Here is a 56,246-nt window from a genome sequence, read left to right on the forward strand (position 1 = left end):
GCCGGGCCGCGTGAGCCGGCACTCGACGCGCTCTATGCGCTGGGCGGCAAGATACGAAGCTCGCAAAACGAGGCGGAACTTTCAGAGATCGAAAACCAGATCGACAACGTGCTCCGCGCACAGCGCGCGAAGTCCGATGGGGATGAAAACACGCTGGACGCAGCCACGTTGAACGTTGCGGCGCACCGTCTCGAAAATCTCATCCATGATCGTAAGGCCGCCCTGAACGCCGGCCACTCGCAGTCAACGCCCCCCGCCCAGAGCCAATCGCAAGTCTAGGCATCACATCGCGCTCGCAACGAACCCGACCGGCGTGCCTTTCGAGACACTGCCAGCGACACGTTCGGCGTCCCAATTGGTGAGACGCACACAGCCGTGGGATTCAGCCTTGGAGATCTTGTCCGGCGAAGGCGTGCCGTGAATGCCGTAGCCTTCGGCGGACAAATTGATCCACACCGTGCCAACCGGATTGTTCGGACCGGGCTTGATGGTGAAGGGCTTGCGCGAATGGACGCCCTTGAAGCGATAGGCGGGATTATAGCGATAGAACGGATTCCTGCTGACCTCGGTGACCTTGAGCGTACCTGACGGCGACGGCTTGTCCTCGCTGCCGACGGTTGCCGGATAGAATCCGATCAGCGCATTCGACTTGTCGAACAGCTTCACGGTCTGCCTGACCTTGTCGATCTCGACCCTGTCGGCCTTGGCAGGCGCCCCCTCGCCTGCGCTCGCGGTGTCGACGACGACGATGGAGTCGCCGGCCCGCTCGAAACGGCGCCCGGGATTGAGCGCCGCCAGGAGTTGCTCACTCATGTGGAATTTCTCGGCCAAGGCTTCGCGCGGACTGACAAAGCCGAGCTTCGGGATGTCCTTCATGTCCTCCATCTTCGAGGGCAGCTTGTTCAGGAACGGACCCGCCACGTCCTGCTCGGTGATGGCATAGGTCAGCGTGACCGGCCGGTCGTCCGCCCGCAGCGCCTTCCAGACCTCATCTGTTGGGGTGTCCGAGCCCGGCAACTGTCGGGCTTCCGCATAGGCGCGCAGCGCCTTCTTCGCGTTCTCGCCGAACCTGCCGTCAATCTCGCCGGGCGAGAAATGCGCCCTGTCCAGCAGCACCTGCAGCCGCACGCCCGCCGGCGTCGGCTTCTCGTTCGAAAGCGTCTTCTTCGATGGCTCGGCGGAATTGATGGCATCCGCGGTCATCTCGGCAGCGAACGCCGGCAACGTCGCCAGGGTGAAGACAAGAAAGATGCAAATCTGCCCCGCCTTCGTCAGCGACATCGCCGCCTCCCTTTCACGTCTTCGACAGTTGCGTCGTCGGAAACGGACGCGAAGCCTGCCTCCGGAAACGGCCTCGCTTCCCGCTCCGTGCCGGAGCTTCGGAGGAAGCTTTCGGCGAGGGGAACGAGCTGAGCGATGCGCATGAGAGCCTGCTACACTGAACGGAGGATCAGCACGATGGCTGCGGACAGAAGGTTCGAGATCGCAAGCAACGTCCAATTCGGCCTAGCGCTTCCGCTCGCCAGGCGGCGCGCAAGGCTCTCAATGATCCCTAGCATTCGTCATCGGAAAGCCGCTCGAGATAGGCCAGCCCGAACCCTGCGAGTTCCTGGGCATCACCGTTGCTCTCGCGCGCTTCCCGCCTCCCCTGCAGATGACGCTCGAGGAGACAGCGACGGCCATCCGCAGCATCGACATCGCGATGCCGGGCGCGGTACACGCACCATGCGGTATCAACCGCGGTTCGTAGCGGGCCGTCGTCGACCATGTTCCCAGCTCCAACGTGGAGATGTCCATGGCACGCCAACTCGTCGCGGCGGCGGAAGTTTCCAGTATTTCCCGAAAGTCTAATCCCTGCCCGCAAGGCGAGCGCAGTCAGCACGCGCTCCCCTGGTACGTGCAAATCAGCGGCGCACAGCCATCTCCGCCGCGAGCAGCAATGCGGCGCGGCTGGCGCCGATCGATGCGATGCCTTGTCCCGCAATGTCGTAGGCGGTGCCGTGCGCAGGCGTGCAGATCGGGAATGGAAAGCCGCCGAGCAAGGTCACGCCGCGATCAAACCCCATCAGCTTCATCGCGATCTGGCCCTGGTCGTGATACATCGTCAGTACGGCATCGAAGGCGCCGCCCTTGGCGCGCAGGAACACGGTGTCGGCCGGGAACGGTCCCTCGGCAGCAATGCCCTCCGCCTGCCCGGCCGCGACCACGGGCGCGATCACATCGATCTCCTCGCGGCCAAAATTGCCGCCGTCGCCGGCGTGGGGATTGAGGCCGGCGACCGCAATGCGCGGCCGCGCAAAACCGGCGTTGCGCATGCAGGCATCGGTCAGCTTGAGCGCGCGACGGATGCGTTCGCTGGAGAGGTTTGCAGCGACGTCCTTCAACGGAATGTGCGAGGTGACCCGTGCGTTCCAGAGCCGGTCGAGCACGTTGAACTCGCTCGCCGGGGTCTTGAGTCCGACCACCTCCGCGGAAAACGCGATCTCGTCGTCATATTCGGCGCGGGCAAGCCGCATCGCCTGCTTGTTGAAGGGGGTGAAGCAGACCGCGTCGACGCGGCCGTCGCGGCCGAGTTCGAGCGCGTGCCGGTAGTTGGAGAGTGCGAATTTGCCGCCGGCAAGGGTCGCGGTCTTCGGCTCGACCTCTTGAAGAGCGAGATGGCGGAGATCGATGAACAACGCATCGCCCTGCGCCGCGCGAAGGTCGGCCCCCTGCTCGACCATGGTCAAGTCCGGCTTGACACCCGCAACGCGCGCGCCCTCGTCGAAGATGCGGCGGTCGCCGATCACGACGAGGCGGCAACTCGCGCGGATGTCGTCCTGCACCACGAGTTTCGCCGTCAGCTCCGGGCTGATGCCCGCGGGATCTCCCATCGCCAGTGCGATGAGCGGCTTTGCGGTCATATGATCACCTTCTCTCGAGCTGTTTCTTGAACTGTCTCTTGGACTGCCGTTCCATCGGCGGATGGCGCGGGCTTGCGCAGCAAGCGCGCGAGCTGCAATGCAAGCGGCAGCAGGAGCAGCGCGATGCCGCCCAGGATCAGGCACGTCACCAGCTTGTTTGCGAAGAAGATTCCCAGGGACCCCTTCGAGAGCAGCATCGACTGCCGGAACGCATCCTCGGCCTTGTCGCCGATGACGATCGCAAGCACGAGCGGCGCCAGCGGATAGAACAGCTTCTTGAAGAGATAGCCGACAATGCCGAAGCCGAGCATCATGACGACGTCGAGATAGGAGTTCGACACCGAATAGGCACCGACGACGCAGATGATCACGATCAGCGGCGCGATCACCACGAAGGGAATCCGCATCAAGGCGGCGAAGACCGGGACGGTCAGCAGCACCAGCGCGACGGCGACGATGTTGCCGACATACATCGAGGCGATCAGGCCCCAGACGAAATCCTTCTGGTCGACGAACAGCATCGGCCCGGGATTGAGGCCCCAGATCATCAGCCCGCCCATCATCACGGCGGCGGTCGCGGAGCCGGGAATGCCGAGCGACAGCATCGGCAGAAGCGCGCTGGTGCCGGCGGCATGGTCGGCCGTCTCCGGCGAGATGATGCCTTCGACCTCGCCGGTGCCGAAGTAGCGGCCGCGGCGGGAGAAGCGGCGGGCGATGCCGTAGCTCATGAAGGAGGCTGCGGTCGGACCGCCCGGCGTGATCCCCATCCAGCAGCCAATTGCGGCACTACGCAACAGCGCGACGCTGTGGCGTGGCAGGCGGCCGACGGCACGAAACACCTCGCGCCAGTCGATCTTCGAGGAGACCGCACGGGCATGAAACTCCTCCTCGACCGCGACCAGGAGCTCGCCGATGCCGAACAGGCCCATGACTGCGACGACGAAGTTCACCCCCTTCACCAGCTCGTCGATGCCCATGGTGAGGCGGACGCTACCGGAGACGGTATCGATGCCGATGGCGGCGATGGCAAAGCCGATCGCGAGCGCCACCACGGTCTTGATCGGCGCCGCGCCGCCCATGCCGACGAAGCTGGCGAAGGCCAGGAAGTAGACCGCGAAATACTCGGGTGGCCCAAAGGCAAGCGCGACCTGCGCCACCCAGGATGCGAGGAACGTGATCAGGATGACGCCGATCAGCGCCCCGAAGGCTGCCGAGCCGAAGGCGGTGGCGAGCGCCGTGGTCGGCCGGCCATCGCGCGCCATCGGATAGCCGTCGAAGGTGGTCGCAACCGACGACGGCTCGCCCGGAATGTTGAACAGGATCGAGGTGACCGAGCCGCCGAACAGCGCGCCCCAATACATGCTGGAGAGCAGGATGATCGCCGAGACCGGCTGCATGCCGAAAGTCAACGGCAGCAGCAGCGACACCCCGTTCGGCGCGCCCAGCCCCGGCAGCACGCCGACGAGAATGCCGAGCAGCACGCCGACCGCCATCAGCACCAGATGCGGCACGGTGACCGCGATGGTGAAGCCGTGCAGGAGCTCCTGGAGATTGTCCAACGGCCTGCTCCCTCAGTATCCGAGCGCAGCGGCGAGCGCGCCGTGCGGCAGGCTGACCTGGAACATGCGCTCGAACACGACATAGAGCGCGAGCGCAGTGGCCGCCGACATGGCCAGCGCACGCGGCACGGATTGGTGCCTGGGGATCGCCAGTACCGCGAAGACATAGAGGCTTGAGGCGAGATACATGCCGAGCAGCGGGATCGCGGCAACGAAGATCGCAGCCGGCACGAACAGGCCGGCGAGCCGGCGCAGCTCGATCGGCGTGATCGCGATGGGGACGTTTGCCAGCGACGCCGCCGGCACAAGGCCCCGCACCAGATTGTAGAGGCTCCCGAGCACGACGATGATGCCGGTCAGGAACGGGAACGTGCCGGCATCGACGCCCGCGCTCGACCAGCCGATGCCATTGTCGAGGCTGGCGACGACGACGGCCACACCGAAGCTGCCGGTGAGGACGGCTGTCGCAAGCTCAAGCGCGCGGCGCGAGATCATAGCGTGATCCTGCCTTACTTCACCAGCCAGCCCTGCTCGCCCGCGACCTGCTTGACGTGCTCGAGGTCCTCCTTGATGAACTTGTCGAACTCGACGCCGGTCAGGAAGGTGTCGACCTGGGAGGTCTTCTCGATGTAGTCCTTCCACTCCGGCGTTGCCTGCACCTTCTTCATCAGATCGACATAGAACGCGGCCTGGTCCGGCGTGACCTTGCCGGGCAGCCACACGGTGCGCGGCTGCTCGTATTGCTTGATGTCGAGGCCCTGCTCCACGCAGGTCGGAACATCGCTCCAGCCTTCGGTCGCGGTGACCTTGGGCCCTTGCGGCAATCGCTTCGGGCTGAAAACGCAGAGCGGTCGCTGCGTGCCGCCGCGCCATTGTCCGAGGCTTTCACTGGGATTGTTGACGTGGGAATCCAGGTGCCCGCCGGCGAGCTGCACGGCAGTCTCGGCGCCGCTCTTGAAGGGGATGTAGGTCAGCTTGACCTTGCCGGCCTTCTCGATCATGCGGGTCAGCACCTCGTCGGTGTCCTTGGACTGCGCGCCGCCCATCCTGAATTCGCCGGATGCAGCCGCCTTCAGATAGTCCCCCGCATTCTTGTAGGGCGCGTCCTGCTTGACCCAGAGCAGGAACTCGTCCTGCGCCATCGCCGCGATCGGGGTGAGATCGGTGTAGTTGAAGGCGACCTTGGACACGAGCGGCTGCTGCCAGGCATTGGACGTGCCGAAGATCACCTTGTAGGGGTCGCCCGCGGAGGCCTTGCCGTAGACATAACCTTCGGCCCCGCTGCCGCCGCCCTTGTTGACGACGACGATCGGCTGCTCCGTCAGCTTGTGCTTGGTGATGATGTTCTGCACCGCGCGCGCGAGATTGTCGGTGCCGCCGCCGGGGCCGGCGGTGGCGACGAACTCGATCGGCTTTTGCGGTTGCCAGGCGGCGAGCGCCGGCATGGTGCCGGCGAGCACGACTGCGGCTGCGGAGAGCAGAAATGTTGACGTCCGACCCATGATTTCCTCCAGCTGATTTTTGTCTTTTGTTGTTGTCGTATCGACGTCCGGTCAGGCGACGCGTTCCTCGCGTCTTTCCTGGGCCGAAACAATTGCGCCTTCTTTTTCGAGCGCTTCGATCTGCGTTTGGTCGAACCCGTATTCGGCCAGCACTTCGCGCGTATGCTCACCATAGACCGGCGCCCCTGACAGCACTTTGCCTGGGGTCTCCGAAAACTTCACGGGAAGCCCGATCGTCTTCACGGGGCCGAGCGTGGAGTGCTCGACCTCGACGACCATCTCGCGCGCCAGCGTCTGCGGGTCGCTGAGCGCCTCCAGCATGTCGTGCACGGGGCCGCAGGGCACGCCCTTCTCGTCCAGCGCGGCGAGCCAGTGCGCCCGCGACCTGGTGCGGAAACGCTCGCTCAGGACGACTTCGAGCTCCTTCAGGTTCGCCATGCGGTCGGAACCGTTGACGAAGCGCGGATCGGCGGCGAGCTCGCTCGCCCCGAGCGCTTCCAGCATCAACAGCCAATGCTTCTTGTTGGCGCCGCCAACCACGAGCCAGCCGTCCGAGGCCTCGAACGCCTGATACGGCGCGTTGAGCGGATGGGCCGAGCCCATCGCGCGCGGCGCGGTACCCGCGGCGAGCGCGATGGTGGACTGCCAATAGGTCTGCACCAGCGCGGCCTCATAAAGCGAGGTCTCGACCCACTGCCCCTTGCCGGTTTTCAAGCGATGAGTATAGGCGGCGAGAATGCCCATGCTCGCGAGCAGGCCGGCGGTGATGTCGGACAGCGGCGGGCCGCACTTCACGGGCGGACCATCGGGGCGCTCGCCGGTAAAGCTCATGATGCCGCTCATGGCCTGCGCGACGAGGTCAAACCCCCTGCGGTGCTTGTAGGGGCCGGTGCGGCCGAAGCCGGACAGCGAGCAATAGATCAGCTTTGGATACTGCTTGTGCAGCTCCTCGTAGCCGAAGCCGAGGCGCTCCATGGCGCCGGGGGCAAAATTCTCGACCAGCACGTCGGCATCCGCGATCAGGCGCCGCAGCACCTGCTTGCCCCCGTCGGTCTTGAGGTCCAGCACGATGCCGCGCTTGTTGCGGTTCATCATCAGGAAGGAGGCCGCCTCCTCGCCGATCTTCGGCGGCACGGAATGGCGGGTGTCATCGCCGTTCGGCCATTTCTCGATCTTGATGACATCGGCGCCCATGTCGGCGAGCATCAGGGTGCAGGTCGGACCCGCCATGACATGGGTGAGATCGATGACCTTGAGGCCGGCCAGCGGTCCCGAACGGCGAGAGGTGGATTGTGAACTTTGCATCGGGGCGTCCTATTGGCCGCGCCACTGCGGCGCGCGCTTGTTGAGGAAAGCATCGAGCCCTTCGCGAAAATCCTGGCTCGTGTAACACATCAGGATGAGGTCTTCGCCCTCGTCCCGGGTCAGCCGCCGTTGCAGGCGGGCGACCGCCTGCTTGGTCGCATTCAGCGTCAGCGGCGCGTGACTGGCGAGCAGCCGGGCGACCTCATAGACGCGCTTCTCCAGCGCGGCCAAGTCATCGACGACCTCGCCGAGCAGCCCGACGCTGGCGGCCTCCGCGGCTTCGACAAGGCGCGCGGTGAAGATCAGGTCCTTGACACGGGCGGCGCCGATCAGCGCGGTGAGACGGCTGACATTGGACATCGACAGGCAGTTGCCGAGCGTCCGGGCGATGGGAAATCCGATCTTCGCGGTTTTCGTGCCGATGCGGAGGTCACAGGCTGCGGCAATCCCCGCCCCGCCCCCGGTGCAAAAGCCGTTGATCGCGGCGATGGTCGGCACGCGGCACTGCTCCAGCGTCGAGAGCACCCGGTCGATCCGGTTCTCGTAGTCGATCGCGTCCTGCGGCGTCCTGAATTCACGGAACTGGTTGATGTCGGTGCCGGAGGCGAAGGCCTTGTCGCCGGCCCCGCGCAGCACCAGCACCTTGATCGATTGATCGCCATTGGCCTCCTCGCAGATCGCCGCGAGGCGCTCGTACATGGCGAAGGTGAAAGCGTTGCGCGCCTGCGGGCGGTTGAAGGTGATCCGCCCGATGCCGTCGTTGCATTCAAAAACGAGGTCGTCCGCCTCCGCAGCCGGGTCCATTTCCTCATATCCTCTTGTTTTTTGCATTTTTGAATGCAAAATTTGGGATTAGCAAGCTGGAACTTCCAGATTTCGACTGATTACTTCATTTTTGCATTCAAACTGGAGCGGCGGTGCCATGCTTCACGAAGACGTCGTCGGCCGCATCCGCGCCATCCTGCTCGACGGTGAAATCCCGCCGGGTGCGCGGATTCCCGAGCGCGAGCTGTGCGAGCGGCTGCAGATCTCGCGCACGCCGCTGCGCGAGGCGCTCAAGGTGCTCGCCGCAGAAGGCCTGGTGCAGCTGCTGCCGCATCGCGGCTCGCGCGCGGCAAAGCTGACCGACAAGGACATGCGCGACCTGTTCGAGGTTTGCCAGGGCCTGGAGGCGCTCGCCGGCGAGCTCGCCTGCGAGCGCATCAGCGACGCCGAGATCGGCGCGATCGGCACGGCGCATGACGAGATGGTGCGGCATTATCGCGAGGGCGATCTGATCCAGTATTATCGCGGCAACCGCGCCATCCACGAGGCCATCGTCGCCGCGGCCGGCAATCCCGCGCTGACCGGGCTCTATGCGTCGGTGACGGCGCGCATCCGCCGCGCGCGCTACGTCACGCCGATGACGCCGCAGCGCTGGGCGCTCGCGGTGAAGGAGCACGAGGCGATCCTGAACGCGCTGCAGCGGCGCGACGGCGCCGGCCTCTCGCACATCCTGCGTGCACATCTGCGCCACAAGCGCGAGGAGGTCTTGCAGGCTGGCTTTGCCGAGACGGAGGCAAACGACCTCGGCTTGCGGATCGCGTAAGCTTCTTGCAGCGACGATTCAGCGGACACAATCGCGACACAATCATTGATTGATTCTTACGCATCCCGCGATCACCGCCAATCCGTTTCCTCTTGCGAGCCTGTCTGAACCGGCGCAGCATCGCAGTGCCGGCCCAAGGCCGCATCACGCGCGAAAAATCGCGCGGATCAAAACAGAAAACGGAGGATACGAATGACACTTGATGTCTCACGTCGGTCCCTGCTCGCGCTCGGGGCCGGCCTCGGCGCCAGCGCGCTCCTTGGCAGCAGTGCGATGGCGCGCGCGCCCAAGCTCGGCACCCAGACTCCCTATTGGCATCGCTTCATTCTCGGCGATGCCGAAGTGACCGTCGTGTCCGACGGACCGCTGCCGCTCGGCGATCCCTCCGGCACCTTCACCGGCGTTCCCAAGGAAGAGGTGAAGAAGATGCTGGCCGACAATTTCCTGTCACCGGACAATGTCGTGCTCGAGCAGAACTCGCCGATCGTGAACACCGGCGACAAGCTGATCCTGTTCGACACCGGCATGGGCTCCTCCAGGATGTTCGGCGCCACCACCGGCCGGCAGCAGAAGAGCATGACCGAGGCCGGCATCAAGCCGGGGGACATCGACGCCGTGGTCTGCTCGCACGCCCATATCGACCATATCGGCGGCATCGTCGACGAAGGCGGCAAGCCGCTGTTTCCGAACGCGCAGATCTACATCTCCCAGAGCGATTTCGACTTCTGGACCGACGAAGGCAAGATGGGGAGCGCGGCCAAGGATTTCGTCGTGCACGCCCGCAAGAACCTGCTGCCGGTGCGCGACCGCATCGTGTTCTTCAAGGATGGTCAGGAATTCCTGCCCGGCGTGCAGGCGATCGCGGCGCCCGGCCATACCGTCGGCCACACCATCTTCATGGTCTCCTCGGCCGGCAAGTCGTTCGCCTTCCTCGGCGACCTCTCGCATCATTCGGTGCTGCTGCTGGAGCGGCCGCGGATGGAATTCTCCTACGACACCGACCCGAAGCAGGCGGCGGAATCGCGCGTGAAGCTGCTGACCATGCTCGCGGCCAACAAGACGCCGGTGATGTCCTATCATTTCGCCTGGCCGGGCTACGGCCACGTCGCCAAGGCCGGTGAAGGATTCCACTATTATCCCGAGCCGATGCAGATGACGCTGTAGCCGGTGACATCAAGCCCGGGCCCTCGCATGTGCGGCCCGGGCCGATCGTCTGATCTGCGACAAAGGGAATGATCCCTGACCAACTCCCTCGCCCGACACTTCTGCAGCATTTTTCGACAAGGCAGGCCCGTTCCAGGCAAGAGCCGGCCGCATTGCTCGGGTAACACTCTGCTCGCATCATTCATCGACGCGAGAGCGTAAGGCCCCTTAGCTGCTCGCGTTCGAAATGCCGAGGAGACATGCCATGAAGATCGTCGTGATCGGCGGTACCGGTTTGATCGGATCCAAGCTCGTGGCGAGGCTGAAGCAGCAGGGCCACGAGGCCGTGGCCGCCTCGCCGAAGTCGGGCGTGAATGCCGTCACCGGAGAAGGTCTCGCGGCCGCGCTGACTGGTGCGGATGTCGTGGTCGACGTCGCCAACGCGCCGTCCTGGGAGCCTGCCGCCGTGCTGGAATTCTTCCAGCGTTCGAGCCAGAATCTCGCGGCGACGGAGGCCGCGGCGGGCGTCAGGCATCACGTCGCGCTGTCGATCGTGGGAACGGATCGCTCGCCCGACATCGCCTATTTCCGGGCCAAGCTCGCGCAGGAGAGCATCGTCAAGGCATCGTCGGTCCCCTACTCGATCGTGCGCGCCACGCAGTTCTTCGAATTCCTCGGTGCCATCGCCGAGACGGGCGCGGCTGACGGGCGGGTCGTCGTTCCCTCGGCGGCGTTCCAGCCGATCGCATCCGACGACGTGGCCGCGTGCCTTGCGGAGGTCGCAACCGGACGGCCGCTGAACGGCACCATCGATATCGCGGGCCCGGAAAAGGCGCCGTTCAACGAGTTCGTTGCGCGCCGTCTGAAAGCGGCGGGCGACAGCCGCCCCGTGGTGGGTGACGCCAAGGCCGGCTACTACGGCTCACCCATCGAGGACACCTCGCTGGTCCCGCTCGGCGAGGTCAGGCTCGGGAAAACGCCGCTCGCGGCATGGCTGGCGACGGCCTGAGGATTCAGGTCATTGCAACGACCGCAATGAAGGACATCTCATGTGCAGACTGTTGATCGCGACGGCGGCGTGCGCCGCATTGTTCCTGACGGCACAGGCCGCCGCGGCGCAGCCGGCCGCGAAATCGGCCAAGGTGACCGTGGTATTCGACCATGCCCTGCCGAATGTTCCGGGCAAGAGCATGAAGGGCGTGCTGGTCGAGTATGGCCCCGGCGGCTCCTCGCCGGCCCACACCCACGCGCGCTCCGCATTCATCTATGCGACGGTGCTGGAGGGAGCGATCCGAAGCCAGGTCAATGACGAGCCCGCAAAAGTCTATCAGAAGGGCGAGAACTTCTTCGAGAAGCCCGGCGATCGCCACGCCGTCAGCTCCAACGCCAGCGACACCGAGCCTGCGAAGCTGCTCGCCGTGTTCGTGGTGGACACGGCCGATACCGAGTTGACGACGCCGATCGTGAAGTAGAGCGGGCTATTCCGCGGGCTCCGCGACCGCGGCGGGGTTCGCGGCGGCGTCCGTCCGCTTGCCCGGAAACATCCGCCGGACCAGCACGAACAGCGCGGGCACGAAGAAGATGCCGAGCACGGTCGCCGCGATCATGCCGCCGGCAACGCCGATGCCGACCGCATTCTGGCTCGCCGAGCCCGCACCCGTCGCCACCGCCAGCGGCAACACACCGAGGATGAAGGCGAGCGAGGTCATCAGGATCGGGCGCAGGCGCTGGCGCGCGGCGTGCAACGTGGCCTCGACGAGGCTGCGGCCGGCCGCGATCTGCTCCAGCGCGAATTCGACGATCAGGATCGCGTTCTTGGAAGCGAGACCGATCGTGGTGAGCAGGCCGACCTGGAAATAGACGTCGTTGGCCTGGCCAAACAGCGTCGCCCCGAGCAGCGCGCCGAGCACGCCGATCGGCACCGTCAGCATCACCGCGAACGGCACCGACCAGCTCTCGTAGAGCGCGGCGAGGCTGAGAAAGACGATCAGCAGCGAGATCGAATAGAGATACAGCGTCTGGCTGCCGGTGAGGCGTTCCTGGAACGACAGGCCGGTCCATTCGTGGCCGTAACCCTTGGGGAGCTTCGCCATCTGCTCCTCCACCGCCTGCATCGCAACGCCCGAGCTGACGCCCTGCCCGGCCTGGCCCTGGAGCTCGACGGCGGCAACACCGTTGTAGCGCTCGAGGCGCGGCGAGCCAAAACTCCAGCGGTCGGTTGCCAGCGCCGAGAACGGCACCATCGATCCGGAAGCGTTGCGGACATACCAGCGGCCGATGTCGCTGGTGTCCATCCGGAACGGCGCGTCGCTCTGCACATAGACCTGCTTGACGCGGCCGCGGTCGATGAAGTCGTTGACATAGGCGCCGCCCCAGGCCGCCGACAGCGTGGTGTTGAGGTCGCTGAGGTTCACGCCGAGCGCGGTGGCCTTGGCCTGGTCGACGTCGAGGTTGAATTGCGGCGTATCGTCCTGGCCGTTCGGCCGCGCCTGCGCCACGCGCGGGTCCGCCGCGAGCTGGCCGAGCAGCTGGTTGCGCGCCTTAATCAGCGCCTCGTGACCATTGCCGCCGGTGTCCTGGAGATAGAGATCGAAGCCGCCGGCATTGCCGAATCCCGGGATCGAGGGCGGCAGCACCGCGAACACCATGGCGTCGCGGATCTTCATGAACGCGCCCATGGCGCGGCCGACCACGGCCTGCGCCGAGGTCCCCGGATGCTTGCGCTCGTCGAACGGTTTCAGGCTGACGAAGGCGAGACCCACATTCTGACCCTGGCCTGCGAAGCTGAAGCCGCTGACCGCGAACACGCCTTCCACCGCGTCCTTCTCGTTGTCGAGATATTGGTGCTCGACCTGCTTGATGACGTCGAGCGTGCGCGCCGAGGTCGCTCCGACCGGAAGCTGGATCAGGGTCATGATCGTGCCCTGGTCCTCCTCGGGCAGGAACGAGCTCGGCAACCGCTGGAACAGGACGACCATGGCGGCAACGATCGCGACGAAGGCGATGATCACGCCGGCCATCCGTCTGATCGCCGCGCCTGCGGTGCGCTGGTAGCCGTCGGCCATGCGGTCGAAGCCGCGGTTGAACAGGCCGAAGAAGCCGGCTTGCGCGCCGTGATGCTTCGGCGGCTTCAGGATGGTGGCACACAGGGCCGGCGTCAGCACCAGCGCCACCAGCACCGACAGCAGCATCGCCGTGACGATGGTCAGCGCGAACTGCCGGTAGATGATGCCGACCGAGCCGTTGAAGAACGCCATCGGGATGAACACCGCCGAGAGCACCACGCCGATCCCGACCAGCGCGCCGGTGATCTCGCGCATGGACTTTTCCGTCGCCTCGCGCGGGGACAGATGCTCCTCGACCATCACGCGCTCGACGTTCTCGACCACGACGATGGCATCGTCGACCAACAGGCCGATCGCCAGCACCATCGCGAACATCGTCAGCGTGTTGATGGAGTATCCCGCGAGCGAGAGCACGCCGAAGGTCCCGAGCAGCACCACCGGCACCGCGATGGTCGGAATGATGGTGGCGCGCCAGCTCTGCAGGAACACGAACATCACGACGAAGACGAGCGCGATCGCCTCGAACAGCGTGTGGATCACCTTCTCGATCGACAGCTTGACGAACGGCGTGGTGTCGTAGGGATAGACGACGCGGAGCCCCTCCGGCATGGTGGTACCGAGCTGGGCAACCCGCGCCTTCACCGCTTCCGAGGTTGCAACCGCATTGGCGCCAGTCGCAAGGCTGATGCCCATGCCGGCGGCGGGCTTGCCGTTGTAGCGCGCGGTGGAATCGTAGGATTTCGAGCCAAGCTCGACGCGCGCGACATCGCCGATGCGGACCGTCTGGCCCGATGACGCCGTGCGCAGGATGATGTCCTTGAACTGCTCCACCGTCCGCAGGCGGCTCTGCGAGGTGATGGTGGCATTGAGCTGCTGGCCGCCGACCGACGGCAGTCCGCCGAGCTGGCCGGCCGTGACCTGGGTGTTCTGGGTCTGGATCGCCGCGATCACGTCGCCCGGCATCAGATTGTACTTCGTCAGCTTGTCCGGATCGAGCCAGATGCGCATGGCATATTCGGCGCCGAACAACGTGACCTGGCCGACGCCGGCGACGCGGCTGATGGGATCATTGATCGACGAGGCCACATAATCGGCGATGTCGCTGGCGGCGAGCCGGCCGTCCTCGGAGACGAAGCCGAGCACCATCAAAAAGCTCGCCGACGATTTCACCACCTTGATGCCCTGCTGCTGCACGACCTGCGGCAGCAAGGGGGTTGCGAGCTGGAGCTTGTTCTGCACCTGCACCTGGGCGATGTCGGCATCGGCCTCGTTGGTGAAGGTCAGCGAGATCTGCACGACGCCGGTCGAGGTACTCGACGACGACATGTACTGGAGATAGTCGAGGCCGGTCATGTTCTGTTCGATGACCTTGGTCACCGAGTTCTCGGCGGTCTCCGCATTGGCGCCGGGATAGGTCGCCGTAATCGTGACCACGGTCGGCGCGATCTGCGGATATTGCGCGATCGGCAGCCGCATGATCGCGAGCACGCCGCCCAGCATGATCAGGATGGCGATGACCCAGGCGAAGATCGGCCGCTTGATGAAGAAATGCGACATGACGATTACTGCTCGGTTGTGGCGGGCGCGGGCCGCGCATCGGCCTGCCGCGTCGAATTCACGGTGAGGCCGGTTGCCGGATCGACCGCGACCTCGACGGTCTTGACGGGGGCGCCGGGACGCGCCTTCTGCGTTCCGTCGACGACGAGGCGATCGCCCGGCCTGGCGCCCGATCGCACCAGCCAGTTGCCGTCGACGTCCTCGCCAAGATCCAGCGTGCGCTGCTCGATCTTGCCGTCCTTGTCGACGAACATCGCAACCGCCTGCCCCAGCGGATTGCGCGAGACCGCCCGCTGCGGCACCAGGATCGCGTTCGGATCGACGCCGGCGACAACGCGGGCGCGCACATACATGCCCGGCAGCAGCGCCCGCTCGGGATTGGCGAAGATCGCGCGCGAGGAGACCGAGCCGGTGCTCTCGTTGACGCTCGCATCGGTGAAGCCGTATTTGCCCTTGTCGCCGTAGGTCTCGCCGCTCTCCATCAGCAGCTCGACCTGCACGCCCTCGGCCGGGCGCTTGAGCTTTCCGCTGGCGATCTGGTTGCGCAGCCGCTCCATCTCCGAGGTCGACTGGTCGAGGTCGACGTAGACAGGGTCGAGCTGCTGGATCGTCGTCATCGCGGTCGCCTGGCTGGCGGTGACCAGCGCGCCTGGTGTGATCGACGACTTGCCGATCCGGCCCGAGATCGACGCGGTAACCTTGGTGCGGTCGAGCGAGATCGCGGCGGTGTCGCGGTTGGCTTCGGCCGCCTTCACGTCGGCCTCGCCCTGCTTGTAGGCAGCCACCGCGTCGTCGACGTCCTGCTGGCTCGCCGCGTTGGTCTGGAGCAGCTGGGTCTTGCGCGCGGCCTTCAGCTTGACGCTGACCAGCGTTGCCTCGGCCCGCTGCACCGCAGCTTCCGAGCTCGCCAGCGCGGCCTTGTACTGCACCGGGTCGATCTCATAGAGCAGATCGCCCTCCTTCACCTCGGCGCCCTCCACGAAATCGCGCTTGAGCAGGATGCCGGTGACCTGCGGCCGGACCTCCGAGACCTGGTAGGCGACCACCCGCCCCGGCAGGACCGTCGAGATCTTCGCCTCCTGCGGCTTCAAAGTCAGAACACCGACCTCCGGCACCATCTGGCGTGGTCCCGCTTGCTGGCTCTGCTCGCCGCAGGCTGCGAGCGACAGCAGAGCGAGTAACGGAACAGCGCGAACGATCGGGGGACGCATGATGACGATCCATCGGATGAGGTTTGGGATGAGGTTGCGGGCCTCCCGGAGAGGCCATTTACATTGACACATCTGGAAACTATGCAGTTTCCATCAGGAAACTTGGGAGTTTCCTTACCTGAAGTCAAGTGCTAGGCTGCCCTGATGCGTCCGCTCAAGCAGTCGTGAACCGACCTCAACTGAACGACAGGTTTTGCATGGCGAGGAAATCCGTCAGCCGCAGACAAGCCAGCGGCAGTCCGCCCCCCGAACGCGACGTCGCCCTTCCCGCGCCCGATGCGCGCCTTTCGCATTTGCTGGCCGCCGCGAAGGAGACGTTCACCAGCAAGGGCTTTGCCGCGACGACGATGGACGACATCGCCGGTGCCGCCGGGATGTCGAAGAAGACGCTCTACAAGCTATTCGCGAGCAAGACCGAGCTGTTCCGCGCCATGCTGCTGCGCAGCCTGCCCGAGGCGGATTATGCAGACACGCCTTCGGAAGGATCGCCAGTGACCCGGCTTCGAAACATGCTGCGGGAGGCGGCGGACGTGGCCCTGTCGCCGGGCGAGATCGCCCTGCAGCGCCTGATCATCGGCGAACGCCAGGCCTCGCCGGAGCTGGGGCGCATGTTCGCCGAAGTCATCATGGAGAGCGGCATGGAGCATATCGTCGACCTGCTCAGGACGATTCGCCTGGAGTCACGTTTCGAGGGCGTGCCGCTGCGCCTCATTTCCGAGATGCTGTTCGGTATGGTGTTCGGCCACGATCATTTCAGGCTGCTGACCGATACCGAATTCCGGCTCAACCGCCGCGTACTGGATCGGCGGATCGACCTTGCGATTGCGACGTTCTGTGCGGCGGAGGATCAGGCGAGATAGCCGGAAGCGCCGTCCCATAAGAGCTTCAGCGCCGTGACCACCAGCAAGCCGTAGCAGGCCCGGTAGATCTGCTGCTGGTCCAGCCTTCCATGCAGCCGCCAGCCGAGCCAGACGCCGGTGGGAATGGCGAGCAGGCACGCGGCCATGACGATCCAAACGTTTCCAGTCGGCCGCACCAGCAGCAGCCACGGCACCGCCTTGGTCGCATTGCCGACCGTAAAGAACAGGCTGGTCGTGCCCGCATAGACTTCCTTGCTGAGACCGAGCGGCAACAAATACATCGCCAGCGGCGGTCCACCGGAGTGCGCGACCATGGTCGTGACACCGGAGGCAAGACCGGCGGCGACCGCCTTCGGTGACGAGCGCCGACGAATGACGACCTTCGGGTCGCTCACAAGCCACAGACCGACAAAGACCAGGGTGACGAGCGCCATCACGATCGCGACGGCGCGATGGTCCAGCACGCGAAACAGGAGATAGCCAAGCGCAATGCCGACCACGAGCCCGGGCAACAGCAGCACGAGGTCCGGCTTCGACCAGGTCGAGGGTTTCCAGTAGCGCAGCGCGAACAAGTCCATCGCGATGAACAATGGCGCCAGCAGGCCGCCGGCCGTGACCGGATCCATCACGAACGACAGCAGCGGAATGCCGACGATGGAGAAGCCGCCACCGAACGCGCCCTTCATGAAGCAGATCAGGAACACGCCTGCAAAGGCGATGAGGACAGTGGTGACCGTCAGTGCCATCTGAGTGTCTCCAAATCCGTCACGTGCAAGTCCGGCGCGTGCAAGTCCGTCAGACGCGTCCGGATAGCCCCGTCACTCCGCTTACGACCTCGGGGGCCGACCGTCCTTGTTTCGGAAAAACAGGCCAGGCAGCACAGAGGGTAGTCCAAAGGTCAATCCGAGGAATGCCAGAAACAGATCGAGATAACTCAGTGGCAATGTCGTCACTCCGCTGGCACCGGGCGCGCCGGTGCAATTTGCTCATTGCTCGGAATATGCTCCGATATACAACTCGGTACAATAAGAACATTGCTCTCGGTGCAATGTTAACCGGCGCTCTGGACCGCCCATCTGAGGCATGTCCCCACTCATGTCAGACCGCAGCCCTCGCCTCCGGGTGGAGGTGAGTGTTCGTCGCTCGTCGTCGTCCTGAGAGGATTGTCGCTCGGTTCAGTTCCGGCCGCCAAGGAAGCGCGCGATCGGCCGCAGCGCATCGATTTCGGGAACAGTCGCGCCAGCCTGGACGCCTGAGCACCAGGGATACGGCAAAGCCGCAAGCCAGCGCATGATCGGCCCGAAGTCCTCGGAAGGAAGCACGCACATGGCCTCGATCTCGATCACCAGCTTCGTCACGCGGCCATCGCCGGAGCCGAAATGCCAGTCATAACGTCCGCAGCCAACGCGAACGGCGCCGTCCTGCCTCGCCGACATCCCGACCAACCAGTCGCAGCGAACGTGCGGCAAGTGATCCGAGCCGGGACGCGACAGGCAAAATGTGCGCACGTTCTCGTACTGCCCGCCGAAGCCAGTAACCAGCACCTGGGTCACCTGCTCAAGCCCATGTGCCGAGCTCGGAAACGAAATGGCGTCGGTCTTGACGATCATTTCGAGCTCGCAGTCATCAGCAAAAGCGCGAGTCATCAACTGCGGACGGTTGCCATCCTTCGCCAGAATGTAGGTGCTGATCGCGTCGGCGGCAGTGATGGCGGCGGGTCGGCTCATTCGGTTATGCCCTGGCCGCCTCTAGCACCCCAGCCTGTCGGCGATGCCGCCAAAGTCCTTCGCGACGATGTCCCAGTTGCCGGTCGCTTCGAAGTCCACCTTCTGCAGCGGTCCGTACTCCGTCGGCCGCGCCACGAAGGCTGTCTTGAGCCCGTTCTTCTGCGCGGCTGCGAGATCGCCGTTGTGGGCGGCGACCATCATCACTTCCTCCGGCTTGAGGCCAAGCAGGCGTGCGGCGCCCAGATAGGTCTCGGGATCGGGCTTGTAGTGCTCGAACAGCTCGGCCGACATGATGAGATCCCAGGGAAGCCCGGCGAACTTCGCCATGTTGGTGAGGAGCGCGACATTGCCGTTCGAGAGCGGCGAGATCACGAATTTCGCCTTCAGGCGCGTCAGGCCGGCGACGCTGTCGGGCCAGGGATTGAGGCGGTGCCAGCCCTTGGTGAGATGATCGAGGTCGGCCTCGGTGAGACCCTTGATCTCGAATTTCTCGACGAGCTTTTCCAGCGAGCGGCGGTGCAGATCGTCGAGCATGACGTAGCCGCGCTCGGGATGCCTGCGCACATCGTCCATGGACGCGACATACATGCCGCGCCAGCCGTCGACCAGCGCGGTCCAGTCGGCATTGATGCCGCGGCCCTTCGCCCACCACATGAAATCGGTGATCAGGCTGGTGCGCCAGTCCACGACCGTACCGAAGACGTCGAACACGAGGGCTTTGACGGCGGAAAGGTCGGACATGTGCGCTTCCTCTGATTGTTCTTGTTGTCATTCCGGGACGCGCGGAGCGCGAACCCGGAATCCAGAAGTTGTGGCACGAGATTCCGGGTTCTCCGGGCCGCGCTTTGCGCGGTCCCGTCGCCCCGGAATGACCGAGCAGCTTAGTCCAGGTGGAACTTCGCGAGCTCGCGGTGCTCGGCCTTGATGTAGCGCACGGTGCCGGTGACGGAGCGCATCACCACCGTCTCGGTCTCGATCACGCCGTCCTTGCGGAACTTGACGCCCGAGAGCAGCGAGCCCGTGGTGACGCCGGTGGCCGCGAACAGGCAGTCGCCGCGCGCCATGTCCTCGATGCCGTAGATCATCTTGGGATCGTTGACGCCCATCTTGGCGGCGCGCTCGCGCTTCTCCTCGGAATCGAGGATCAGGCGGCACTGCATCTGGCCGCCGATGCAGCGCAGCGCCACGGCGGCAAGCACGCCTTCCGGCGCACCGCCGGTGCCGAGATACATGTCGACGCCGGTGTTGTCGGGGTCGGCGCAGTGGATCACGCCTGCGACGTCGCCGTCGGTGATGAGGCGCACGGCCGCGCCGGTCGAGCGCACGCTCTCGATGATGCTGGCATGGCGCGGCCGGTCGAGCACGAGAACGGTGATGCCTTCAGGCTTGACGCCCTTGGCCTTGGCGAGGCGGCGGACGTTGTCAGCGGGCGAGGCATCAATTTCGACAACACCCTTGTCGTAGCCGGGGCCGATCGCGAGCTTCTCCATGTAGACGTCGGGCGCGTGCAGCAGCGTGCCGCCATCGGCCATCGCCATGGTGGCGATCGAGCCCGGCATGTTCTTGGCGCACAGCGTGGTGCCTTCGAGCGGATCGACGGCGATATCGACCTGAGGGCCGGCCTTGAGGCCGACCTGCTCGCCGATATAGAGCATCGGCGCCTCGTCGCGCTCGCCCTCGCCGATCACGATGGTGCCCTGGATCGGCAGCTTGTTCAGCTCGCGCCGCATGGCGTCGACGGCGGCCTGGTCGGCCGCTTTCTCGTTACCGTGCCCGCGCAGCCGCGCCGACGACACCGCCGCCCGCTCCGTCACCCGTACGATCTCCAGCGTGAGAATGCGCTCGAGCAACGCATGCGGAGGGACTTCAATATGGGTCGACATCGGCTAGCTCCTTCGAAACAGTTCTGGACGGAATCTCCGTCCGCTTTAACTCGCAACGCCCACGGTTCGTTCGAACCGCCTCAGTTCTTCTCGATCCGGATCACCTGCGGCCGTCCGCTGATCACCTTGTCCTTCTGCACGGCGGCGAGCGCGCGGCGCACGGCGTCTTCGTGCGTGGCATAGGTGATCAGGATGACGGGCACAGGCACCGCCTTGCCGTCGGCAGGCGCAGCGCCGCCATTGGGATGACGCTGCACGATCGACTCGATCGAAATCTTCTGTTCTGCAAGCCGGGTCGCGATCGCAGCCGCAGTGCCCGGGAAATCGCGCGCCAGCAGGCGGATGTAGTAGCCGCCTTCATGCCGCTCCATCGGCGCCTTCTTGGTGTCGCGCAAGTGCGCGATCGGCCGGCCGAACGGATTGGCGCGGATGCCGCGCGCGACATCAGCGATGTCGGCGACGACGGCCGATGCGGTCGCGGCGCCGCCTGCGCCCGGGCCGACCAGCGTGATCGGCGGAATGCCCTCGCCATCGATCGTGACCGCATTGGTGACACCCATCACCTGCGCGATCGAGGAGGATTTGGGAACCATGGTCGGATGCACGCGCTGCTCGATGCCCTTGGCGGTGCGAACGGCAACGCCGAGCAGCTTGAGCCGGTAACCGAGATCGTCGGCGGCGCGCAGGTCTTCCGGCGCGATGGAGGAGATACCTTCGACATACACCGCGCTTTGAGCAACTTTCGTGCCGAAAGCGAGGCTGGCGAGGATCGAGAGTTTTTGCGCGGTGTCGTGGCCGTCGACGTCGAAGGACGGGTTGGCCTCGGCATAGCCGAGCCGCTGTGCATCCTTCAGGCACTCGGCAAAGGACAGGCCCTCCTGCTCCATCCGGGTCAGGATGTAATTGCAGGTGCCGTTGAGGATGCCGTAGACGCGGTTGATGCCGGTTCCGGCAAGACCCTCGCGTAACGTTTTGATGACGGGAATCGCAGCGCCAACGGCTGCCTCGAAATTCAGCGCGCCGCCGTGCTTTTCGGCGGCCTTCGCCAGCTTGATGCCGTGCTTGGCGAGCAGCGCCTTGTTGGCGGTGACGACGGACTTGCCGGAATTGAGCGCAGCCTCGACCGCGGAGAGCGCGGGATCGCCCGCGCCGCCCATCAGCTCGACGAAGCAGTCGACCTCGGGATGGGTGGCCAGGGCAAGCGGATCCTTGGCCCATTCGACGCCGCGCAGGTCGATGCCGCGCTTCTTCGCTTTTGAACGCGCAGTCACAGCAACGACACGAATGCCGCGGCCGCTGCGCCCCGTGAGCACGCGCGCTTGCGTTTCAATCAAACGGACGACTTCGGCACCCACGGTGCCGAGCCCCGCTATGCCCACTTTCAGGGGTGCGACCATGATGCTTCAGAAAACCTGTCGAAGAGAATTAGCGCCGGTTGGCGAGCGGAACGACGTTGTGCAACGTTTCGATGCCGCTTTCAAGGAAGCGGCGCACGCCGCGCGCGGCCTGCCTGATCCGTTGCTCGTTTTCCACCATGGCGATGCGGACATATCCTTCACCATGCTCGCCGAAGCCGACGCCGGGCGACACCGCGACGCCGGATTTCTCCACCATCAGGGTCGCGAACTGCATGCTGCCGACGCTGCGGAAGGCTTCCGGCAGCGGCACCCAGGCGAACATCGAGGCCTCCGGCGGCGGAATCTCCCAGCCGGCGCGGCCGAACGATTCCACCAGCGCGTCGCGACGCTTGCGATAGGTGTCGCGCATCTCCTTGATGCAATCGTCCGGGCCATTCAATGCAGCGGTCGCGGCGACCTGCACCGGCGTGAAGGCGCCGTAGTCGAGATAGGATTTGACGCGTGCGAGCGCGGCGATCACGCGCTCATTGCCGACCGCAAAGCCCATGCGCCAGCCGGCCATCGAGTAGGTCTTCGACATCGAGGTGAACTCGACCGTGACGTCCAGCGCGCCCGGCACCTGGAGCACCGAGGGCGGCGGGTTGCTCTCGTCGAAATAGACCTCGGCATAGGCGAGGTCGGACAGGATCAGGATCTCGTGCTTCTTCGCGAAGGCGACGAGGTCCTTGTAGAAGTCGAGGCTCGCGACATAGGCGGTCGGGTTCGACGGGTAGCAGACCACCAGCGCCAGCGGCTTCGGAATCGAATGCACGATCGCCCGCTCCACCGCCTCGAAGAATTGCGGCGTCGGCTCCGAGGGCACCGAGCGGATCACGCCGCCCGCCATCAAGAAGCCGAAGGCGTGAATCGGGTAGCTCGGGTTCGGACAGAGGATGACGTCGCCGGGCGCGGTGATTGCCTGCGCCACGTTGGCAAAGCCCTCCTTGGAGCCGAGCGTCGCCACCACCTGGGTATCAGGGTTGAGCTTCACGCCGAAGCGGCGGGCGTAATAGGCGGCCTGGGCCCGGCGCAGGCCGGGGATGCCGCGGGAGGCCGAGTAGCGGTCGGTGCGCGGCTTGCCGAGCGTCTCCTTGAGCTTCTCCAGCACATGCGGCGGCGCCGGCAGGTCCGGATTGCCCATGCCGAGATCGATGATGTCGGCGCCTGCATTCCGCGCGGCCGCCTTGGCCCGGTTGACCTGCTCGAACACGTAAGGCGGAAGGCGGCGGATGCGGTAAAATTCTTCCATGGCTCTCTGGGCTCCGGGCAACCGGTCAGGACAGAATCGACTGGCCGCGAGCGCCGATCGCAAAAGCGCCCGGCCCGGCCGCGAAATGGCTCAAAATCAGATACTTAGAGCAATTTTCGACGGCGGAGGCTGAAGTCGTTCGCCCTGACTCTCGGCTGAACTCAGGTCTTTTAGCACGGCAAGACGGGGGCGCCAGCGATTACCTTGCACCGCCTCATTTGGCGTCTTTTGCGGCAACGGCCTGGCGATCGCGCGCGGCGGCAAGCTCGGCCTCGATCTTGGCGCGCTGGTCCGGCGGGATGACTGCCTGATCGCGATCCGGCGGCAGGTCGTGCACCGGCAAATAGGTGCCGGGCTCCTTTGGATGTGCCTGCGTATCCGCAGGCGTGAGATCGGCAAGCTGACTCGAGCAGCCGCCCAGGGCGAGCGCCACCATCAGCAGCGCGCCGTAGATCGGCCGCGTCTTTTGCAGGTCCCTTAACGCCAACACTTGGGAATCCCCTACTCGTCCCAAAGCACGGCCCCGGGCAAGCCTACCCGACACCGCGCCCAAGCTCAAACCATTGCTGCCCGAAATGGTGCGAGCGAGAATACAACCCCGGTCACTACCAAACCGGCCGGTGCGGCTTGATTATGACGGAACCAAGGAAACTTGTCGCAGTGCAGCACATCTTGCAGCGTGTTTAACGCCAAACCTGCGAGCTTCGCGGTGACGAATACGGAATGAATCGTTACTGTTCTGCCCATGAGTACCGCCACGACCGACAAGCCCGGCTCCGGGACAGCCAAGTCCGAGACGAAGTTCGATGCGGAAGCCTTCGCGATGAATGTCGCGCAGGCGATGGAAAGCGGCGGCAAGGCGCTCGCCGCCTACCTCAAGCCGCGCGAGAGCGGCGAGGTGCAGGACCGCCCGCCGCCGGAGCTCACCGAGATGGTCAAGACCTTCACCGCGGTCGCCGAATACTGGCTGTCGGACTCGTCGCGTTCGTCCGATCTGCAGACCAAGCTCGCCAAGGACTATCTCGACCTCTGGGGCTCGGCGGCGCGTCGCATGGCCGGTCAGGACGCCGAGCCGGCGATCGCGCCCTCGCCGCGCGACAAGCGCTTCGCCGATCCGGAATGGAAGTCGAACCAGTTCTTCGATTTCGTGATGCAGCTCTATCTGCTCACGACCAGATGGGCGCAGGAGCTGGTGCGCGATGCCGACGGCCTCGACGCGCACACCCGCCGCAAGGCGGAGTTCTACGTCCAGCAGGTCACCAACGCGATCTCGCCGTCGAACTTCGTGCTGACCAATCCGGAAGTGCTGCGCGAGACGATGGCGAGCAGCGGCGGCAACCTGGCGCGCGGCCTGAAGATGCTGGCCGAGGACATCGCGGCCGGCAAGGGCATGCTGAAGATCCGGCAGTCCAACCCGGACAACCTCGTCGTCGGCGTCAACATGGCGACGACGCCGGGCAAGGTGATCTACCAGAACGAGATGATGCAGCTGATCCAGTATTCGCCGAACACGGAGAAGGTGCTGCGCACCCCGCTCCTGATCGTGCCGCCCTGGATCAACAAGTTCTACATCCTCGATCTCAAGCCGGATAAATCCTACATCAAGTGGTGCGTCGACCAGGGCATCACCGTGTTCGTGATCTCATGGGTCAATCCCGACAAGCGGCTCGGCAACAAGAGCTGGGAAGACTACATGAAGGAAGGCCCGCTCACGGCGATGGACGTGATCGAGAAGGTCACCGGCGAGATGAAGGTCCACACTGCCGGCTATTGCGTCGGCGGCACCATGCTTGCGACCACGCTGGCCTGGCTGGCCGAGAAGCGCCGCCAGCGCGTTGCTTCCGCGACGTTCTTCGCGGCGCAGGTCGACTTCACCCATGCCGGTGATCTGCTGGTCTTCGTCGACGAGGAGCAGATCGCCGCGCTCGAACATGACATGAAGGCCGCCGGCGTGCTCGAAGGCTCGAAGATGGCAATGGCCTTCAACATGCTGCGCTCCAACGACCTAATCTGGTCCTATGTCGTCAGCAACTACCTCAAGGGCCAGCAGCCGAGCGCGTTCGACCTGTTGCACTGGAATTCCGATGCGACGCGGATGACGCAGGCGAACCATTCCTATTACCTGCGCAATTGCTATCTGGAGAACCGGCTCTCGACCGGCACGATGGTGCTCGACAACACCCTGCTCGACCTCTCCAAGGTCAAGGTGCCCGTCTACAATCTCGCCACCCGCGAGGACCACATCGCGCCGGCGGAATCGGTGCTGTACGGCTCGCAGTTCTTCGGCGGCCCGGTGAAGTATGTGCTGTCCGGCTCGGGCCATATCGCGGGCGTGGTCAATCCGCCAGCCTCGAACAAGTATCAGTACTGGACCAACGACAACATCAAGGACGTCAGCGTCGCGGACTGGATGAAGGGCGCGGTCGAGCACAAGGGCTCATGGTGGCCGGACTGGCGCGAATGGCTGGGCAGCCTCGATCCCGAGGAAGTCCCGGCGCGCAGCGTCGGCAGCGGGGCGCTGCCTCCGATCGAGGATGCGCCCGGCAGCTATGTCAGGGTTCGCGCGTAGCGGACTCTGCCGCGCTCTTGTATAGACTCGCTCTCACCACGGCGACGACAGAGGGGACCGGACTATGACGCGCGAATTGTTCTGGCTGACACTGACGGTGATCCTGACCGGGATCCTCTGGATTCCCTACATCATCAACCGCGCTCAGGTCCGCGGCCTCTCCGGCGCCATGGCCAACCCGTCGCGCAACGACAAGCCCCATGCCGAATGGGCGAACCGGCTGATGTTCGCGCATGACAACGCGGTCGAGAACCTCGTGATCTTCGCGCCGCTGGTGCTGATCCTGAACGCGATCGACTATTCCACGACATGGACCGTGCTCGCTTGCGCCGTCTATTTCTGGGCCCGCGTCGCCCATCTGATCGTCTACGCGCTCGGCCTGCCGGTGTTCCGCACCCTCGCCTTCACCGTCGGCTTCCTCGCACAGGCCGTGCTGGCGCTGGCGATCTTCAGGGTGGTCTAGGCGCGCCCGGATGCGGGCTCATGCCTAACGAATCCAGCCGGGATTTTCTCCAGTTTCAGGATCTCGATGCGGGCACGATCGTGTCCATCGTTGATCGCGCGCAAGCCATGGCGACGGCATGGAACGGCCACGCCATGCCGCAAAGCCTCGCCGGAAAACGCGTGGCTGTCATCGCCGACGACAGCGGGTGGCGGAATACGACCGCATTCGATCTCGGGGTGAAGGCCATGGGAGGCATCTCGGTGCAGCCTCCCATCAAGTTCAATGTCCATGAAACGACGGCTGATCTCGCCAGATATCTCGACAACTGGTTCGACATCCTGGTCGTGCGCACCCCGGAATTGTCGACGTTGCACGAGCTGGCTTCGAACGCGACCGCGCCGGTCGTCAACGCGAGAACGCGGTCAAATCACCCATGCGAGACGCTCGGCGACCTCGCCTATGTCAGAAGCAGGCGCGGATCGCTCGAAGGCCTGAAGGTGGCAGGCGTAGCACCCGATGCCAACATCCTCCGCTCCTGGGTTGAAGCGTCCATCGCTCTGCCGATCAAGCTCACCCAGGCCTATCCGGCGGATTGGCACGTCAGGGACATCGCAAGTCCGAACTTCACCGCAAGCACGGATCTGGACGCAATGTACGATGCGGATGTGATCATCACGGACTGCTGGCCTGTCGGGGCGCATCACGATCAACTCGCAAGATACCGGATATCTGCCGCGCTCCTCGACAAGTGCCGCCCGGATGCGATCTTCCTCCCCTGCCCGCCGGTGACCCGGGGCCAGGAAGTCACGACCGATGCGATGAGCCACGCCACTTGCCAGAGCACGGTGGCGAAGGCGTACCTTCTGCACGCGCAGAACGCCCTGCTGGAATGGATCGCCGCATAGTCAGGGCCGGACGATCTTCAAAGTGCCTTGAGCATCCGAAAAGGATACTGCAGGCCGTTGCAATCGGCGATACTGTCGCCCGGGCTGAGGCAAGCGAAGCGAGGAAACCGTATGCGGTCCCTTCTTTCTGCCATCGCAATGATCGCGCTCGCCGGATTTGGCGGCCAGGTGCAGGCGCAATGCCCCGAACTGACGCGCCTGCGCAGCGAAGCCGTCGAGGCCACCAAGCCGATGAACCGTGGATTGATGCCGGACCGCTGTGACGCGTACATCCGCGCATCGCTCGCCTGGGGCTCCCTGCGCGCCTACGCGCAAGACCACCAGGAGGCGTGCGACATCTCCAGCCGCTCGCTCGGTGACATCGAAAAGTCTCACCATGACGCGGTGGTGGCGCGTAACAATGTCTGCGCCGGCCGCCCCGTTCGGCCGTTTCCGGCGGACGTGATTTTGCGCTGAAGCAATCCAGCCCGTCGCCGGGGAAAGATCTGGATTGCTTCGCTTCGCTCGCAATGACGGCGGATAGACCCTCGCCCTACTCCTCCGGCAGTCCCAGCATAAGCCGCATGTTCTGCACGACCGCGCCAGATGCGCCCTTGCCGAGATTGTCCCGCCGCGCGACCAGCACGGCCTGGTGATATTTGTCGCTCGCGAAGACGTAGAGCTCGAGCATGTTGGTCTCGTTCAGCGCCCCCGGCTCGAGCTTGCCGCCCGTGGTCGCCTCGTCCACAACTACATCCCACTTACGGAAACAGCGCGATCTGCTCCAGGCCCGCGGTCTCGGGGAAGCCGAACATCAGGTTCATGTTCTGGATCGCCTGCCCCGCCGACCCCTTCACCAGATTGTCGAGCACCGAGATCACGATCGCCCGGTTCTTGATGCGGTCGGGGAATACGCCGATCTGCACGTAGTTCGAACCGCGCACGTTCTGGGTCTGCGGCATCACGCCCTTGTTCGCGACATGGACGAACGGCTCGTTGCTGTAGGCCTTCTCCAGCGCTGTTCGCAAATCGTCCGGCGTCGCGCCGTTGAGCTTGACGTAGGACGTACAAAGCTCGCCCCGCGCCATCGGAATGAGATGTGGGGTGAAGTTGACGGTCACAGCGTGGCCAGCGGCAACCCCGATCTCCTGCTCGATCTCGGGCGCATGCCGGTGCGTGCCGACCGAGTAAGGCGACAGCCCCTCCCCCACCTCGCTGAACAGCGTGCTCTGTTTCAGCCCGCGGCCGGCGCCGGTGAGGCCCGATTTCGCGTCGATGACGATGTCGTCGACGTCGATCAGTTTGGCTTTCGCAAGCGGCACCAGCGCGAGCAGCGCAGCAGTCGGATAGCAGCCGGGACAGGCGACCAGCCGCGCCGAGGTGATCTTCTCGCGATAGAATTCAGTGAGACCATAGACCGCTTCGCCCTGCAGTTCGAGCGCCCGGTGCTCATGGCCGTACCATTGCGCATAGGTGTTCTTGTCCCGCAGCCTGAAATCGGCGGACATGTCGAGGACCTTGATTTTGGGATTTGCCTTGAGGACCGCGGCGATGATTTCCTGCGTGGTGCCGTGCGGCAGTCCGCAGAACACCGCATCGAGCCTGCTCCAGTCGACCTTTTCCCATTCCACGAGTTTCGGCAGGTCCAGCATAAAGAAATGCGGAAACACCTCGCCCATCGACTTGCCGGCGTGGGTGTTGGCGGTGAGCGCGATAATCGGCATTCGGATGCCGGGCCAACAGGCGCACTGCATCGGCCCCGGTGTAACCGGAGGCGCCGAGAATGCCGATCTTCTTCGAACTCATCACGCGTACCTTTCAGGCGTCATTTGATCGTCTTGCCGTGGTAGAAAATCGCAGCGTCGCTCCGTCCACCGGGTTGGCCTCGCGAGCAATGTTCGATCAGCTATTGTCGGCAAGGCCCAACATCAGCCGCATGTTCTGCACGGCCGCGCCAGATGCGCCCTTGCCGAGATTGTCCAGCCGCGCGATCAGCACGGCCTGGTGATATTTGTCGCTGGCAAAGACGTAGAGCTCGAGCATGTTGGTCTCGTTGAGCGCCTCCGGCTCGAGCCGGCCGCCCTTGGTCGCCTCGTTCTGCAGCGGCATCACCTTGACGTATTTTGAACCGGCATACCGCTTGGCCAACGCGGCCTGAAGGTCGGCACCGCCGGGCTTGCCCGGCAGCGTGTCGAGCTGGAGCGGCACCGAGACCAGCATGCCCTGCCGGTAGTTGCCGACCGAAGGAATGAAGATCGGCCGCCGCGTCAGGTTCGAATAGAGCTGCATCTCCGGCAGGTGCTTGTGCTCGAAGCCGAGACCGTAGAGCTCGAAGGCCGGCGCACTGCCGTCTTCAAAACTCGCGATCATCGACTTGCCGCCGCCGGAATAGCCGCTCACCGCGTTGATGGTGACGGGATAGTCAGGAGGCAGCAGGCCGGCATCGACGATCGGCCGCAGCAGCGCGATGCCGCCGGTCGGATAGCAGCCGGGGTTGGAGACCTTCTTCGCCGCCTTGATCTTGCCGGCCTGGTCCGGCGTCAGTTCGGCAAAGCCATAGGCCCAATCGGGCGCGACACGGTACGCGGTCGAGGCGTCCAGCACCTTCGGCGCCGAGGCGCCCATACTGTCGACCAGGGCAACCGTTTCCTTTGCGGCATCGTCGGGCAGGCAGAGGATGACGAGATCGACCTCCTCCATCAGCGCCTTCTTGGCGGCAGGATCCTTGCGCTTGTCGTCGGCGATCGTCTTCACGATCACATCGTTCTGGAGCTTCAGCCGCTCGTTGATGCCGAGGCCGGTGGTGCCGGAGCCGCCGTCGACGAAGACGGTGGCGGGCTTCTTGGCCGCGCCGGTGGTCGGGGCTTTCGTGGTCTCCGTGAGGCTCATGGTACGCTCCTTTCGAGCTTGTCGGTTTCGGCCGCAAAGGCTTCCGGCCTCACGTCCTGCATCAGCTGCGCAATCTCTCTGGCATCGGCGGTAGGCTGCGCGCCGAGCGCATTGGCGATCGCAATATAATCGGCGTCGGACTTGTGCTGGTTGAGCTTGAAGCTGCCTTCGACCTCTTCAACCGTCATGAGCAGACCCACGATCCCCTTCTTCATGGCCTCGAGCCGGCCGGCCGTCATCTTGCCTGACGTCCACGGCTTCTTCGGCAAGAGCCAGTTCTCGAACTTGTCGCTGAGCGTATCGATCTGGACCGACAGCTCCGCGTCAGACAACAACCGCACCGGCCCGCTCAGATGCACCGACTGGTACAGCCAGGTCGGCACCTGATCCGGCGAGACGTACCAGTCCGGCGATACATAGGCATCGGGGCCGTTGACCGCGAGCAGCCAGGAGGCCGCGCCGTCCGCCAGCTTTAGCAGCGGATTGTGACGGGCGACATGAAAGGCGGCCTGCGGCGTGCCGTCCGCGGCATAGGTCAAATAGAACGGCAGCGGCGAGGCGATCGGCCTCTTGCCGTCGAAGGCGCACATGGTGCCGAAGCCGCGCTCTTCCGCAAATTTGAGGCTCGCGGCGCGGTCCTGCTTGAAAAAGGGTGGCGTGTACATCGTGGTCTCCTGCTGGGCCTCCTTGTGGGAGCCGCCGGATCAGATCGCGCTGACAGGAGAGAGGATGCCGCGGATCGGGTCCAGCGGCAAAGACGATGATCTCAAACGCGATCGACCGCCCAAACCGCAAAGCTGCGGCGGCGGCGACGGGCGAACAGGATGGTCGCGGCGTTGATCATGGCGCGCGGCTATAAGGCCAGCGGGTTCCAGGGTCAAGTCCAAATCGGCTCGCGGGATGCCGGGCGGACTCCACGATGCCGCAGCTCGTGACGGCACGATGCCGCACTGATGACATCGGCGTTTAGCGGAATTTCCCTTAAGCATAGGGGTTCCCGAGAATGACCGGCGGGCCGCAACTTCGCCGGGTCCGTGCCTTTCGCAACCCAGCCTCAGGACATCGTCATGACCGAGATCACCCGTCGCGCAACGTTGGCCGGCGCCGCCGCCTCGGCGCTCCTGCCTTTCGTGAAGACCTCGCCCGCGAGCGCCGCCGCGCCCCCTGCGACCGCGCAGAATGCGAGCTTCTACCGCTACAACGTCGGCACCCACCAGGTCACGGTGGTCTGCGACGGCGTTGCCACCGTCAATCTGACCGACAACTACGCGGCCGGCGCCAGCAAGGACGACATCAACAAGGTCTTCGCCGAACATCACCTGCCGACCGACAAGGTCACCCACACATTCAACCCCGTGGTCGTCAACACCGGACCGAAGCTCGTCGTCATCGACACCGGTCTCGGGCCCGACCAGTTCACGCAGACCAAGGGCAAGGTCGGCCAGTTCCACAACAACCTTGCAGCCGCCAGCATCGACCGCGCGGCGGTCGACACCGTCATCATCTCCCACTTCCATGGCGACCACATCAACGGCCTGCTGGCAGCCGAGAACAAGCCCGCCTTCCCCAATGCCGAGATCATGGTGCCGGCGGTGGAATGGAAGTTCTGGATGGACGACGGCGAGATGAGCAAGGGGATGGGCAATCCGATCCTCGAGAACAACTTCAAGAACATCCGCCGCGTGTTCGACGCGCTCGGCCGCAAGGTGACGCAATACGAGGCCGGCAAGGAGGTCGCGCCCGGCATCACCTCGGTGGCGAGCCCGGGCCATACGCCAGGCCACAATTCCTTCATCGTCGCCTCCGGCGCCGAGAAGGTGCTGGTGCAGGTCGATATCACCGCAGGCGCGGCGTTCCTGTTCGTGAGGCATCCCGAATGGAACATCGCCTCCGATGTCGACAAGCCGCTTGCACAGGAAACCCGACGCAAGCTCTACGACATGGCAATTGCCGAGAAGATGCCGATCCAGGCCTTCCACGCCGCCTTCCCCGGCCTCGTCCGCGTCGAAAAGGAAAAGGACGGCTCCGGCTATCGCTGGATCCCCTCGATCTGGAACGCCTCGCTGTAGGCCTCGCCTGTCGTCCTGACCGGGCGGCCTGGCTGCCCGGTCAGATCAGCCGCCAGATCCATTCCATGATCTTGGCGATCACGTCGCCGAACAGCAGCAGTGCCGCCGACCAGATCAGGGCCGAGACGAAATTGGCGATCTGGAAGCTCCAATAGGGCATCTCGAAGATACCGGCTGCGAGCGGCACCGAGGCCCGCAAGGGCCCGAAGAAGCGGCCAATGAAGATGCTGGGTATGCCCCAGTTGCGCACGAAGGCCTCGCCCCGGGGCAGGAGTTCCGGATAGCGCGAGAGCGGCCACATCTCGGCGACGTGCTCCTTGTAGCGGTAGCCGAACCAGTAGGAGACCCAGTCGCCCAGCGCCGCCCCAAGGCCGCCAGCGATCCAGACCGGATAGAAGTTGATGCCGCTCACCCCGATCAGCGCACCGATCGCCACCAGCGCGCCCCAGGCCGGAACCAACAGCGAGATGAAGGCGAGCGACTCCCCGAAAGCCAGCAGGAAGACGATCGGAGCTGCCCAAGCCTGGTGAGCGCGCACGAAATCGGCCAGGGCGTGCGCAAACTGCTCCATTCCGAAAATAGCCTTCCCGCTCGCTCAAGGTGCTGCTCGATGAAAACGACTGGTAAGCCAAGGACTTGTGTGACATCAAGTCACAAAAGCCCGTCAAAACCGGCCCGGGACGTCAAATTGCCGGGAACTAATGGTAAGGCGGCGTAAAATCGCCGGGATTGGCTCCCAATCCACCCCGCTTGACCGGCCTGGCGGTAACCTTTCGAAGCCAGAAGTGGCATAGTCCGCTTAACCGATTCGCCGCTTATGCGGCCCCCTAAGCACATCAAGATATATGTCCAAGCAGTTGAAGCCAAAAGCAAAAGACGACTTTTTCGGCGGTGATGAGCCGAAGCCCCGCGCCGCCGCCAAGGCGGCGCCGCGCGGAAGCGGCGGGGAAGCCGACTACACCGCAGCCGACATCGAGGTGCTCGAAGGCCTCGAACCGGTGCGGCGCCGGCCCGGCATGTATATCGGCGGAACCGACGAGAAGGCGCTGCATCACCTGTTCGCCGAAGTCATCGATAACTCGATGGACGAAGCACTGGCGGGACACGCGACCTTCATCGGAGTCGAGCTGAGCGCAGACGGGTTCCTGACCGTCACCGACAATGGCCGCGGCATCCCGATCGACCCGCACCCGAAATTCCCGAAGAAGTCGGCGCTCGAAGTCATCATGTGCACGCTGCATTCCGGCGGCAAGTTCGACTCCAAGGTCTACGAGACCTCGGGCGGTCTGCACGGCGTCGGCATCTCCGTGGTGAACGCCCTCTCCTCGCTACTCGAGGTCGAGGTCGCGCGCAGCCAGAAGCTCTACCGCATGACGTTCGAGCGCGGCCATCCCAAGGGCAAGCTCGAGGACCTCGGCAAGATCAACAACCGCCGCGGCACGCGCGTGCGCTTCAAGCCCGACACGGATATCTTCGGCGCCAAGGCCGCGTTCAAGCCGCAGCGCCTGTTCAAGATGACGCGCTCGAAAGCCTATCTGTTCGGCGGCGTCGAGATCCGCTGGAATTGCGCGCCCGAGCTGCTCAAGGGCGTCGAGGACGTGCCGGCGGAGGCGACGTTCCACTTCCCCGGCGGCCTCAAGGATTATCTCGCCGCGGCGATCCACGCCGACACGCTGGTGCATCCGGACATCTTCTCGGGCAAGTCGGGCCGCAACGGCGCGCATGGCGCCTGCGAATGGGCGGTGGCGTGGACCGCGGATGCCGACGGCTTCCTGTCCTCCTACACCAACACCGTGCCGACTCCGGATGGCGGTACGCACGAATCCGGCCTGCGCAGCGCCCTGCTGCGCGGCCTGAAGGACCACGCCGAGCGCGTCGGCCAGGGCAAGCGCGCCGCCTCCGTCACCTCCGAAGACGTGATGGTGGGCGCGGCCGTGATGCTCTCGGTGTTCGTGCGCGAGCCCGAATTCCAGGGCCAGACCAAGGATCGTCTTGCCACCGCCGAAGCGCAGCGCATCGTCGAGCAGGCGATGAAGGATCCGTTCGACCATTGGCTGTCGGGCAATCCGAACATGGCCAACCGCCTGCTCGACTTCGTCATCGACCGGGCCGAGGAGCGCCTGCGCCGCCGTCAGGAGAAAGAGACGGCGCGCAAGACCGCCGGCAAGAAGCTGCGCTTGCCCGGCAAGCTCGCCGATTGCACCGATGCCGGCACCGAAGGCTCCGAGCTCTTCATCGTCGAGGGCGACTCGGCAGGCGGCAGCGCCAAGCAGGCGCGCGACCGCAAGACCCAGGCGGTGCTGCCGCTGCGCGGCAAGATCCTCAACGTCGCCTCGGCGGGCAAGGACAAGCTGACCGCGAACGCGCAGCTCTCCGATCTCGTGCAGGCGATCGGCTGCGGACAGCTGCTGCACTATCGCGAAGAGGATCTGCGCTATCAGCGCATCATCATCATGACCGACGCCGACGTCGACGGCGCCCACATCGCTTCGCTCCTGATCACCTTCTTCTACCGGCAGATGCCGCGGCTGATCGACGAAGGCCACCTCTTCCTCGCAGTGCCGCCGCTCTACAAGCTGACCCACGGCTCCAAGTCGGTCTACGCCCGCGACGACGCGCACAAGGAGGCGCTGCTCAAGAGCGCGTTCAACGCCAACGCCAAGGTCGAGGTGAACCGCTTCAAAGGTCTCGGCGAGATGATGCCGGCGCAGCTCAAGGAAACCACCATGGATCCGAGCAAGCGGACGCTGCTCAAGGTGGTGCTGCTCGCCGACGACCGCGACACGACAGCGGATTCGGTGGAGCGGCTGATGGGCACCAAGGCCGAAGCGCGCTTCGCCTTCATCTCGGACAAGGCCGAATTTGCCAGCGAGGAGCTGCTCGACGTCTGACGTCGTACGCTCCCGTCAAAAAAGCCCCCGGCTCCGTCAGGACCGGGGGCTTTTTTCATATGGAGGCGGTACCGCGCCTCCCGGCGATTCCTGCCGAAGCGCGACTCGGCCAGCGACTCAGCGGCATCAAGGCCGAGGCAGGATTGCCTCCGTTTCGGACAAAACCGAATTTGCTAACGAAAACTTACCCGCCACCGGAATTCGAATATCCATCTAACATACTGATATTGCTTAATTATCAGAAACATCGGCGCTGCCGCCTTTTAGCCTGATCAGCGGGCGTTTTCCGGCGACTGTGCCTGCCCTGCAACAGCATTTGGGCAGGAAACGTCTATAGTCCGGGCATCAGATGACACGGACTTCAGTGCGCTCGCGCCTGCTACCAAGGTTGGGGATTTTATCATGAAGAAGATTTTGCTGGCTCTGACCGCGGTTGCGGCGATGACCGGTTCGGCCTCGGCGGCCGACCTTGCTGCCCGTCCCTACGTGAAGGCCCCGGTTGCGGCTCCCGTCGCCAACTGGACCGGCTTCTACATCTTCGGCGGCGGCGGCGGCGGCCTCTCGGCTTCCGACCAACACGTTCAGACCACGGTCGGCGCGATTCCGCTGACCATCGACCAGCGCCAGGGTGGCTCGGGCTGGTTCGGCACCGTCGGTCTCGGCTACGACTGGCAGTTCAGCGGCACCTGGGTCGCCGGCGTGTTCGCTGACGGTCAGTTCGGCAGCATCCGCGCCACCGTGCAGGATCCGACCCTCGGCATCACTGGCAACCAGAAGCTGGAAGACTCTTGGGCCGCTGGTGTTCGCCTCGGCTGGCTGGTCGCCCCGAACGTTCTCTCCTACGTCAACGGCGGTTACTCCGGCGCTCACTTCGGCCAGACCAACTTCATGACCCTGGCTGGCGTTCCCGCCGGTGTCCATCTCAACAGCTACAACCGCAACGGCTGGTTCATCGGCGGCGGCGTCGAGAACAACCTGAACATCTTCGGCATCTCCTCGCCCGGCTGGTTCATGAAGACCGAGTATCGTTCGGCCTTCTACAACGCCAAGACCCAGGACATCCTGACCGACGTTGGCAATCTCCAGGTCGGCAACAGCATCCGCGCCAACACCTGGAACCAGACGATCTCGACTTCGCTGGTCTACCGCTTCAACTGGACCGGTCCGGTCGTCGCCAAGTACTGAGCGACCAAGTCCTGATCCGAACGCAAGTTCAGACGTCAAAGCCCCGGCATTGTCCGGGGCTTTTTCGTTTTTGACGGTGGCCTTCCGCTCGCTGTTGGACGGCGATGTCGTGTGGCGCCGTGAAATGGCGCCACAATACACCCCCAGTCTTGTCGCCCCGTTCAATCAATTTCAGATTGTGTCCCTCCGGTTACAGCCATAAGCACGTTGGCGACATACGGTTCCCGCACAGACGGAATCGAACGGGCGTTCAAAAGGGCTGAACTGGAAATGCGGAATAACATCAAGACGATCGTACTCGCGTTGACGACGGTCACGGCGATGACGGGCGCGGCTTCGGCCGCTGATCTGGGGGCTCGCCCCTACACCAAGGCTCCGATTGCCGCCGCACCGGTGGTGAACTGGACCGGCTGCTACATCGGCGCCGGCGGCGGCGGTGCCATGACCAACAACGACCATAACGAGACCTACGGTCCCACAACGTTCTCGCCCATTGCGAGCAACGCCAGTGTCACATCGGGTGCACGGGGATGGTTCGGCACGGTGCAGGTAGGGTGCGATTACCAGCTTCAGAACTGGGTGGTTGGCGCGTTCGCAGACTATGACTTCATGGACGTGAAAGGCGATATCGGCATCGACGGTATTCTCGTCCCGCGCTCGACCGGAAGCCAGAAGCAGGATCAGCAGTGGGCCGTCGGCGCCCGTGCAGGCTATCTCATCGCCCCGCAATTGCTGACCTACGTGTCGGCCGGTTACACGCAAGCGCACTGGAAGAGCACCGCTCTGACCTCTCTCGCCTTTCCTGGGGGAACCGCAAGCCTGGGTGGAGCGACCAAAGGGGGCTGGTTCATCGGCGCAGGCGACGAATACGCTCTGACGGGCTTCCTGCCCGGCCTGTTCTGGAAGACCGAGTATCGTTATTCCGAATTCGACCGCGCCGATGTGGTCATCAACTATACCGGCTTTGGCGGCCCGGCCACCGGCTTTGGCGAGACCCAGAAATTCCGCGAGCACAGCGTTCGCAGCGAGCTCGTCTATCGCTTCAACTGGGGCGCTCCGCTGGTCGCGAAGTACTGATCGCAGCCAACGTCTCGAATGTCAAAGCCCCGGCATCGCCCGGGGCTTTTTCGTTGTGGGGTGCTTTAGCGCACGACGCTCGCCTTCGGCGTCCCATACGCGCCGGCGAGCCGGGCCTCGATCGCGGCCGAGTCGGCATCGGTGATCGCCTCACTCCGTGCATCGCGAAAGGCCATGGCTTCCGCCCGGGGGATGCCGAATCGCCCCGTGCGAATGCTTGCGCACGGACATGCGTCCTCCTTCAGCCTTGCAGCCGCGGCCCATTGTATCCGAACCGAAGCTACGGCTAGTCTGGCCTAAGTTTTCGTGACTGCGGCGATCTTTGATGCCGTGGACCGCGACAGAAGTAGACCGACGGGAGGAATGCATGCGCAGATTTCTGCTTGTAGCAGGCCTGTTCGCGCTCGCCGTCGGGCTGCTCTGGATCGGACAGGGCACAGGGACGGTGCCCTGGCCGCGATCGAGCTTCATGGTCAACCAGTTGCAATGGGCCGGCTATGGCGCAGCCATGGCCGGCTTCGGGCTGGTGCTGATCTGGCAGAGCAACCAATAGAAGAAACCAGGGAATACAGCATGACATCCAACCGGTTCGATCTTCGCGGCAAGGTCGCGATCGTCACAGGCGGCAATGGCGGCATCGGGCTTGGCCTCGCGCACGGACTTGCCGACGCAGGCGCCAATATCGCCGTGGTCGGACGCAACGAAACCAAGTCGGCCGCAGCCGTTGCCGACCTCAAGCAGCGCGGCGTGAAGGCGATTGCGGTCGCCACCGACGTAACCGACAAGGCGGCAGTCGCCGCCATGATCGATCGCGTCGTCAAGGAATTCGGCCGCATCGACATTCTCATCAACAATGCCGGCATGAGCATCCGCAAGCCGCCGCACGAGCTCGAGCTCGACGAGTGGAACAAGGTGATCGACACCAACCTCACCAGCGCCTTCGTGTGCTCTAAGCTGGCCTATCCGGCGCTGAAGGCGTCCGGCAACGGCAAGGTGATCAATATCGGCTCGATGATGTCGATCTTCGGCGCGAGCTTTGCGACGGCCTATGCGGCGAGCAAGGGCGGCATCGTGCAGTACACACGCGCCTGCGCCAATGCCTGGGCACCCGACAACATCCAGGTCAACGCCATCCTGCCGGGCTGGATCGACACCGACCTCACCCGCGGCGCGCGGCAGCAGGTGGCGGGATTGCACGAGCGGGTTCTGGCACGCACGCCTGCAGGCCGCTGGGGCGACATCGATGACTTCGCGGGCATCGCGGTGTTCCTCGCCTCGCCGGCGTCCAATTTCGTCACGGGCACCGCGATCCCGGTCGATGGCGGGTTCTCGGTGATGGCCTGAGACGCGCGCTCGCTGCACGCAAAAAAGAAGCCCCGGCATTGCCGGGGCTTTGAATTTGGCAGAGATCGTCTTCTTTTGCTGATTGGTCGTTCGTTGCTCAGTAGCGCGCGATGACCGGCGCATCGAACTTGTAGCTCGCGCGCACGACGGCCCACTGGATGTCGCGCGGCTTGGCATCGAAGGTGTAGTTACCGGAGGTGCCGCCGAGCTGATAGGTCTGGCTGCCGAAGGCAGCGTAATTGTATTCGAGGCCGACGATCCAGTTGCGGGTGACGCCGTACTCCCAGCCGGCGCCGACGGTCCAGCCATTGGCCCAGTGCGTCTGACCGCCCGAGCCCGTGGACGGGTTCGCGACGTTGTCGACTACCGACAGGCGATTGTTCACGCCGGCATAGCCGCCCTTGATGTAGAAGAGATTGTTCTGCACGGCGAAGCCGGCGCGGCCGACCACGGTCGCGAGCACGTTGGCGCGCCAGGAGAACACGTCGTCACCCGCGCCGAACGCGGTGTTCGTGAACGAGCCCTTGTTGTCGAGGCCGGAGATCGTGCCCTCCATGCCGAACACGTAGTTGTTGGCCTGCCAGTTGTAGCCGATCTGGGCGCCGCCCATGATGCCCGCGCCACGCTGGCGATAGCCCTGCCCCGGAACGAGATCGCCGAACGGCGTACCGATTCCGTTGTTGATGAACTGCTCGTTGGTCCATGCGCCACCGATGTGGCCGCCGACATAGAAGCCGGTCCAGTTGAACAGCGGCTCGACATAGGCGGGCGCCTTCGTGTAACGCGCACCGAGATCGGCGGCGGACGCAGCGCCGGTCGAAACCAGAGCGGTCGTGCAGGCGAAGGCAGCAATCAATTTGTTACGCATGGTACACCCCGTGTCCTTTGATGGGCGCACGCTCACACGCAACCCTTACTCAAATTTGAATCAAGAAAGTTAAGACGCCGGATTGGCAAATTGCGGCTCGTGAATCCGTCGGCGCTGTTGCACGCACGCAACGCGCCGCGCGCGATTTAACGCGACATTAGCCCTACCGAATTCGTCGCCTACGATGCCGGTGCCGCTTTCGACTGCACATGCTCGGGCCGCACACCGAGCGCGATCAGCCGCGCCGGAATGCCTTGCAGCCAAGGCAGCGCTGTGATGAGGCGCACGATCAGCGGCACCTTCAGCGGCCGGTCGCCGCCCTGCAGGGCGCCGCTGATGATGTTGTTCTGCACGACCACCTGCATCGCTTGCGTCATTCTCACCGGGAATTCGCGCCGGCGGCGCACGGCGTCGAGCTCATCCTCGGACGGGCAGCCGCGCTGAAGCTTGTCCGCGACAAGGTTCGCGGTCGCGACCGCATCCTGCACGGCGAGATTGACGCCGACGCCGCCGACCGGCGACATCGCGTGCGCGGCATCGCCGATGAGAAGCAGGCCCGGCCGCGTCCAGCGCTTGAGGCGATTGATCGCGACGGTGAGCAGCTTGACGTCGTCGAAGCTCTTCACGTCGGCGATGCCGGACCGAAGGACCGGCGCCATGCGCACGACCTCGTCGAGCAGCGCCGGCAATCCCCTCGCCTTCACCGCCTCGTATTGCCCCTTGGCAATGACATAGGCGCATTGCCAGTAGTCGCCGCGGTCGAAGGTGATCATCATCTTGCCGGGCCCGATGCGCGCAAACAGGTTCTCGGTCTCGTCCGCCTTGCGGCCAGCGCGGAACCACAGCACGTCCATCGGCGCGCCGATCTCCTCGACCTCGAGGCCGGCGCGCTCGCGCACCGTCGAATGCCGGCCGTCGCAGGCAATGGTGAGATCGGCCTCGATGTCGATGGCGCCGTCCGGCGTCTTCGCCCGCACGCCGGCGATGGTGTCGCCTTGGCGGATCAGATCGACGGCTTCGGTGTTCATCATCACCTTGAGCGAGGCGAAGCGCCGGCCCTCTTCGCGCAGGAAATTCAGGAAGTCCCATTGCGGCATGAAGGCGATGAACGGGTACTTGGTGTGCAGCCGGCTGAGATCGGCGATCCGCACCGGCGTGCCGCCGAACAGCCCATCCATCTTCTGCAAGCGTTGATGCGGCAGCTTCAGGAAGCCGTCGATCAGGCCCAGCTCATCCATCACCTGAAGCGTCGAGGGATGCACGGTGTCGCCGCGAAAGTCGCGGAAGAAGTCCGCGTGCTTCTCCAGCACCACGACGTCGATGCCGGCACGCCCGAGGAGATAGCCGAGCATCATGCCGGCGGGCCCACCGCCGACGACACAGCACCGGACTTTTACGGAGGAACTCGGGTTCAAGGCCGCCCTCATTTACGACTTAAGTTTTCTGTGCGGTGCAGCAAGCAGGTTTAATTTGCCGCAGCTGTGAATGCCCATTAGCGTTGCAGCAAAGTTCGATTTCTTTCAGGAAATTGCAGTGCAGACGATCCTTATACTGCTCGGCGTGTGGATCTTGATCAACGTGCTATTCGTCGTGATCATGATCCCGCCGCGTAAGCCGCGGAACCCCGACCCGGGCCCAACCGGCACGCTTGCGACGGTGCCCATCAACCAGAACGGCTATCCGTTCGAAGAGCAGGAGAAGCTCCTGCTGCGCCACGTCGTCATTTCGATCGCGATGGGCGCGTTCTTCTCGCTGGCGCCGCCGTTGATGGAGGCCGTTGAGTCCATCAAGCGCCTGTTCAGAAAGCGGCGCGCGTAGCGGACGCGCGCTCGACGCCTTCCGCCTGCATCATCAATTGTTGCTGCGGTTCGCCGTGCGAAAGCTCTTGATCTCCGAGACGCTGCCGTCGCGATAGGTCAGCTCCACCGAGACGAACTGCGTGGCCGAGGCGAGCTTCATGTAGAGCGGCATGCCGGCGGAGATCGCGCTGGGGTCGCGCATGTCGCAATTCGGCATCTTCAGCACCTGATTGGGCACGGCGGTATCGATGCCGATGCGCACCTCGCGGATCGCGCAGCGATACGAGACGAGATGCGTGTAATAGACCAGCAGCCCGTTGAACTCGCGGAACGACAGCCAGCTCGTCGCGGTCATGTCCAGTATCTTGCGCTGGTCGCGGATCAGCGCTGCCTCGGGATCGAATTTGATCGGGAACGGCCCCTGCATGTCGCCGGACTGATCGACATAGCGGACCTCGATGGTGCCGGCCTGTGCGTCAGGCGGCAGCTCGATCGACGGGTTCGGCATCCGCTTGCGCGTGCGCGGATCGAGCGTGTCGATGAATCCGGTCTCGCGGAAATCGCCCTTGCCTGCCATGCGCCAGGAAATGCCGAGCGTCGGATCGGCAAAGGAGAACACCACGCTCCAACCGCCGTTATGGCGGGAGAAGCTCGCGATCGGCGCGTTGGTGGTCTCCTCCTTCGGCAGGCGCGGCACCGACACCGGCGGCAGCGCCGCCACCTTCTGCGGCGGCGGATCGGCGGGACGCGCGGCAGCATCCTTCGTGGTGCCGCTGAGGAACACGTCGTCAACCATCTGGTCGAAATAAACAGGCACCTGTCTGTGCTTCACGGTATCGGCCATTTCGCTGACGAGGCGGCGGGTGCGTTGTGCCACCTGAACCAGGTTCTCGCCGGGCTGCAGCAGCTCCCTGGCGAAGGTGCGCGTGAACACCGAATTGGGATTGGCGTCGTCATTGGACAGGCGATCGAGCGCGGTCTGGCGGGGACCGGCCGAGAACACCGAGAACACGCCTTCGGGCAGCTGGACCATCGGCGCGAGCCCGCCGCCGCCGGCGACCGCGCGCGTGCCCGATCGTTCGAACGGATTGTTGCGGCAGGCGTCGAACACCAGGATCGAGGTCCGCGCCTTCTTGTTCTGGAGACGCTCGACGATGCGGTCGGCCAGGATCGAGGCGTCGCGCACCAGCTCTTCCTGTCCTTCCGTCGCCGCCGGCACGTCGGTCGGCAGCAGATAGTTCTGGCCCGCGATCTCGAAACCGTGGCCGGCGTAGAAGAAGAACGCGGTGTCGCCCGGCTCGATCGCCTTGTCGAAGGCGAGGAGCGTCTCGGAAAATGCCAGCCGATTCTGGTTCTCGGCCAGCATCACGGTGAAGCCGAGTTGCCGCAGCGTGTCGCCCATGGTGCGGGCGTCGTTGACGGCCTTGAGCAGCTTCGGGACGTTCCTGTAATCGTTGTTGCCGACGACCAGCGCGACGCGCTTCTCGGCGTACGCAGGCAGCGCGATGCCGCAAGCGCCCGCCACGAGGCTGAGAGCCGCCAGAATTCTGAAAAGCCGACGCGTCATCGAAAACATCCCGTTAGAAGCGGCCTCGTTGATCGGAACCCCAGCCGTTGCTGTGATAGTCGGCCCAGCCGCAGCGACGGTTCAACAGCCGCGTCTTCGGTTCCATCGTATGGCCTATGGCAGATTCCATCGGAATCTGCTTTTTCTTAGTTTTCCCGGGCAATCGTACCGGACGCGAGGGGTGCCGTGTATCGCTGGTGTACCGACGAGGTCGAGCCGCATGACCGCTTCGATTATTGGCGCGAAGTCCGGTCCAAGGGCCTGTTCGGCGTCACCGCCGAGCTCGAGCGCGAGCGACGCGCGGACTTCTACGGCGAATTCTCGCTGCGCCAGCTCGGCGGCGCCGGCCTCGTCGAGCTGAAGGCCTCGCACTACACGGTCGAGCGCAGCACCTCCGACATCGCCCACGCGCCCAGCGACAGCATCTGCGTCTACCAGCAGCTCGGCAGCGGCGGCTGGTTCGGCGGCATGCGCGGCAGCGATTTTTCGATCGCCAATGGCAGCTTCGCCACCAGCCATACCGACCTGCCCTATCGTACCGTCCCGCTCGGGGACGGCGGCTTCCACCTGCGGATCCTGAAGATCCCCGTCAGCAGCATCCCGGCGCAGGACAAGCGCATGCGCGATCTGTCGGCCCGGACGTTCAACGATCCCGGCCTGACGCCCCTGCTCGGGGCGTGCTTTGCCGACCTCGAAGAGGCTGCCGCAGCTGACCACGGGGCCGACGGCGCCCAGGCCTCCCAAGCCTCCTTGGTTCAAGCCCTGGCGCATCTGGCACTGATCGAGCGCGGCATCGTGCGGCCGGGCAGCCGGCTCGGACAGGCTGCCCTGCGGACAGCCCGCCTGTCGCAGGCGCGGCGCCTGATCGCGCGCCACCTGCAAAACCCCGATCTCGCTCCGGCAATGGTGGCCGATCTGCTCGGCGTGTCCCTGCGGCACCTGCACATGCTGTTCGAGGCCGCCGAGAAGAGCTTTTCGCAGACCGTGACCGACGAGCGGCTCAAGCAGAGCCGCCGCCTGATGCGCGAGGCCCCGGACCGGCTGATCGCCGACATCGCGACCGCCTGCGGCTTCGAGAGTCTGGCGACCTATTACCGGGTCTTCAACGCCGCCTACGGCATGGCCCCCGGAGACTTCCGGGCCCAGGGTTCCCAGGGGCCTTCGCCCGCCCCCCGGTGACCGCCCACCCGGCTTAGGGGCGAGGCGGAAAATCCCAGCCAAGCCCGAAATTTGGTAAAAAGCTAAGGGTTTTTAGGGCCTTCCCGCGCCTGCTCCATTGACTTTGGCCAATTCCCGCCTATGTTCCGGGTCGACGCGGCTCAGATCGAAGAGCGATTCCTGGGCCTTGCGCTTTGTTCGCGTGAGTCAGCACCCCCAGCTTCTTTGAGAGCGCGCCGTTTCGGGGTGGAACGCGACCAGCCTTATTACCCTCGATTCCGAACGGCGGTTTCGACCAGAGGCTCAATGTCCTTTTCAAATCTCGGACTGTCCGAAAAAGTCCTCGCCGCAGTGGCGGCCACCGGTTACACCAACCCCACCCCCATTCAGGAACAGGCGATCCCCCACGTCCTCGCACGCAAGGACGTTCTCGGCATCGCCCAGACCGGCACCGGCAAGACCGCGGCCTTCGTGCTGCCGATGCTCACCATCCTCGAAAAGGGCAGAGCCCGGGCGCGCATGCCGCGCACGCTGATCCTGGAGCCGACCCGCGAGCTCGCGGCGCAGGTGAAGGAAAACTTCGACCGCTACGGCGCCGGCCAGAAACTCAACGTCGCCCTCCTGATCGGCGGCGTCTCCTTCGGCGACCAGGACGCCAAGCTGATGCGCGGCGTCGACGTGCTGATCGCCACCCCGGGCCGCCTGCTCGACCATACCGAGCGCGGCGGCCTGCTGCTCACCGGCGTCGAGCTGCTCGTCATCGACGAAGCCGACCGCATGCTGGACATGGGTTTCATCCCCGACATCGAGCGCATCTGCAAGCTCGTCCCCTTCACCCGGCAGACCCTGTTCTTCACCGCGACCATGCCGCCGGAAATCCGGCGCATCACCGAAGCCTTCCTGCACAATCCGCAGAAGGTCGAGGTCTCCCGCCCCGCCACCACCGCCGTGACCGTGACGCAGGCCCAGGTGCCCGCCGGACGCGAGGCGCACGAAAAGCGCGAATTGCTGCGCCGCCTGCTGCGCGAGGCCAAGGATCTCAAGAACGCGATCATCTTCTGCAATCGCAAGCGCGAGGTCGCGATCGTTCACAAATCGCTTCAGAAGCACGGCTTCAGCGTCGGCGCCCTCCACGGCGACATGGACCAGCCGGCCCGCATGGCCGCGCTCGACCAGTTCCGCAAGGGTGAGCTGCCGCTCCTCGTCGCCTCCGACGTTGCCGCCCGCGGCCTCGACATTCCCGAGGTCAGCCACGTCTTCAATTTCGACGTCCCCCATCACGCCGACGACTACGTCCACCGCATCGGCCGCACCGGCCGCGCCGGCCGCACCGGCACCGCGATCTCGATCGTGACGCCGCTCGACCAGAAGTCGATGGCCGCGATCGAGAAGCTGATCGGCCAGAGCATTCCGCGCGCCGAAGGCGACTACGAAGTCCACGCCGAAGCCGGCGATGCGGCCGAGCGTCCGCGCGAGCAGCGCGGCCGTGAGCGGTCGCGCGGCGGACGCGGCAAGCCGCAACGCGGCGAGCGGCGCGGTCACGACCGTGAGCGCAGCCACGAGCCGCGCGAAGCGCGTGGCGAGGCACGGCCCGCCGCCGAGGCGAGGCCTGCACGCGAGGCAAGGCCCCCGCGCGAACCCAGGCAATCATCCGAGCCGCGCCATGGCGCGCGGGCCCAGGCCAACAATTCACACGTGCCGTCGATAGGCCGTCCCGAGCCGCGCCGCCAGCGTGAGGTCGACACAGAGCCGGGCGATCACTCGCACCTGCCGGCGTTCCTGTTGCGGCCGGTTCGTTCCCCCGCCGGCGCCTGAAGCGCGACGCGCTTCAGGCCGGTTGAGACAGACTGCCGCACAATTTTTCAGACGCATTCGTGAACGTATATTTACGGGGCGTTCACGATCGTCCGTTAGCCTACGAACATAATTTAAGCATTACTGCGGTCGAGGGCGCACCGACCGCTGTGGGGTATGTTCCGTGGTCAAGGTTCTCGACGAACACGAACGCACGATGGCGTTCGCCGAAGTGGCACTCGGTCAGATCCGCTCGCTCCGCCAAACCGCAATCCCCCGCAATTACGAGATCTGGTACGTCTACGCCACGGGCTACAACGCACCGCTCAACAAGATCGTCAACGAGACGCTGGCCCGCCACGGCAAGCTGACCGAAGCCGATCTCGAGCAGATCTACGAGACCTATCTCTCCCACATCAAGACCACCGACCGCATCGACAAGGTCGGCGCGCGCGTCATCGGCGAGATCGACGACGTGATGCGGGTGCTCAGCGACGCGCTCGGGATGGCCGGCTCCTACGATGCCAGCCTGTCGGGCGCGTCCGAGAAACTCTCGTCGGCCAAGAGCCGTGAGCAGATCAAGGCGATCGTCGAGTCGCTGATGCGCTCGACCAACGAGATGCGCGAGACCAACAAGGCGCTGGAAGATCGCCTCACACTGTCCAAGACCGAGATCAGCAATCTCCAGCAGAGCCTCGAGGCGATCCGCGCCGAGAGCCTGACCGACCCGCTCACGGGCCTCGGCAACCGCAAATATTTCGATCGCATGATCGGCATGGCCGTGCAGAACGCGCTCGCCTCGGGCGAGCCGCTGTCGCTGCTGCTGTTCGACATCGACCACTTCAAGTCGTTCAACGATTCCTATGGCCATCTCACCGGCGACCAGGTGCTGCGGCTCGTCGGGCTGTCGCTGAAGCAGACCATCAAGGGCCAGGACATCACCGCGCGCTACGGCGGCGAGGAGTTCGCGGTGGTGCTGCCCAACACCGCGCTGCGCCAGGCCCTCACCGTCGCCGATCACATCCGCCGCGCGGTGATGGCGAAGGAGTTGAAGAAGAAGTCGACCGGCGAGATTCTCGGCCGCGTCACCATCTCGGTCGGCGTCTCCATGCTCAAGCAGGGCGACGACACCGACGCGCTGATCGAGCGTGCGGACGCCTGCCTCTACGCCGCCAAGCGCAACGGCCGCAACCGCGTGATCTGCGAAGCCGATCCGGAATTCGCGGTCGAGAGCCACAGCCGGGTGGCGTGAGGCTTTCATCAACTGCCGTAGGGTGGGCAAAGGCGCATAGCGCCGTGCCCACCAGCAATGCTTCCGACGGCTCCATGTCCGTTGGTGGGCACGCTTCGCTTTGCCCACCCTACGGCACCGTCGCTTGACTTCTTCGGTGGCAAACAACATTTGACGCGACAACATTGGCCGCCTGCACCCGAGCCCGCAAAGGACTTGTCGTCGTGCCCAATCCCCATGATTTTCACACGCCGCAACCGTCCTACAGCAAGGACGACCTGCTGAGGTCGAGCGAAGGCGGCTATTTCGGCCCCGGCAATGCGCAATTGCCGGCACCGCCGATGCTGATGATGGACCGCATCACCGAGATCAGCCTCGACGGCGGCGAGTTCGGTAAAGGCCATATCGTCGGCGAACTCGATATCGCGCCCGGCCACTGGTTCTTCGATTGCCATTATCTCGGCGACGCGATGATGCCGCCCTCTCTGGGGCTCGACGCCATGTGGCAGATGATCGGCTATTGGCTCGGCTGGTCAGGCTCGCCGGGCAAGGGCCGCGCCATCGGCGTCGGCGACGTGGAGTGCACGGGCGAAATCACACCAAACGCAAAACGCGTGCGCTACGAGGTCGCCATGCGCATGGTCCGGCGCGGCAAGCTGGTGCTCGGGATCGCCGACGGCCGCGTGCTTGCGGACGGCGTCTGCGTCTTCACCGCCAAGGACATGAGGGTCGGCCTGACAAAGGCCGCGGACTAGTTCTCAGGTCCCGTAGGGTGGGCAAAGGCGCATCGCGCCGTGCCCACGACTTCTCGCGATGACAATCCTAATCGTGGGCACGCTTCCGCCTTCGCTCTGCGAGCTCCGACGGACGAGCCGCTTTGCCCACCCTACCGCACCGTCTTCTTGGCTGCCTTGTGGGCCGACCGCTTCTTCGCTGCGGCTTTCTTTGGCGCGACCTTCTTCGCAGGCTTCTTCGCCGCCGCCTTCTTCGCCTTCGGCCGCTTCTTCACCTTGGCGCGCTGCGCGGCGGCGAGCGCCGCCCTCGCCCATTGTGCCAGCTCTGCGGAATCGTCGAACAGGCGCGCCGGCAGTTCCCAGTAGGAGTTGACCACCACGGTCTTGGCGCGGGTCGAATACTGGAACGGCTTTGAGCCTTCGGCCTCGAAGTCCGGGATGGTCACCTCGTCGGCGCGCAAGAACAGGCCGGCACGTAGAGACAGAGCAAAGTTGGTGCCGTCGGCGGAGATGCCGTAGCCGGAGAACATCTTTCGGATGGTGACGGGGCCGAAATCGGCGAACAGGTCGATCAGGAATTCACGGTCCATGGGCACGCTCTCTCGTGCCCCGGACGCAGCGCAGCGTGCAACGGTGCGCTGCTGAGCCGGGGCCCAGCCTTTGCACCGATGACTATAGCGTGGGTCCCGGCTCTGCGCAGCAGCGCAAGGGCGCTGCAGCGCGTCCGGGACACGAGGGTATTGGGAAGAAACTACCCGTCGATCTTGGCCGGCCGCAGCTCGACCGACTCGCCGCAGCCGCAGGCGGAGACCTGGTTGGGATTGTTGAAGACGAACTGGGCCTGCATCTTGTCGGCCTTGTAGTCCATCTCGGTGCCGAGCAGGAACAGCACGGCCTTGGGATCGACCAGGATCTTGACGCCCTTGTCCTCGACGACCTCGTCGGTCGGGCGGATCTCGTGGGCGTATTCGACCGTGTAGGACTGACCGGCGCAGCCGCCGTTCTTCACGCCGACGCGCAAGCCCACGATCTCCGAGTCCGCACGTTGGGTCAGCTCGGTGATGCGCTGGGCGGCGGCATCCGTCAGCCGCATCACCTGCGGGCGCGGCCGCCGGGGTTTTGGTGAGGATGCTGGTGTTGCCTGGGTCATATTATTTATGTGGTCCGTTCCAGAACGAATTCAATGCGCGTTGAGACCGTCACCACATGTTGAGCACGAGGCGGGCCTCGTCGCTCATGCGCTCGGGCGACCACGGCGGTTCCCAGACCACCTTGACGTCGACCACGCCGACGCCGGGGACGCTGGCGACCGCGTTCTCGACCATGGTCGGCAGCTCGCCGGCGGCCGGACAGTTCGGCGTCGTCAGCGTCATCTGGACATCGACGGAGCGGTCGTCCTTGATCTCGACCTTGTAGATCAGGCCGAGCTCGTAGATGTCGGCGGGGATTTCCGGGTCGAACACGGTCTTGAGTCCGGCGATGATCTCGCGGGTCAGCCGCTCGGTCTCCTCCGGCGGCAACGCCGAATGGGTCTCCATCGGATTGGCTTTGATTTCGGCCGTGTCACTCATGCGAACAAATCCCGCGCCTTCAGCAGCGCCTGTGCCAGATGATCGACTTCTTCCCGCGTATTATACATGCCGAACGAAGCCCGGCACGTCGCGGTCACGTTGAACCGCTCTAAAAGCGGCATCACGCAATGCGTGCCGGCGCGCACCGCGATGCCCTGGCGGTCGATCACGGTGGCGACGTCGTGGGCATGGGCGCCCTTGAGCTCGAAGGAGATCACCGGGCCCTTGCCGCGCGCCGTGCCGATCAGCCGCAGCGAGTTGATCTCGCGCAAGCGATCCTGGGCATAGGTGGTGAGATCGTGCTCGTGCGCTGCGATGCGCTCCTTGCCGATCGAATTGACGTAGTCGATCGCGGCACCAAGGCCGACCGCCTCGACGATCGCGGGCGTGCCCGCCTCGAATTTGTGCGGGGGATCGCCATAGGTGACGACCTCGCGCGAGACCTCGCGGATCATCTCGCCGCCGCCGTTGAAGGGGCGCATCGCGACGAGGTGGTCGTACTTGGCCCAGAGCACGCCGATGCCGGTCGGACCATAAACCTTGTGGCCGGTGAAGACGTAGAAGTCGCAGCCGATGTCCTGGACGTCGACTGGCAGATGCACCGCGCCCTGGCTGCCGTCGACCAGCACGGGGATGCCGCGGGCATGCGCGATTTTGACGACGTCCTTGACCGGCACGATGGTGCCGAGCGCGTTCGACATCTGCGTGATCGCGACCAGCTTGGTCTTCGATGTCAGCAGCTTCTCGAACTCGTCGATGAGGAAATTGCCCTCGTCGTCGACCGGCGCCCACTTGATCACCGCACCCTGGCGCTCCCTGAGGAAATGCCACGGCACGATGTTGGAGTGGTGCTCCATGATCGAGATGACGATCTCGTCGCCGTCCTTGATATTCGGCCCGCCCCAGGACGAGGCCACCAGATTGATCGCCTCGGTCGCGTTGCGGGTGAAGATCACTTCCTCGGTACGGGCAGCATTGATGAACTGCGCGACTTTGGTGCGGCCGCCCTCATAGGCTTCGGTCGCGGCATTGGCGAGGTAGTGCAGGCCGCGATGCACGTTGGCGTATTCGGACTGATAAGCCTGCGTCATACGCTCGAGCACGGCGCTCGGCTTCTGCGCGGAGGCGGCGTTGTCGAGATAGACCAGCTTCTTGCCGTAGACCTGCATGGCGAGCGCCGGAAAGTCCTGGCGCACGCGCGCAACGTCATAGGCGCCGTTCTTGACTGCCGGATGCGTGCTCATGACCGACGCTCCAGCCAACGCTCGGCGATGCCGATCACGTGCTCGCGCAAACCGTCATCGGCGATCTGCTCGATCGCCTCGCCCACGAAGGCCTGGATCAGCAGCGCCTGGGCCTGCTTCTCCGGCAGGCCGCGCGCCTTCAGATAGAACAAGAGGCTGTCGTCCAGCGCGCCGGCGGTGGCGCCGTGGCCGCAGGAGACGTCGTCGGCAAAGATTTCCAGCTCGGGCTTGTTGTCGGCCTCGGCCTCGTCCGAGAGCAGCAGCGCACGCGTCATCATCTTGCCGTCGGTCTTCTGCGCGTCGGGGCGGACGATGATGCGGCCCTGGAACACCGAATGGGCGCGATCGTCGATCACGGCGCGGAAGACCTCGCGGCTGACGCAGTTCGGCACGGCGTGGTCGACGACCAGCGTGGTGTCGCCATGCTCGGTCTTCTGCAGCAGGTTGACGCCGTTGGCCAAGAGCTCGCTGCCCTCGCCCGAGAGCATAATGAAGCCTTGCAGGCGACTGACCGCCGCACCGGTCGTCATGTTGAAGAAGTTGAGCTTCACATTGGCGCCGACGGTGACGAATTGCGACGAGACGTTCACCGCGTCGGGCGCATCGTCCATCAGGCGGATATGCGCGATATCGGCGTCGTCACCGACCCAGAGGACCACCGCGTCGTTGACCTGATAGCCGCCGGCCTTTCCGGCTGCGACGAAGCTCTCTACGACAGTGGCACGCACCCCTTTGCCAATCCGCAGATGCGAGCGGGTAAAGGCGGACGCACCAGCCGCGGTCGCAACATGGATGACCTGGATCGGCGCGGACAAATGGGTGCCGTCAGCCACTGAGACCACGACGCCGTCGGTCGCCATGGCCGCATTGAGCGAGATGACCGCATCGGTCGACGCAGTCTGGAGGAGGTCGCCAGCGGCGGGATTGGCCTCGTTCGCCAGGACCTCGCGCAGCGTCTTGACGCTGACCTCGGCGGCAAGCGCCTTCACGTCGGAGAGATCGGCCGCGAACACGCCGTCGACCAGCACCAGCTTGCGGGCGCCCGCGATCGCATTCGCCTTCACGGCCTCCGCGGCGCGCTTCAGCGCGGCTGCATCGGGGCTGGCTGCCAGCGGCAACACCTCGCCGACCAGCGCGCGCAGATCGGTGTATTTCCATTCCTCGATCCGGCGGTGCGGCAGGCCGAGACGCTCATAGGTCTCGAACGCCTCGCGGCGCACTGCTGCCACGGCCGGCGAACCCGGCAGGCGGCCTTCAGCGCTGGCGAAGAGATCGCTCACCGCGCGGCCGTTCCCGGTCTTTGCCACTGCAACGTTCATCGCAAAATTCCTTACGCGGCATCCTCGAACTGGGCGTAGCCGGACGCTTCCAGCTCCAGCGCCAGATCCTTGCCGCCGCTCTTCACGACGCGGCCCTTCGACATCACGTGCACAAAATCAGGCACGATGTAGTTCAGCAGCCGCTGATAGTGGGTGATGACGACCATCGCGCGCCCCGGCGAGCGCAGCGCGTTGACGCCGTCGGCTGCAATGCGCAGCGCGTCGATGTCGAGGCCGGAATCCATCTCGTCGAGGATGCACAGGCTGGGCTCGAACAGCGCCATCTGCAGCACCTCGTTGCGCTTCTTCTCGCCGCCGGAGAAGCCGACATTGACGCCGCGCTTGAGCATGTCCTGCGGGATGTTCAGCGACTTCGAGACTTCGCGGACCTTCTTCAGGAAGTCCGGCGTCGAATATTCGCTCTCGCCGCGCGCCTTGCGCTGCGCGTTCAGCGCGGTGCGCAGGAAGGTCATGGTGGCGACGCCGGGAATCTCGACCGGATACTGGAACGCCAGGAACACGCCCTTGGCGGCGCGCTCGTCCGGGTCCATCTCCAGGAGGTCCTCACCCTTGAACAGGATCTGGCCATCGGTGACCTCATAGCCGGGCTTGCCGGCGATGACGTGCGAGAGCGTCGACTTGCCGGAGCCGTTCGGCCCCATGATCGCGTGCACCTCGCCCTCGTTTACGGTCAGCGTCAGCCCGTGGAGGATCTCACGCTCCTCGACACGAACCTTCAGGTCTTTCACTTCAAGCAAAGCCATCTTGGTATCCAGTCTATTCAATTGATGTTGGAGCGCCGGAGCGCGCCGCGAGGGCCAGCGATCAGCCGACCGACCCTTCAAGCGAGATCGAGATCAGCTTCTGCGCTTCCACCGCGAATTCCATCGGCAGTTGCTGCAGCACGTCCTTGACGAAGCCGTTGACGACGAGGCCGACAGCTTCTTCCTGGCTGAGGCCGCGCTGGATGCAGTAGAACAGCACGTCCTCGGAGATCTTCGAGGTCGTCGCCTCGTGCTCGAACGTCGCGGACGAGTTCTTGGCCTCGATGTACGGCACGGTGTGCGCGCCGCATTTGTCGCCGATCAGCAGCGAGTCGCAGGCGGTGAAGTTGCGCGCGCCGGTGGCTTTCCGGTGCGCCGTGACGAGACCGCGATAGGTGTTCTGCGACTTGCCGGCGGCGATGCCCTTGGAGATGATGCGGCTCGACGTGTTCTTGCCGAGATGGATCATCTTGGTGCCGCTATCGACCTGCTGGAAGCCGTTCGAGATCGCGATCGAGTAGAACTCGCCGCGCGAGTTGTCGCCGCGGAGAATGCAGCTCGGATATTTCCAGGTGATCGCTGAACCGGTCTCGACCTGGGTCCAGGAGATCTTGGAGTTGGCGCCGCGGCAGTCGCCACGCTTGGTGACGAAATTGTAGATGCCGCCCTTGCCTTCCGAATTGCCCGGGTACCAGTTCTGCACCGTCGAATATTTGATCTCGGCGTCATCGAGCGCGACGAGCTCGACCACGGCGGCGTGCAGCTGATTCTCGTCGCGCTGCGGCGCGGTGCAGCCTTCGAGATAGGAGACGTAGGAGCCCTTGTCGGCGATGATCAGCGTACGCTCGAACTGGCCGGTGTTGCGCTCGTTGATGCGAAAATAGGTCGACAGCTCCATCGGACAGCGCACGCCCGGCGGCACGTAGACGAACGAGCCGTCGGAGAACACCGCCGAGTTCAGCGTCGCATAGAAATTGTCCGAGGTCGGAACCACCGAGCCCAGATACTTCTGCACCAGCTCAGGGTGCTCGCGGATCGCCTCCGAGATCGGCATGAAGATCACGCCGGCCTTCTTCAGCTCGGCCTTGAACGTGGTCGCAACCGAGACCGAATCGAAGACGGCATCGACCGCGATCTTGCGGCGCGCCGGATCCTCCTCGCCGACCTTCGGCTCGACGCCTTCGAGCATGGCGACTTCCCGCAAGGGGATGCCGAGCTTCTCGTAGGTCTTCAGGATCTCGGGATCGATCTCATCGAGCGAGGTGACCGACTTTTTCGGCTTCGGCGCCGCGTAGTAATAGAGATCCTGGAAGTCGATCTTGGGATAGTCAACGCGGGCCCAGGTCGGCTCGGTCATGGTCAGCCAACGGCGATACGCCTCGAGCCGCCACTGGAGCATCCAGGCGGGTTCGTTCTTTTTCTGCGAGATGAATTTTACGATCTCTTCCGACAGCCCCTTGGGGGCCTTCTCGGAGTCGATCAGGGTCTCAAACCCATAACGATACTGGTCGACGTCGATGCGCTTCACGCGCTCGACCGTCTCTTGTACGGCTGGCATTCCATCCTCCGCTCGCGGTTTCAAGGACCGCGGTGGATCAAACTCGGACGAGTATTACGATGTTTCTGGGCGGAAAGCACGTGCTTAGAACCGTTCAAGCCGTGTTTCGTCACCTTATCCCTTAAGTAGGGTATTACCGAGCTTTCGCCAAGCCTCTAACGCCCTATTGATATCCTCGGGTTCCGTGGACCAGCCCAGACTGAGGCGCACTGCTCCCTGCGCCGTCGCGGGGTCGTACCCCATGGCCGACAGCACGTGGGACGGCTGGACCTTGCCCGAGGAGCAGGCCGAGCCGGAAGACACCGCGACCCCTTCGAGGTCGAAGCCGATCACGGCGGTCTCGGCCTTGAGACCGGTCGCGGTGAACAAAGTGGTATTCGGCAACCGCGCCACGTCGCCCGAGAAAACCGTCGCCCCGGCGATCGCCCCGATGCCGTTTTCCAAGCGATCTCTGAGGGTTGCCATCCGCTCCGCATCCTCCGGCAGAGCCTGAAGCGCGGCCTTCACGGCAGCGCCGAAGCCGGCGATACCCGCGACATTCTCGGTTCCGGCGCGGCGGCTGAGCTCCTGCCCGCCCCCTCGCAGCAACGGCTCCAGTCCTGCAATCCCCTCCGCCACGACCAGCGCGCCGACGCCCTTGGGGCCGCCGATCTTGTGCGCAGAAAAGGTCGCAAGGTCCGCGCCTACCTGGTTAATATTAAACGTGATTTTGCCGAGCGCCTGGATCGCATCGACGTGCAGGAGCCCGCCCGCCTCGTGAACGATCCGTGCCGCCTCGGCGACCGGCTGGAGCGCGCCGGTCTCATTGTTGGCCGCCATGATCGAGACCAGCGCAGGCGGTCCGTTCATGAGCTGCGACTTCAGATGGTCGAGGTCGACCACGCCGGCGCGCGTAACCTGAATCTGGCCAATCCTGTCCGCGGGGAACCGGCCGCCTGACAGCACCGAGGCGTGCTCAACGGCAGAGACCAGCAGCCGCTCGACGGGACGACCGGCCGGTCCCCGCAGTCCGGGCGACAGCGCCAGCGCATTGGCCTCGGTTCCAGCGGAGGTGAAGACGACATTGCGCGGCACCCCACCGACCGCAGCCGCGAGCGCGGCGCGGGCGTCCTCGACCAGCCGCCGCGCCTCCCGCCCTTCAGCATGCACCGAGGATGGATTGCCGACGAGATCATACGCCGCGATCATCGCAGCCCGCGCCTCGGGGCGCAGCGGCGTGGTCGCATTCCAATCGAGATAAACGCGGCTCGGCATGGCGCCCTCTTAGCACCTTTTGCCTTCGCGCCAATCGGCCCCCGGCGCGCATCAGGCCGGCTGCCGCTGCGCGATCCTGCCCGACGATCGGGCCTCCATCCGCAGCCCGAACAGCGGCCGCAGCCATGCGATCCGCCGCGCGACCTCATAGGTGACGATACAAGTGAGCGCGGTGCCCGATATCACTAGGGCGGCCTCGCTTCCGGCCGACAGGCCGCTGCCCCGCAGCGCGTGCGCGATCACAATGATCGCGGTCTGATGCACGATGTAATAGGGAAAGATCGCATCGGTGAGATAGCGGCGCACGGGACCGTCTGCCGTCATCAAATGGCGCCGCGCAAAGCCGAGCACAGCGGCCATCGCGGCCCATTGGTAACAGCCATAGACCGAGCCTGCGAACCATCTCAGCATCGGCGACCGCGGAAACAAGCCGGCATAAACGAGGATGAAGGCGGCAAAGCAAGCGACCGCCATTGCCAGCGCCACCCAGCGCTGACGCTCGATATCGCGCCAGACACTTTCCTGGCGCGCAAGCAGGAAGCCGATCAGGAACGCGGTCGCATAGTCCGCATGGTTGTACCAATCGCCGAACAGCGCATGCGTCGACGGAAAGGTCGGGAACAGAAACAGCCGCCAGGCCGCGAACAGCAGGCACGGCAGCACCAGCAGCCGCGGTCCAACGAGCACGCGCCCCAGCCTCTCACCAACCCAGTCTGCGCCAGCCGGCCACAACGCCAGCACGCCAGCCAAGGCCATTGTGTAAACCCAGAGATAAACCACGAACCAAAGGTGGTTCCAGGTCGGCTGCACGATGCAGGGAGTCGGGCAGAACTGCGCGCTGAACGCCAGGTAGTGCTGGACGTAGAAATCGGCAAAACCTTGGAGATAGGAACTTTGGGGGTAGCCGAGGCTCTCGACAATCTGGAGATAGGACTGCGGCGGCACGATCACGAGCATGCCGAAGGCCAGTGGGATCAAGAGCCGCGCCGATCGAGCGCGGGCGAAGGCCGCGAGCTGGTACTTTCCCAGCATGAAGCGGCTGGCGACGCCGGAGACCAGGAACAGCAGCGACAGCCGCCAGGG

General features: G+C 64.6%; 55 protein-coding genes and 2 pseudogenes (2 of these 57 only partly in view). 21 read left to right on the forward strand and 36 right to left on the reverse strand.

The genetic code is table 11. From position 1 onward, the window contains the following. Positions 1–279, forward strand: the 3' portion of a protein-coding gene (locus tag XH79_RS11505; protein WP_212336792.1) for a TAXI family TRAP transporter solute-binding subunit. 1,089 nt of this gene lie to the left of the window's left edge; 279 of the gene's 1,368 nt are visible here — the last part of the coding sequence; its start codon lies beyond the left edge, outside the window; it ends in the stop codon at positions 277–279. Positions 280–282: 3 nt separating this feature from the next. On the opposite strand, the gene XH79_RS11510 is transcribed toward XH79_RS11505, so the two are convergent. The 8 genes from XH79_RS11510 to XH79_RS11545 form a co-directional block, all read right to left on the reverse strand. Then, on the reverse strand, positions 283–1,281 hold the full coding sequence (locus tag XH79_RS11510) for a L,D-transpeptidase family protein (protein ID WP_271581727.1): 999 nt from the start codon (positions 1,279–1,281) through the stop codon (positions 283–285). A 271-nt stretch (positions 1,282–1,552) separates the two neighbouring features. Further along, entirely contained in the window at positions 1,553–1,768 is a 216-nt protein-coding gene (locus XH79_RS11515) for a hypothetical protein (RefSeq protein WP_212336795.1), read from the reverse strand. 136 nt (positions 1,769–1,904) lie between these two features. Continuing rightward, positions 1,905–2,903, reverse strand: a complete 999-nt coding sequence (locus XH79_RS11520) for a 4-hydroxythreonine-4-phosphate dehydrogenase PdxA (RefSeq protein ID WP_271581728.1) — start codon at positions 2,901–2,903, stop codon at positions 1,905–1,907. After that, positions 2,900–4,462 carry a tripartite tricarboxylate transporter permease gene (locus tag XH79_RS11525; protein WP_212336799.1) on the reverse strand — a complete coding sequence of 521 codons (1,563 nt, stop codon included), beginning with the start codon at positions 4,460–4,462 and terminating at the stop codon, positions 2,900–2,902. Before XH79_RS11525 ends, XH79_RS11520 begins: the two co-directional genes overlap by 4 nt. A gap of 12 nt (positions 4,463–4,474) precedes the next feature. Next, positions 4,475–4,957, reverse strand: coding sequence for a tripartite tricarboxylate transporter TctB family protein (locus tag XH79_RS11530; RefSeq protein WP_271581729.1), 483 nt, complete (start codon positions 4,955–4,957; stop codon positions 4,475–4,477). A gap of 14 nt (positions 4,958–4,971) precedes the next feature. Next, entirely contained in the window at positions 4,972–5,964 is a 993-nt protein-coding gene (locus tag XH79_RS11535; RefSeq protein ID WP_271581730.1) for a Bug family tripartite tricarboxylate transporter substrate binding protein, read from the reverse strand. 51 nt (positions 5,965–6,015) lie between these two features. Continuing rightward, the gene (locus XH79_RS11540) at positions 6,016–7,269 is read right to left on the reverse strand and encodes a CaiB/BaiF CoA transferase family protein (RefSeq protein ID WP_271581731.1); all 1,254 of its coding nucleotides are present in this window, start codon (positions 7,267–7,269) and stop codon (positions 6,016–6,018) included. A 9-nt stretch (positions 7,270–7,278) separates the two neighbouring features. Further along, complete coding sequence (locus XH79_RS11545; protein WP_271581732.1) at positions 7,279–8,073, reverse strand: enoyl-CoA hydratase/isomerase family protein; 795 nt, start codon at positions 8,071–8,073, stop codon at positions 7,279–7,281. Between the two features lie 118 nt (positions 8,074–8,191). Between XH79_RS11545 and XH79_RS11550 the strand changes: the two genes are divergently transcribed. From XH79_RS11550 to XH79_RS11565, 4 genes are all read left to right on the forward strand, one after another. Further along, positions 8,192–8,857, forward strand: coding sequence for a GntR family transcriptional regulator (locus XH79_RS11550; protein WP_212336809.1), 666 nt, complete (start codon positions 8,192–8,194; stop codon positions 8,855–8,857). Between the two features lie 192 nt (positions 8,858–9,049). Beyond that, the gene (locus XH79_RS11555) at positions 9,050–10,021 is read left to right on the forward strand and encodes an MBL fold metallo-hydrolase (RefSeq protein WP_271581733.1); all 972 of its coding nucleotides are present in this window, start codon (positions 9,050–9,052) and stop codon (positions 10,019–10,021) included. A gap of 244 nt (positions 10,022–10,265) precedes the next feature. After that, on the forward strand, positions 10,266–11,009 hold the full coding sequence (locus XH79_RS11560) for an SDR family oxidoreductase (protein ID WP_271581734.1): 744 nt from the start codon (positions 10,266–10,268) through the stop codon (positions 11,007–11,009). A gap of 40 nt (positions 11,010–11,049) precedes the next feature. Beyond that, entirely contained in the window at positions 11,050–11,472 is a 423-nt protein-coding gene (locus XH79_RS11565) for a cupin domain-containing protein (protein ID WP_271581735.1), read from the forward strand. A 6-nt stretch (positions 11,473–11,478) separates the two neighbouring features. On the opposite strand, the gene XH79_RS11570 is transcribed toward XH79_RS11565, so the two are convergent. The 3 genes from XH79_RS11570 to XH79_RS11580 form a co-directional block, all read right to left on the reverse strand. After that, a complete protein-coding gene (locus XH79_RS11570; RefSeq protein ID WP_271581736.1) occupies positions 11,479–14,622 on the reverse strand; it encodes an efflux RND transporter permease subunit in 3,144 nt (1,047 codons plus the stop codon). Positions 14,623–14,627: 5 nt separating this feature from the next. Then, the gene (locus XH79_RS11575) at positions 14,628–15,833 is read right to left on the reverse strand and encodes an efflux RND transporter periplasmic adaptor subunit (protein WP_271581737.1); all 1,206 of its coding nucleotides are present in this window, start codon (positions 15,831–15,833) and stop codon (positions 14,628–14,630) included. Positions 15,834–16,008: 175 nt separating this feature from the next. After that, a complete protein-coding gene (locus XH79_RS11580) occupies positions 16,009–16,191 on the reverse strand; it encodes a hypothetical protein (RefSeq protein ID WP_271581738.1) in 183 nt (60 codons plus the stop codon). Here XH79_RS11580 and XH79_RS11585 point away from each other — a divergent pair. Continuing rightward, the gene (locus XH79_RS11585; RefSeq protein WP_271581739.1) at positions 16,181–16,693 is read left to right on the forward strand and encodes a TetR/AcrR family transcriptional regulator; all 513 of its coding nucleotides are present in this window, start codon (positions 16,181–16,183) and stop codon (positions 16,691–16,693) included. The two genes, XH79_RS11580 and XH79_RS11585, sit on opposite strands and share 11 nt — an antisense overlap. On the opposite strand, the gene XH79_RS11590 is transcribed toward XH79_RS11585, so the two are convergent. The 8 genes from XH79_RS11590 to XH79_RS11625 all read right to left on the reverse strand — a co-directional run bounded on the left by XH79_RS11590 (position 16,681) and on the right by XH79_RS11625 (position 23,696). Then, positions 16,681–17,439: a sulfite exporter TauE/SafE family protein gene (locus XH79_RS11590; RefSeq protein WP_271581740.1), complete on the reverse strand. Its 759-nt coding sequence runs from the start codon at positions 17,437–17,439 to the stop codon at positions 16,681–16,683. The two genes, XH79_RS11585 and XH79_RS11590, sit on opposite strands and share 13 nt — an antisense overlap. Before the next feature lie 429 nt (positions 17,440–17,868). Next, positions 17,869–18,420 carry a hypothetical protein gene (locus XH79_RS11595; RefSeq protein WP_271581741.1) on the reverse strand — a complete coding sequence of 184 codons (552 nt, stop codon included), beginning with the start codon at positions 18,418–18,420 and terminating at the stop codon, positions 17,869–17,871. 21 nt (positions 18,421–18,441) lie between these two features. Continuing rightward, positions 18,442–19,161 (reverse strand): haloacid dehalogenase type II, encoded by a 720-nt coding sequence (locus XH79_RS11600; RefSeq protein ID WP_271581742.1) that lies wholly within the window; start codon positions 19,159–19,161, stop codon positions 18,442–18,444. A gap of 140 nt (positions 19,162–19,301) precedes the next feature. Beyond that, on the reverse strand, positions 19,302–20,303 hold the full coding sequence (glpX, locus tag XH79_RS11605; RefSeq protein ID WP_212336828.1) for a class II fructose-bisphosphatase: 1,002 nt from the start codon (positions 20,301–20,303) through the stop codon (positions 19,302–19,304). Between the two features lie 80 nt (positions 20,304–20,383). Beyond that, the gene (locus XH79_RS11610) at positions 20,384–21,700 is read right to left on the reverse strand and encodes a homoserine dehydrogenase (RefSeq protein WP_271581743.1); all 1,317 of its coding nucleotides are present in this window, start codon (positions 21,698–21,700) and stop codon (positions 20,384–20,386) included. A 28-nt stretch (positions 21,701–21,728) separates the two neighbouring features. Then, complete coding sequence (locus tag XH79_RS11615) at positions 21,729–22,949, reverse strand: LL-diaminopimelate aminotransferase (protein WP_271581744.1); 1,221 nt, start codon at positions 22,947–22,949, stop codon at positions 21,729–21,731. Between the two features lie 214 nt (positions 22,950–23,163). Next, positions 23,164–23,439, reverse strand: a complete 276-nt coding sequence (locus XH79_RS11620) for a hypothetical protein (RefSeq protein ID WP_271581745.1) — start codon at positions 23,437–23,439, stop codon at positions 23,164–23,166. 65 nt (positions 23,440–23,504) lie between these two features. Continuing rightward, positions 23,505–23,696 carry a hypothetical protein gene (locus XH79_RS11625; protein ID WP_271581746.1) on the reverse strand — a complete coding sequence of 64 codons (192 nt, stop codon included), beginning with the start codon at positions 23,694–23,696 and terminating at the stop codon, positions 23,505–23,507. Between XH79_RS11625 and XH79_RS11630 the strand changes: the two genes are divergently transcribed. From XH79_RS11630 to XH79_RS11645, 4 genes are all read left to right on the forward strand, one after another. Further along, complete coding sequence (locus tag XH79_RS11630; RefSeq protein WP_271581747.1) at positions 23,695–25,518, forward strand: PHA/PHB synthase family protein; 1,824 nt, start codon at positions 23,695–23,697, stop codon at positions 25,516–25,518. The two genes, XH79_RS11625 and XH79_RS11630, sit on opposite strands and share 2 nt — an antisense overlap. A 64-nt stretch (positions 25,519–25,582) precedes the next feature. Continuing rightward, positions 25,583–25,981 carry an MAPEG family protein gene (locus tag XH79_RS11635; RefSeq protein WP_271581748.1) on the forward strand — a complete coding sequence of 133 codons (399 nt, stop codon included), beginning with the start codon at positions 25,583–25,585 and terminating at the stop codon, positions 25,979–25,981. Positions 25,982–26,001: 20 nt separating this feature from the next. Further along, positions 26,002–26,868: an ornithine carbamoyltransferase gene (locus XH79_RS11640; RefSeq protein ID WP_271581749.1), complete on the forward strand. Its 867-nt coding sequence runs from the start codon at positions 26,002–26,004 to the stop codon at positions 26,866–26,868. Positions 26,869–27,006: 138 nt separating this feature from the next. Further along, positions 27,007–27,324: a hypothetical protein gene (locus XH79_RS11645; RefSeq protein WP_212336842.1), complete on the forward strand. Its 318-nt coding sequence runs from the start codon at positions 27,007–27,009 to the stop codon at positions 27,322–27,324. A gap of 76 nt (positions 27,325–27,400) precedes the next feature. On the opposite strand, the pseudogene XH79_RS11650 reads toward XH79_RS11645, so the two are convergent. The 4 genes and pseudogenes from XH79_RS11650 to XH79_RS11665 all read right to left on the reverse strand — a co-directional run. Then, positions 27,401–27,592, reverse strand: a pseudogene (locus XH79_RS11650) (N-acetyl-gamma-glutamyl-phosphate reductase); the annotation flags it as partial. A gap of 16 nt (positions 27,593–27,608) precedes the next feature. Beyond that, a pseudogene (gene argC / locus XH79_RS11655) lies at positions 27,609–28,653 on the reverse strand (N-acetyl-gamma-glutamyl-phosphate reductase). Positions 28,654–28,749: 96 nt separating this feature from the next. Next, positions 28,750–29,736, reverse strand: coding sequence for an N-acetyl-gamma-glutamyl-phosphate reductase (gene argC, locus XH79_RS11660; RefSeq protein WP_271581750.1), 987 nt, complete (start codon positions 29,734–29,736; stop codon positions 28,750–28,752). Continuing rightward, complete coding sequence (locus XH79_RS11665; protein ID WP_212336848.1) at positions 29,733–30,401, reverse strand: FMN-binding negative transcriptional regulator; 669 nt, start codon at positions 30,399–30,401, stop codon at positions 29,733–29,735. Before XH79_RS11665 ends, argC (XH79_RS11660) begins: the two co-directional genes overlap by 4 nt. Before the next feature lie 402 nt (positions 30,402–30,803). Between XH79_RS11665 and XH79_RS11670 the strand changes: the two genes are divergently transcribed. Then, the gene (locus XH79_RS11670; RefSeq protein WP_271581751.1) at positions 30,804–31,805 is read left to right on the forward strand and encodes an MBL fold metallo-hydrolase; all 1,002 of its coding nucleotides are present in this window, start codon (positions 30,804–30,806) and stop codon (positions 31,803–31,805) included. A 40-nt stretch (positions 31,806–31,845) separates the two neighbouring features. On the opposite strand, the gene XH79_RS11675 is transcribed toward XH79_RS11670, so the two are convergent. Continuing rightward, complete coding sequence (locus XH79_RS11675) at positions 31,846–32,376, reverse strand: DedA family protein (protein ID WP_212336852.1); 531 nt, start codon at positions 32,374–32,376, stop codon at positions 31,846–31,848. Positions 32,377–32,650: 274 nt separating this feature from the next. On the opposite strand from XH79_RS11675, the gene parE reads away from it, so the two are divergent. The 5 genes from parE (at position 32,651) to XH79_RS11700 (ending at position 38,302) form a co-directional block, all read left to right on the forward strand. Beyond that, complete coding sequence (parE, locus tag XH79_RS11680; RefSeq protein ID WP_212336854.1) at positions 32,651–34,696, forward strand: DNA topoisomerase IV subunit B; 2,046 nt, start codon at positions 32,651–32,653, stop codon at positions 34,694–34,696. 402 nt (positions 34,697–35,098) lie between these two features. Next, positions 35,099–35,881 (forward strand): outer membrane protein, encoded by a 783-nt coding sequence (locus tag XH79_RS11685; RefSeq protein ID WP_212336856.1) that lies wholly within the window; start codon positions 35,099–35,101, stop codon positions 35,879–35,881. A 270-nt stretch (positions 35,882–36,151) separates the two neighbouring features. Further along, entirely contained in the window at positions 36,152–36,958 is an 807-nt protein-coding gene (locus XH79_RS11690) for an outer membrane protein (RefSeq protein WP_271581752.1), read from the forward strand. A 367-nt stretch (positions 36,959–37,325) separates the two neighbouring features. Further along, entirely contained in the window at positions 37,326–37,511 is a 186-nt protein-coding gene (locus XH79_RS11695) for a hypothetical protein (protein WP_027557870.1), read from the forward strand. 20 nt (positions 37,512–37,531) lie between these two features. Then, positions 37,532–38,302 (forward strand): SDR family NAD(P)-dependent oxidoreductase, encoded by a 771-nt coding sequence (locus XH79_RS11700; protein WP_271581753.1) that lies wholly within the window; start codon positions 37,532–37,534, stop codon positions 38,300–38,302. A gap of 97 nt (positions 38,303–38,399) precedes the next feature. On the opposite strand, the gene XH79_RS11705 is transcribed toward XH79_RS11700, so the two are convergent. After that, a complete protein-coding gene (locus tag XH79_RS11705; protein WP_271581754.1) occupies positions 38,400–39,170 on the reverse strand; it encodes an outer membrane protein in 771 nt (256 codons plus the stop codon). A gap of 179 nt (positions 39,171–39,349) precedes the next feature. After that, a complete protein-coding gene (locus tag XH79_RS11710; RefSeq protein WP_442869947.1) occupies positions 39,350–40,597 on the reverse strand; it encodes an FAD-dependent oxidoreductase in 1,248 nt (415 codons plus the stop codon). A 106-nt stretch (positions 40,598–40,703) separates the two neighbouring features. Between XH79_RS11710 and XH79_RS11715 the strand changes: the two genes are divergently transcribed. Then, the gene (locus XH79_RS11715) at positions 40,704–40,988 is read left to right on the forward strand and encodes a hypothetical protein (RefSeq protein ID WP_271581756.1); all 285 of its coding nucleotides are present in this window, start codon (positions 40,704–40,706) and stop codon (positions 40,986–40,988) included. Between the two features lie 33 nt (positions 40,989–41,021). On the opposite strand, the gene XH79_RS11720 is transcribed toward XH79_RS11715, so the two are convergent. After that, the gene (locus XH79_RS11720; RefSeq protein ID WP_271581757.1) at positions 41,022–42,536 is read right to left on the reverse strand and encodes a caspase family protein; all 1,515 of its coding nucleotides are present in this window, start codon (positions 42,534–42,536) and stop codon (positions 41,022–41,024) included. A 186-nt stretch (positions 42,537–42,722) separates the two neighbouring features. Here XH79_RS11720 and XH79_RS11725 point away from each other — a divergent pair, with 186 nt between their 5' ends. The 4 genes from XH79_RS11725 (at position 42,723) to fabA (ending at position 47,474) form a co-directional block, all read left to right on the forward strand. Beyond that, positions 42,723–43,715: a helix-turn-helix transcriptional regulator gene (locus tag XH79_RS11725; protein ID WP_271581758.1), complete on the forward strand. Its 993-nt coding sequence runs from the start codon at positions 42,723–42,725 to the stop codon at positions 43,713–43,715. Positions 43,716–44,000: 285 nt separating this feature from the next. Beyond that, entirely contained in the window at positions 44,001–45,509 is a 1,509-nt protein-coding gene (locus XH79_RS11730; RefSeq protein WP_212336868.1) for a DEAD/DEAH box helicase, read from the forward strand. Between the two features lie 163 nt (positions 45,510–45,672). Beyond that, positions 45,673–46,740, forward strand: coding sequence for a GGDEF domain-containing protein (locus tag XH79_RS11735; RefSeq protein WP_212336870.1), 1,068 nt, complete (start codon positions 45,673–45,675; stop codon positions 46,738–46,740). A gap of 203 nt (positions 46,741–46,943) precedes the next feature. Then, a complete protein-coding gene (gene fabA / locus XH79_RS11740) occupies positions 46,944–47,474 on the forward strand; it encodes a bifunctional 3-hydroxydecanoyl-ACP dehydratase/trans-2-decenoyl-ACP isomerase (protein WP_271581759.1) in 531 nt (176 codons plus the stop codon). Between the two features lie 131 nt (positions 47,475–47,605). Here fabA and XH79_RS11745 read toward each other — a convergent pair whose 3' ends face one another. The 9 genes from XH79_RS11745 to XH79_RS11785 all read right to left on the reverse strand — a co-directional run. Beyond that, positions 47,606–48,043 carry a TfoX/Sxy family protein gene (locus tag XH79_RS11745; RefSeq protein WP_271581760.1) on the reverse strand — a complete coding sequence of 146 codons (438 nt, stop codon included), beginning with the start codon at positions 48,041–48,043 and terminating at the stop codon, positions 47,606–47,608. Positions 48,044–48,204: 161 nt separating this feature from the next. Continuing rightward, the gene (locus XH79_RS11750) at positions 48,205–48,603 is read right to left on the reverse strand and encodes a HesB/IscA family protein (RefSeq protein ID WP_026311794.1); all 399 of its coding nucleotides are present in this window, start codon (positions 48,601–48,603) and stop codon (positions 48,205–48,207) included. Positions 48,604–48,652: 49 nt separating this feature from the next. Then, complete coding sequence (locus XH79_RS11755) at positions 48,653–49,024, reverse strand: SUF system Fe-S cluster assembly protein (protein ID WP_018641712.1); 372 nt, start codon at positions 49,022–49,024, stop codon at positions 48,653–48,655. After that, positions 49,021–50,268 (reverse strand): cysteine desulfurase, encoded by a 1,248-nt coding sequence (locus XH79_RS11760; RefSeq protein ID WP_271581761.1) that lies wholly within the window; start codon positions 50,266–50,268, stop codon positions 49,021–49,023. Before XH79_RS11760 ends, XH79_RS11755 begins: the two co-directional genes overlap by 4 nt. Continuing rightward, positions 50,265–51,587 (reverse strand): Fe-S cluster assembly protein SufD, encoded by a 1,323-nt coding sequence (gene sufD, locus XH79_RS11765; protein WP_271581762.1) that lies wholly within the window; start codon positions 51,585–51,587, stop codon positions 50,265–50,267. The genes XH79_RS11760 and sufD overlap by 4 nt, the downstream gene beginning before the upstream one ends. Positions 51,588–51,598: 11 nt before the next feature. Then, positions 51,599–52,351 carry a Fe-S cluster assembly ATPase SufC gene (gene sufC / locus XH79_RS11770; protein ID WP_018641709.1) on the reverse strand — a complete coding sequence of 251 codons (753 nt, stop codon included), beginning with the start codon at positions 52,349–52,351 and terminating at the stop codon, positions 51,599–51,601. A 61-nt stretch (positions 52,352–52,412) separates the two neighbouring features. Further along, positions 52,413–53,909, reverse strand: a complete 1,497-nt coding sequence (gene sufB / locus XH79_RS11775) for a Fe-S cluster assembly protein SufB (protein ID WP_271581763.1) — start codon at positions 53,907–53,909, stop codon at positions 52,413–52,415. A gap of 114 nt (positions 53,910–54,023) precedes the next feature. After that, on the reverse strand, positions 54,024–55,163 hold the full coding sequence (locus XH79_RS11780; RefSeq protein ID WP_271581764.1) for a cysteine desulfurase family protein: 1,140 nt from the start codon (positions 55,161–55,163) through the stop codon (positions 54,024–54,026). Positions 55,164–55,214: 51 nt separating this feature from the next. Then, positions 55,215–56,246: the 3' portion of an acyltransferase family protein gene (locus XH79_RS11785; protein ID WP_271581765.1), read on the reverse strand. It continues 180 nt past the right edge of the window; 1,032 of the gene's 1,212 nt are visible here — the last part of the coding sequence; the start codon falls outside the window, past its right edge; it ends in the stop codon at positions 55,215–55,217.

This window comes from Bradyrhizobium sp. CCBAU 45389 (genome assembly GCF_028128625.1).
GTDB classification, from domain to species: Bacteria; Pseudomonadota; Alphaproteobacteria; order Rhizobiales; family Xanthobacteraceae; genus Bradyrhizobium; species Bradyrhizobium liaoningense_B.

Coding starts and splice junctions, on each gene's coding strand:
- XH79_RS11545 (WP_271581732.1), bottom strand. CDS start 8,073: ATGGACCCGGCTGCGGAGGCGGACGACCTCGTTTTTGAATGCAACGAC.
- XH79_RS11575 (WP_271581737.1), bottom strand. CDS start 15,833: ATGCGTCCCCCGATCGTTCGCGCTGTTCCGTTACTCGCTCTGCTGTCG.
- XH79_RS11535 (WP_271581730.1), bottom strand. CDS start 5,964: ATGGGTCGGACGTCAACATTTCTGCTCTCCGCAGCCGCAGTCGTGCTC.
- XH79_RS11705 (WP_271581754.1), bottom strand. CDS start 39,170: ATGCGTAACAAATTGATTGCTGCCTTCGCCTGCACGACCGCTCTGGTT.
- XH79_RS11610 (WP_271581743.1), bottom strand. CDS start 21,700: ATGGTCGCACCCCTGAAAGTGGGCATAGCGGGGCTCGGCACCGTGGGT.
- XH79_RS11670 (WP_271581751.1), top strand. CDS start 30,804: ATGACCGAGATCACCCGTCGCGCAACGTTGGCCGGCGCCGCCGCCTCG.
- argC (WP_271581750.1), bottom strand. CDS start 29,736: ATGAGCCTCACGGAGACCACGAAAGCCCCGACCACCGGCGCGGCCAAG.
- sufD (WP_271581762.1), bottom strand. CDS start 51,587: ATGAACGTTGCAGTGGCAAAGACCGGGAACGGCCGCGCGGTGAGCGAT.
- XH79_RS11730 (WP_212336868.1), top strand. CDS start 44,001: ATGTCCTTTTCAAATCTCGGACTGTCCGAAAAAGTCCTCGCCGCAGTG.
- XH79_RS11745 (WP_271581760.1), bottom strand. CDS start 48,043: ATGGACCGTGAATTCCTGATCGACCTGTTCGCCGATTTCGGCCCCGTC.
- XH79_RS11685 (WP_212336856.1), top strand. CDS start 35,099: ATGAAGAAGATTTTGCTGGCTCTGACCGCGGTTGCGGCGATGACCGGT.
- XH79_RS11640 (WP_271581749.1), top strand. CDS start 26,002: ATGCCTAACGAATCCAGCCGGGATTTTCTCCAGTTTCAGGATCTCGAT.
- XH79_RS11530 (WP_271581729.1), bottom strand. CDS start 4,957: ATGATCTCGCGCCGCGCGCTTGAGCTTGCGACAGCCGTCCTCACCGGC.
- XH79_RS11550 (WP_212336809.1), top strand. CDS start 8,192: ATGCTTCACGAAGACGTCGTCGGCCGCATCCGCGCCATCCTGCTCGAC.
- XH79_RS11690 (WP_271581752.1), top strand. CDS start 36,152: ATGCGGAATAACATCAAGACGATCGTACTCGCGTTGACGACGGTCACG.
- parE (WP_212336854.1), top strand. CDS start 32,651: ATGTCCAAGCAGTTGAAGCCAAAAGCAAAAGACGACTTTTTCGGCGGT.
- XH79_RS11635 (WP_271581748.1), top strand. CDS start 25,583: ATGACGCGCGAATTGTTCTGGCTGACACTGACGGTGATCCTGACCGGG.
- XH79_RS11755 (WP_018641712.1), bottom strand. CDS start 49,024: ATGAGTGACACGGCCGAAATCAAAGCCAATCCGATGGAGACCCATTCG.
- XH79_RS11760 (WP_271581761.1), bottom strand. CDS start 50,268: ATGAGCACGCATCCGGCAGTCAAGAACGGCGCCTATGACGTTGCGCGC.
- XH79_RS11710 (WP_442869947.1), bottom strand. CDS start 40,597: ATGAGGGCGGCCTTGAACCCGAGTTCCTCCGTAAAAGTCCGGTGCTGT.
- sufC (WP_018641709.1), bottom strand. CDS start 52,351: ATGGCTTTGCTTGAAGTGAAAGACCTGAAGGTTCGTGTCGAGGAGCGT.
- XH79_RS11645 (WP_212336842.1), top strand. CDS start 27,007: ATGATCGCGCTCGCCGGATTTGGCGGCCAGGTGCAGGCGCAATGCCCC.
- XH79_RS11700 (WP_271581753.1), top strand. CDS start 37,532: ATGACATCCAACCGGTTCGATCTTCGCGGCAAGGTCGCGATCGTCACA.
- XH79_RS11780 (WP_271581764.1), bottom strand. CDS start 55,163: ATGCCGAGCCGCGTTTATCTCGATTGGAATGCGACCACGCCGCTGCGC.
- XH79_RS11510 (WP_271581727.1), bottom strand. CDS start 1,281: ATGTCGCTGACGAAGGCGGGGCAGATTTGCATCTTTCTTGTCTTCACC.
- XH79_RS11570 (WP_271581736.1), bottom strand. CDS start 14,622: ATGTCGCATTTCTTCATCAAGCGGCCGATCTTCGCCTGGGTCATCGCC.
- XH79_RS11615 (WP_271581744.1), bottom strand. CDS start 22,949: ATGGAAGAATTTTACCGCATCCGCCGCCTTCCGCCTTACGTGTTCGAG.
- XH79_RS11750 (WP_026311794.1), bottom strand. CDS start 48,603: ATGACCCAGGCAACACCAGCATCCTCACCAAAACCCCGGCGGCCGCGC.
- XH79_RS11600 (WP_271581742.1), bottom strand. CDS start 19,161: ATGTCCGACCTTTCCGCCGTCAAAGCCCTCGTGTTCGACGTCTTCGGT.
- XH79_RS11665 (WP_212336848.1), bottom strand. CDS start 30,401: ATGTACACGCCACCCTTTTTCAAGCAGGACCGCGCCGCGAGCCTCAAA.
- XH79_RS11720 (WP_271581757.1), bottom strand. CDS start 42,536: ATGACGCGTCGGCTTTTCAGAATTCTGGCGGCTCTCAGCCTCGTGGCG.
- XH79_RS11565 (WP_271581735.1), top strand. CDS start 11,050: ATGTGCAGACTGTTGATCGCGACGGCGGCGTGCGCCGCATTGTTCCTG.
- XH79_RS11595 (WP_271581741.1), bottom strand. CDS start 18,420: ATGAGCCGACCCGCCGCCATCACTGCCGCCGACGCGATCAGCACCTAC.
- sufB (WP_271581763.1), bottom strand. CDS start 53,909: ATGCCAGCCGTACAAGAGACGGTCGAGCGCGTGAAGCGCATCGACGTC.
- XH79_RS11675 (WP_212336852.1), bottom strand. CDS start 32,376: ATGGAGCAGTTTGCGCACGCCCTGGCCGATTTCGTGCGCGCTCACCAG.
- XH79_RS11630 (WP_271581747.1), top strand. CDS start 23,695: ATGAGTACCGCCACGACCGACAAGCCCGGCTCCGGGACAGCCAAGTCC.
- XH79_RS11625 (WP_271581746.1), bottom strand. CDS start 23,696: ATGGGCAGAACAGTAACGATTCATTCCGTATTCGTCACCGCGAAGCTC.
- XH79_RS11540 (WP_271581731.1), bottom strand. CDS start 7,269: ATGCAAAGTTCACAATCCACCTCTCGCCGTTCGGGACCGCTGGCCGGC.
- XH79_RS11580 (WP_271581738.1), bottom strand. CDS start 16,191: ATGTCGTCCATCGTCGTCGCGGCAAAGCCCTTGCTGGTGAACGTCTCC.
- XH79_RS11585 (WP_271581739.1), top strand. CDS start 16,181: ATGGACGACATCGCCGGTGCCGCCGGGATGTCGAAGAAGACGCTCTAC.
- XH79_RS11695 (WP_027557870.1), top strand. CDS start 37,326: ATGCGCAGATTTCTGCTTGTAGCAGGCCTGTTCGCGCTCGCCGTCGGG.
- XH79_RS11560 (WP_271581734.1), top strand. CDS start 10,266: ATGAAGATCGTCGTGATCGGCGGTACCGGTTTGATCGGATCCAAGCTC.
- XH79_RS11590 (WP_271581740.1), bottom strand. CDS start 17,439: ATGGCACTGACGGTCACCACTGTCCTCATCGCCTTTGCAGGCGTGTTC.
- glpX (WP_212336828.1), bottom strand. CDS start 20,303: ATGTCGACCCATATTGAAGTCCCTCCGCATGCGTTGCTCGAGCGCATT.
- XH79_RS11555 (WP_271581733.1), top strand. CDS start 9,050: ATGACACTTGATGTCTCACGTCGGTCCCTGCTCGCGCTCGGGGCCGGC.
- XH79_RS11515 (WP_212336795.1), bottom strand. CDS start 1,768: ATGGTCGACGACGGCCCGCTACGAACCGCGGTTGATACCGCATGGTGC.
- XH79_RS11520 (WP_271581728.1), bottom strand. CDS start 2,903: ATGACCGCAAAGCCGCTCATCGCACTGGCGATGGGAGATCCCGCGGGC.